Source organism: Hyphomonas oceanitis SCH89 (genome assembly GCF_000685295.1).
Taxonomy (GTDB): Bacteria; Pseudomonadota; Alphaproteobacteria; order Caulobacterales; family Hyphomonadaceae; genus Hyphomonas; species Hyphomonas oceanitis.
In genome coordinates this window covers 1-57,671 of record NZ_ARYL01000020.1, presented here as the reverse complement: position 1 = coordinate 57,671, position 57,671 = coordinate 1, and the positions used below count along the sequence as shown (strand labels likewise).

The 57,671-nt window shown below is 58.2% G+C and carries 53 protein-coding genes and 1 pseudogene (1 of these 54 running past the window's edge); 27 read left to right on the top strand and 27 right to left on the bottom strand.

All coding sequences use genetic code 11. The features are described 5' to 3' along the window. On the bottom strand, positions 1-341 hold the 5' end (the start) of the coding sequence (locus HOC_RS21315) for a helix-turn-helix transcriptional regulator (protein ID WP_162174853.1). Its footprint begins 388 nt before the window's first position; only the first 341 of its 729 coding nucleotides appear in the window; the start codon lies at positions 339-341; its stop codon lies off the left edge, out of view. 169 nt (positions 342-510) lie between these two features. Here HOC_RS21315 and HOC_RS13255 point away from each other — a divergent pair, with 169 nt between their 5' ends. The 4 genes from HOC_RS13255 (at position 511) to HOC_RS13245 (ending at position 4,893) form a co-directional block, all read left to right on the top strand. Beyond that, positions 511-1,866 carry a tetratricopeptide repeat protein gene (locus HOC_RS13255; RefSeq protein WP_035539400.1) on the top strand — a complete coding sequence of 452 codons (1,356 nt, stop codon included), beginning with the start codon at positions 511-513 and terminating at the stop codon, positions 1,864-1,866. Positions 1,867-2,064: 198 nt separating this feature from the next. After that, complete coding sequence (locus HOC_RS22840) at positions 2,065-2,193, top strand: hypothetical protein (protein WP_277813050.1); 129 nt, start codon at positions 2,065-2,067, stop codon at positions 2,191-2,193. A gap of 154 nt (positions 2,194-2,347) precedes the next feature. Then, positions 2,348-3,043: a lasso peptide biosynthesis B2 protein gene (locus HOC_RS13250; protein ID WP_035539398.1), complete on the top strand. Its 696-nt coding sequence runs from the start codon at positions 2,348-2,350 to the stop codon at positions 3,041-3,043. 11 nt (positions 3,044-3,054) lie between these two features. After that, positions 3,055-4,893 carry an asparagine synthase-related protein gene (locus HOC_RS13245; protein WP_035539396.1) on the top strand — a complete coding sequence of 613 codons (1,839 nt, stop codon included), beginning with the start codon at positions 3,055-3,057 and terminating at the stop codon, positions 4,891-4,893. On the opposite strand, the gene HOC_RS13240 is transcribed toward HOC_RS13245, so the two are convergent. The 4 genes from HOC_RS13240 to HOC_RS21310 all read right to left on the bottom strand — a co-directional run bounded on the left by HOC_RS13240 (position 4,877) and on the right by HOC_RS21310 (position 12,319). After that, complete coding sequence (locus HOC_RS13240) at positions 4,877-7,474, bottom strand: alpha/beta hydrolase family protein (RefSeq protein WP_156950489.1); 2,598 nt, start codon at positions 7,472-7,474, stop codon at positions 4,877-4,879. The two genes, HOC_RS13245 and HOC_RS13240, sit on opposite strands and share 17 nt — an antisense overlap. Before the next feature lie 3 nt (positions 7,475-7,477). Further along, on the bottom strand, positions 7,478-10,249 hold the full coding sequence (locus HOC_RS13235; protein WP_035539392.1) for a TonB-dependent receptor plug domain-containing protein: 2,772 nt from the start codon (positions 10,247-10,249) through the stop codon (positions 7,478-7,480). Positions 10,250-10,686: 437 nt separating this feature from the next. Further along, positions 10,687-11,703 (bottom strand): FecR family protein, encoded by a 1,017-nt coding sequence (locus HOC_RS13230; RefSeq protein ID WP_035539390.1) that lies wholly within the window; start codon positions 11,701-11,703, stop codon positions 10,687-10,689. A 10-nt stretch (positions 11,704-11,713) separates the two neighbouring features. Further along, positions 11,714-12,319, bottom strand: coding sequence for an RNA polymerase sigma factor (locus HOC_RS21310; RefSeq protein WP_156950488.1), 606 nt, complete (start codon positions 12,317-12,319; stop codon positions 11,714-11,716). Between the two features lie 137 nt (positions 12,320-12,456). Here HOC_RS21310 and HOC_RS13220 point away from each other — a divergent pair, with 137 nt between their 5' ends. The 3 genes from HOC_RS13220 (at position 12,457) to HOC_RS21835 (ending at position 14,756) form a co-directional block, all read left to right on the top strand. Next, complete coding sequence (locus HOC_RS13220; RefSeq protein ID WP_035539389.1) at positions 12,457-12,801, top strand: helix-turn-helix domain-containing protein; 345 nt, start codon at positions 12,457-12,459, stop codon at positions 12,799-12,801. Between the two features lie 374 nt (positions 12,802-13,175). Continuing rightward, on the top strand, positions 13,176-13,415 hold the full coding sequence (locus tag HOC_RS21840; protein WP_084146317.1) for a helix-turn-helix domain-containing protein: 240 nt from the start codon (positions 13,176-13,178) through the stop codon (positions 13,413-13,415). Positions 13,416-13,790: 375 nt separating this feature from the next. Next, positions 13,791-14,756: a DNA -binding domain-containing protein gene (locus HOC_RS21835; RefSeq protein WP_084146316.1), complete on the top strand. Its 966-nt coding sequence runs from the start codon at positions 13,791-13,793 to the stop codon at positions 14,754-14,756. Here the strand turns inward: HOC_RS21835 and HOC_RS13210 are convergent. Further along, positions 14,737-15,099, bottom strand: coding sequence for a helix-turn-helix domain-containing protein (locus HOC_RS13210; RefSeq protein WP_051624866.1), 363 nt, complete (start codon positions 15,097-15,099; stop codon positions 14,737-14,739). The two genes, HOC_RS21835 and HOC_RS13210, sit on opposite strands and share 20 nt — an antisense overlap. A 266-nt stretch (positions 15,100-15,365) precedes the next feature. On the opposite strand from HOC_RS13210, the gene HOC_RS13205 reads away from it, so the two are divergent. Both HOC_RS13205 and HOC_RS22835 read left to right on the top strand, forming a co-directional pair. Further along, complete coding sequence (locus tag HOC_RS13205; RefSeq protein ID WP_035539386.1) at positions 15,366-15,587, top strand: hypothetical protein; 222 nt, start codon at positions 15,366-15,368, stop codon at positions 15,585-15,587. A gap of 501 nt (positions 15,588-16,088) precedes the next feature. After that, the gene (locus tag HOC_RS22835; RefSeq protein ID WP_277813049.1) at positions 16,089-16,214 is read left to right on the top strand and encodes a hypothetical protein; all 126 of its coding nucleotides are present in this window, start codon (positions 16,089-16,091) and stop codon (positions 16,212-16,214) included. Between the two features lie 35 nt (positions 16,215-16,249). Here the strand turns inward: HOC_RS22835 and HOC_RS13195 are convergent, their stop codons facing one another. Then, complete coding sequence (locus HOC_RS13195; RefSeq protein WP_035539381.1) at positions 16,250-17,563, bottom strand: type II toxin-antitoxin system HipA family toxin; 1,314 nt, start codon at positions 17,561-17,563, stop codon at positions 16,250-16,252. Next, positions 17,563-17,808 (bottom strand): helix-turn-helix domain-containing protein, encoded by a 246-nt coding sequence (locus HOC_RS13190; RefSeq protein ID WP_035539378.1) that lies wholly within the window; start codon positions 17,806-17,808, stop codon positions 17,563-17,565. Before HOC_RS13190 ends, HOC_RS13195 begins: the two co-directional genes overlap by 1 nt. Positions 17,809-17,988: 180 nt before the next feature. Between HOC_RS13190 and HOC_RS21830 the strand changes: the two genes are divergently transcribed. The 4 genes from HOC_RS21830 (at position 17,989) to HOC_RS13175 (ending at position 24,804) form a co-directional block, all read left to right on the top strand. After that, positions 17,989-18,318: an HPP family protein gene (locus HOC_RS21830; protein WP_162174851.1), complete on the top strand. Its 330-nt coding sequence runs from the start codon at positions 17,989-17,991 to the stop codon at positions 18,316-18,318. Positions 18,319-18,518: 200 nt separating this feature from the next. Continuing rightward, on the top strand, positions 18,519-19,715 hold the full coding sequence (locus HOC_RS13185; protein WP_162174850.1) for an MFS transporter: 1,197 nt from the start codon (positions 18,519-18,521) through the stop codon (positions 19,713-19,715). Between the two features lie 254 nt (positions 19,716-19,969). Further along, positions 19,970-22,891: a TonB-dependent receptor gene (locus HOC_RS13180; protein WP_084146314.1), complete on the top strand. Its 2,922-nt coding sequence runs from the start codon at positions 19,970-19,972 to the stop codon at positions 22,889-22,891. Positions 22,892-22,977: 86 nt separating this feature from the next. Continuing rightward, on the top strand, positions 22,978-24,804 hold the full coding sequence (locus HOC_RS13175) for a PhoX family protein (protein ID WP_206741572.1): 1,827 nt from the start codon (positions 22,978-22,980) through the stop codon (positions 24,802-24,804). Positions 24,805-25,020: 216 nt separating this feature from the next. Here HOC_RS13175 and HOC_RS13170 read toward each other — a convergent pair whose 3' ends face one another. The 3 genes from HOC_RS13170 to HOC_RS13160 form a co-directional block, all read right to left on the bottom strand. Continuing rightward, the gene (locus tag HOC_RS13170) at positions 25,021-26,328 is read right to left on the bottom strand and encodes a type II toxin-antitoxin system HipA family toxin (protein ID WP_035539370.1); all 1,308 of its coding nucleotides are present in this window, start codon (positions 26,326-26,328) and stop codon (positions 25,021-25,023) included. Beyond that, positions 26,325-26,684 (bottom strand): helix-turn-helix domain-containing protein, encoded by a 360-nt coding sequence (locus HOC_RS13165; RefSeq protein WP_035539367.1) that lies wholly within the window; start codon positions 26,682-26,684, stop codon positions 26,325-26,327. Before HOC_RS13165 ends, HOC_RS13170 begins: the two co-directional genes overlap by 4 nt. A gap of 157 nt (positions 26,685-26,841) precedes the next feature. After that, positions 26,842-27,189: a hypothetical protein gene (locus HOC_RS13160; RefSeq protein WP_035539366.1), complete on the bottom strand. Its 348-nt coding sequence runs from the start codon at positions 27,187-27,189 to the stop codon at positions 26,842-26,844. Positions 27,190-27,422: 233 nt separating this feature from the next. On the opposite strand from HOC_RS13160, the gene HOC_RS13155 reads away from it, so the two are divergent. From HOC_RS13155 to HOC_RS13135, 5 genes are all read left to right on the top strand, one after another. Further along, entirely contained in the window at positions 27,423-28,619 is a 1,197-nt protein-coding gene (locus HOC_RS13155) for a tetratricopeptide repeat protein (RefSeq protein WP_156950487.1), read from the top strand. After that, positions 28,616-29,215 carry a HupE/UreJ family protein gene (locus tag HOC_RS13150; RefSeq protein ID WP_051624865.1) on the top strand — a complete coding sequence of 200 codons (600 nt, stop codon included), beginning with the start codon at positions 28,616-28,618 and terminating at the stop codon, positions 29,213-29,215. Before HOC_RS13155 ends, HOC_RS13150 begins: the two co-directional genes overlap by 4 nt. 7 nt (positions 29,216-29,222) lie before the next feature. Further along, positions 29,223-29,801 carry a hypothetical protein gene (locus HOC_RS13145; RefSeq protein WP_035539363.1) on the top strand — a complete coding sequence of 193 codons (579 nt, stop codon included), beginning with the start codon at positions 29,223-29,225 and terminating at the stop codon, positions 29,799-29,801. A 169-nt stretch (positions 29,802-29,970) separates the two neighbouring features. Further along, positions 29,971-31,554: a DUF4331 domain-containing protein gene (locus HOC_RS13140; protein ID WP_035539362.1), complete on the top strand. Its 1,584-nt coding sequence runs from the start codon at positions 29,971-29,973 to the stop codon at positions 31,552-31,554. 11 nt (positions 31,555-31,565) lie between these two features. Then, on the top strand, positions 31,566-31,847 hold the full coding sequence (locus HOC_RS13135) for a hypothetical protein (protein WP_156950486.1): 282 nt from the start codon (positions 31,566-31,568) through the stop codon (positions 31,845-31,847). A gap of 54 nt (positions 31,848-31,901) precedes the next feature. Here the strand turns inward: HOC_RS13135 and HOC_RS13130 are convergent, their stop codons facing one another. Both HOC_RS13130 and HOC_RS13125 read right to left on the bottom strand, forming a co-directional pair. Further along, positions 31,902-32,729, bottom strand: a complete 828-nt coding sequence (locus HOC_RS13130) for a type II secretion system minor pseudopilin (protein ID WP_035539355.1) — start codon at positions 32,727-32,729, stop codon at positions 31,902-31,904. Next, the gene (locus tag HOC_RS13125; protein ID WP_084146312.1) at positions 32,726-33,361 is read right to left on the bottom strand and encodes a PulJ/GspJ family protein; all 636 of its coding nucleotides are present in this window, start codon (positions 33,359-33,361) and stop codon (positions 32,726-32,728) included. The genes HOC_RS13130 and HOC_RS13125 overlap by 4 nt, the downstream gene beginning before the upstream one ends. 50 nt (positions 33,362-33,411) lie before the next feature. Between HOC_RS13125 and HOC_RS22195 the strand changes: the two genes are divergently transcribed. Beyond that, positions 33,412-34,059 (top strand): hypothetical protein, encoded by a 648-nt coding sequence (locus HOC_RS22195; RefSeq protein WP_156950485.1) that lies wholly within the window; start codon positions 33,412-33,414, stop codon positions 34,057-34,059. Here HOC_RS22195 and HOC_RS13115 read toward each other — a convergent pair. From HOC_RS13115 to gspL, 4 genes are read right to left on the bottom strand one after another with little or no spacing between them, the layout of a single operon-like run. Next, positions 34,048-35,274 carry a type II secretion system F family protein gene (locus tag HOC_RS13115; protein ID WP_035539349.1) on the bottom strand — a complete coding sequence of 409 codons (1,227 nt, stop codon included), beginning with the start codon at positions 35,272-35,274 and terminating at the stop codon, positions 34,048-34,050. The genes HOC_RS22195 and HOC_RS13115 overlap by 12 nt on opposite strands. Then, complete coding sequence (locus tag HOC_RS13110) at positions 35,271-36,752, bottom strand: GspE/PulE family protein (protein WP_035539347.1); 1,482 nt, start codon at positions 36,750-36,752, stop codon at positions 35,271-35,273. Before HOC_RS13110 ends, HOC_RS13115 begins: the two co-directional genes overlap by 4 nt. Beyond that, a complete protein-coding gene (gene gspM / locus HOC_RS13105) occupies positions 36,749-37,234 on the bottom strand; it encodes a type II secretion system protein GspM (protein WP_035539344.1) in 486 nt (161 codons plus the stop codon). The genes HOC_RS13110 and gspM overlap by 4 nt, the downstream gene beginning before the upstream one ends. Then, positions 37,231-38,331, bottom strand: a complete 1,101-nt coding sequence (gspL, locus tag HOC_RS21305; RefSeq protein WP_051624864.1) for a type II secretion system protein GspL — start codon at positions 38,329-38,331, stop codon at positions 37,231-37,233. The genes gspM and gspL overlap by 4 nt, the downstream gene beginning before the upstream one ends. A gap of 62 nt (positions 38,332-38,393) precedes the next feature. Here gspL and gspG point away from each other — a divergent pair, with 62 nt between their 5' ends. The 5 genes from gspG to HOC_RS21300 all read left to right on the top strand — a co-directional run bounded on the left by gspG (position 38,394) and on the right by HOC_RS21300 (position 42,860). Then, entirely contained in the window at positions 38,394-38,873 is a 480-nt protein-coding gene (gene gspG, locus HOC_RS13095) for a type II secretion system major pseudopilin GspG (RefSeq protein ID WP_051624875.1), read from the top strand. After that, a complete protein-coding gene (gene gspI, locus HOC_RS13090) occupies positions 38,870-39,268 on the top strand; it encodes a type II secretion system minor pseudopilin GspI (protein ID WP_156950484.1) in 399 nt (132 codons plus the stop codon). The genes gspG and gspI overlap by 4 nt, the downstream gene beginning before the upstream one ends. Then, positions 39,265-40,107 carry a type II secretion system protein N gene (locus tag HOC_RS13085; protein WP_035539338.1) on the top strand — a complete coding sequence of 281 codons (843 nt, stop codon included), beginning with the start codon at positions 39,265-39,267 and terminating at the stop codon, positions 40,105-40,107. Before gspI ends, HOC_RS13085 begins: the two co-directional genes overlap by 4 nt. Positions 40,108-40,117: 10 nt before the next feature. Then, positions 40,118-42,163 carry a type II secretion system secretin GspD gene (gene gspD / locus HOC_RS13080; RefSeq protein WP_051624863.1) on the top strand — a complete coding sequence of 682 codons (2,046 nt, stop codon included), beginning with the start codon at positions 40,118-40,120 and terminating at the stop codon, positions 42,161-42,163. 118 nt (positions 42,164-42,281) lie between these two features. Continuing rightward, positions 42,282-42,860: an RNA polymerase sigma factor gene (locus tag HOC_RS21300; RefSeq protein ID WP_051624862.1), complete on the top strand. Its 579-nt coding sequence runs from the start codon at positions 42,282-42,284 to the stop codon at positions 42,858-42,860. A 74-nt stretch (positions 42,861-42,934) separates the two neighbouring features. Here the strand turns inward: HOC_RS21300 and HOC_RS13070 are convergent, their stop codons facing one another. The 3 genes from HOC_RS13070 to HOC_RS13060 all read right to left on the bottom strand — a co-directional run bounded on the left by HOC_RS13070 (position 42,935) and on the right by HOC_RS13060 (position 46,906). Beyond that, on the bottom strand, positions 42,935-45,025 hold the full coding sequence (locus HOC_RS13070; RefSeq protein ID WP_162174849.1) for a TonB-dependent receptor: 2,091 nt from the start codon (positions 45,023-45,025) through the stop codon (positions 42,935-42,937). A gap of 187 nt (positions 45,026-45,212) precedes the next feature. Then, positions 45,213-46,235 carry a FecR family protein gene (locus HOC_RS13065; RefSeq protein ID WP_035539337.1) on the bottom strand — a complete coding sequence of 341 codons (1,023 nt, stop codon included), beginning with the start codon at positions 46,233-46,235 and terminating at the stop codon, positions 45,213-45,215. An 11-nt stretch (positions 46,236-46,246) separates the two neighbouring features. After that, positions 46,247-46,906, bottom strand: a complete 660-nt coding sequence (locus HOC_RS13060) for an RNA polymerase sigma factor (RefSeq protein WP_035539336.1) — start codon at positions 46,904-46,906, stop codon at positions 46,247-46,249. 240 nt (positions 46,907-47,146) lie between these two features. Between HOC_RS13060 and HOC_RS13050 the strand changes: the two genes are divergently transcribed. Both HOC_RS13050 and HOC_RS21825 read left to right on the top strand, forming a co-directional pair. After that, positions 47,147-48,453, top strand: a protein-coding gene (locus HOC_RS13050; RefSeq protein WP_156950483.1) for an IS3 family transposase whose coding sequence is annotated in 2 segments (ribosomal slippage) — positions 47,147-47,438 and positions 47,438-48,453 — 1,308 coding nt in all. Because the reading frame shifts where the segments join, the coding sequence is not laid out codon by codon here. Positions 48,454-48,640: 187 nt separating this feature from the next. Then, a pseudogene (locus tag HOC_RS21825) lies at positions 48,641-48,934 on the top strand (DDE-type integrase/transposase/recombinase); the annotation flags it as partial. 123 nt (positions 48,935-49,057) lie between these two features. Here the strand turns inward: HOC_RS21825 and HOC_RS13045 are convergent. Genes HOC_RS13045 through HOC_RS21295 form a run of 7 tightly spaced genes read right to left on the bottom strand, consistent with a single transcriptional unit; the run spans position 49,058 to position 55,766 of the window. Then, complete coding sequence (locus tag HOC_RS13045; protein ID WP_162174848.1) at positions 49,058-50,131, bottom strand: LacI family DNA-binding transcriptional regulator; 1,074 nt, start codon at positions 50,129-50,131, stop codon at positions 49,058-49,060. Positions 50,132-50,133: 2 nt separating this feature from the next. Continuing rightward, complete coding sequence (locus tag HOC_RS13040; protein WP_035539332.1) at positions 50,134-50,670, bottom strand: carboxymuconolactone decarboxylase family protein; 537 nt, start codon at positions 50,668-50,670, stop codon at positions 50,134-50,136. Further along, a complete protein-coding gene (locus HOC_RS13035) occupies positions 50,667-51,455 on the bottom strand; it encodes a cyclase family protein (protein ID WP_035539330.1) in 789 nt (262 codons plus the stop codon). The genes HOC_RS13040 and HOC_RS13035 overlap by 4 nt, the downstream gene beginning before the upstream one ends. A 26-nt stretch (positions 51,456-51,481) precedes the next feature. Next, positions 51,482-52,447, bottom strand: coding sequence for a fumarylacetoacetate hydrolase family protein (locus HOC_RS13030; RefSeq protein ID WP_035539329.1), 966 nt, complete (start codon positions 52,445-52,447; stop codon positions 51,482-51,484). Beyond that, complete coding sequence (locus tag HOC_RS13025; protein WP_051624859.1) at positions 52,444-53,928, bottom strand: MFS transporter; 1,485 nt, start codon at positions 53,926-53,928, stop codon at positions 52,444-52,446. The genes HOC_RS13030 and HOC_RS13025 overlap by 4 nt, the downstream gene beginning before the upstream one ends. Beyond that, positions 53,925-54,716: a cyclase family protein gene (locus tag HOC_RS13020; protein WP_051624858.1), complete on the bottom strand. Its 792-nt coding sequence runs from the start codon at positions 54,714-54,716 to the stop codon at positions 53,925-53,927. The genes HOC_RS13025 and HOC_RS13020 overlap by 4 nt, the downstream gene beginning before the upstream one ends. A gap of 42 nt (positions 54,717-54,758) precedes the next feature. Further along, positions 54,759-55,766: a quinone oxidoreductase family protein gene (locus HOC_RS21295; protein ID WP_051624857.1), complete on the bottom strand. Its 1,008-nt coding sequence runs from the start codon at positions 55,764-55,766 to the stop codon at positions 54,759-54,761. Between the two features lie 198 nt (positions 55,767-55,964). On the opposite strand from HOC_RS21295, the gene HOC_RS13010 reads away from it, so the two are divergent. Continuing rightward, a partial coding sequence (locus tag HOC_RS13010) for a TonB-dependent receptor plug domain-containing protein (protein ID WP_156950482.1) occupies positions 55,965-57,671 on the top strand: 1,707 nt, incomplete at its 3' end.

Sequence of the window (57,671 nt, the reverse complement as noted above, 5' to 3'; positions counted from 1 at the left end):
TGGACGAGGTCGACAATCCTGCGGCCAGAGCGCGTGGCATGAGCACGCGCTTCAGCCCAGGTGAATGGCCGTTTGGACCGTATGGCGCAGATCGCCACCGGGTCATGCAGGATAGCCGCCTGCTTCTTTCGGGCAGCCTTGAGTTCCTCCGGCCAGTTGGAAAGATAGAGAATATCCTTCAGCGGCACGCTGTAGGGATTGACGAGATGGCCCAGGAAAATCTTTTCAAATCCGTAGGCTTCGATGAAGCCGGCCAAAGCGATCAGTGCGGCGCTATCGCTATGTGTTGCGAGAATGAGCCTGATGGCTTCGAGAACTGCGCTACCGTCATAGTTTCGCATGGGTGTCATCCCGGTTTCAAAAAGTCTTCGAACGCTCCCCGCCGCCCGGTCCACAAGGCCGGCGGCAAGGCCACTTTAGCCAAATACCAATCTTCACGTTGTATTATATTCCCACTTAAGGTTTAACATTACGATTTTCAACTGCTCGATTTCTCATTTGGAGGCCAAGGTGGCGACAGATGCTCAGGCAGACCAACCGGCGCGGGGTGAGCGCCGCTGGCAGGACGCGCTTCGCTCCGGGCTGCGTTGCCTCGCGGCGGGCCTTCCGGACGAAGCGATTAGCGTGCTGGACGAAGCAAGTTCTCTATGGCCGGACCATCTCCCCATTCTCCAGTCTCTGGCTGCCGCTCACCTGCGTGCGGGACACGCCTCTGACGCGCTAACCGTGTTCGCGAATATCCTTGCGACCAATCCCCGCGATGCACAGGCTTTGCACGGAAAGGGGCTTGCCCTGCATCTGCTTGAAGACCGTGAGAATGCCCTGAACGCTTTTCGCTATGCGGTCACGGCCCAGCCTCATGCATGGCGATCGCTGCAATCGATCGCAGATATCACGCCTCGCGAGGAAGAGCGCCTAGACGCCATCGCCCGAGCGGCCAGACTACTTTGTCACCTCTGCGAAGACCCGGCCGTCCAGCCCATCCTATTTGTCAGATGCATGAATGCGCTTCTCGATGCAGGACGTGACGAGAATGCGGTCGGCTTTGTCAGGCAGAATTTTGCACGGTTTGAGGATCAATCGACCGCTTATGCCTGCCTCGCGCGGGCCTGCTATGAGACAGGGGACTATCGGGCTGCCCTGGAACATAGACAAAACTCGCTTGTCTTTAGCGCGCCCGGTGCGGCGAAGATTTCGCCAAGACCTCAATTCAAGCCAGATGCGGCAATAGCCGCCCTGTTGAAAGTCTTCGCCATATTTCAGGCAAGTGGCGTCACGCCGTTTCTGGCCGCAGGAACGCTGCTCGGCTTTCACCGCAATGGCGGTCCGCTTGTTTATGACCGGGATGTGGATATTGGCGTGCTTTCCAGCCCCGGCACAGCGCCAGACATATACCGTATCCTCCGCGAGGATCCCGGGCTCATGCTAGCCCGCCGCGCCCGGCCAAATGACCAGTACTTCGCTCTTAATGTTGACGGGACCGGCGTCGATGTTTTCATCTACGAGCAGCGCGAAGATAAGCTGCATTGCGGCCTCGGATCCTTGCCGGGTGATATCGCATGGCGTTTCAGCGCATTCGGGTTGAAGAAAGCCGTCTATGGCGGCAGGACATGGACCGTGCCTGACAATCCGGATCGCTACCTTGCTGAAACTTACGGGCCAGGTTGGCGAACGCCCGACAGAGCGTTTGCCTCAGTGCTGAGTTCTCCGGCTCTTTTTTCAACAGATCCCTACGCTCGTGCCTATTATGCGTTGATCCGTGCCGAGACATCGCGTCGAATCGGTGATGTGGAAAAGGCGCGACGCCTGTTGCAGCAATCGCCGTTGCCGGTTCTTCTTCCCCAGATCAACGAAGACACGGCTTAGTATCGCCTCGGGGCGGAGCCTGCCCGCACTTCAGATGCGACTGCACAAAACCTTCGTGAAGCCAACCATGCCCGAGCAAAAACTGCTTGTATTTCTTTCTGGATTTTAATTTTGTCGATTATTGACTCTACTTTAGATAGGATCATTATTCTACCTGTCGTCAATCTCGGCGACGATTATGCGAATAGGAGAATCGGTATGTATACGAATTCAGATGACCATCAGGAAGAATTCCTTGATTTGATCGAACTTGGCTCAGTCTCCGAAGAGACCCGTGGGCAACCCAACGGGCTCATTGAGTTCTTCGGCCAGAGCTCACGCGACTAGATAGCCGCAATCCCACTTTGACTGGGAACGGCATCCAATCGGCCGGAGCTTCTTTCGGGCAACCCAGATGCTCCGGCCAACCACTAATTGTCGCAATTTTCGACTGCATATAGCAGTCCAGGATCAAGTACGGGCCGGCCATCGCCGTGAAAGTATGACACATTTTTTTGCTCTTTCTCCGGATGTTTATGCTTGTCAGTTTGAGGCCGCGATCATCCTTCTTGATGTCAATGCGGACCGTTACTTCAGGCTAACATCCGAACAGACTGACTGGTTGCATGAGATATGCGCAGCATCCGCTCCCGCTCAATTAAGCGACGGTGCACGTCGCTTTGCCAACCGTCTTGTAGATCGAGCTGTGATAGCGCCAGCTGCGCACGACCAATCGACGACGACTCTTTTGCCGATCACAGAAGCGCGGGATAGTATTCTGGATCTCTACTCTGAAGAGCCTTTTCACACTGCGTTTAGCCACCTGGTTCCCCTAGCTTATGCTCTCATTTCCTGCTGGACGCTTGAGCGAACAGGCTCGTTCGCGCGCGTTGTGCGGGCAGTTCGGAAATGGAAGAAGAACGCGTTACGCCGACCGCACCCACCGAGCGCTCAGGTTCATACGCTGGTAGCTGACTTCCATGCCTTGTCACCATTTCTGCTAACAACAGACGACGCGTGCCGCTTTCGCAGCCTCGTCCTGATAAAGTTTCTCGCCTTGTTCAATATTCCCACAGATTGGGTATTCGGCGTTCGCCTATCCCCCTTTGGCGCGCACTGTTGGGTAGAACAGGACGGTCTGATTTTGAATGACCACGCCGACAACACCAAAGAGTACCGCCGAATAATGACCGTTTAGGAGGCTGTGTCATGCTATCATTCTTCGCAATGATTTGGGACCAGCATGAAGTGCCGGCCTGCTCAGCGGCCGACGGAATTCACAATGATATAAGCTCCAATTTTCGCCCTGAAGCTCCGTCTGTTCGCCATCCCGGATTTGCGATCTATGACTTGAGTGGCGCTGGCAGCCGAAACAATCTTCTTCCGCTTCAGGGAATTGATCCAAACTGCAACGGCGCCGTGTTCGGTCGACTGTATCAAAAAGGAAGAAGCAGTGACGCGCTCTCGCGTTTGCCGCCAGACGAGCAAGGGATACTTTATCGCACGACGGGCCAAGCGCTGATTGATAGGTATTGGGGCAACTATGTTGCTTTTCTGGCCTCGGCCGACGCTTCCACTGTGATTCTCGATCCAACCGCGTCCATTCCCTGCTACTTCGCCAACCAAAACGGTGTGACGCTGGTATTTTCCCACCTGGAGAATTGCACGTTTCTGGACCTGACCAACTTTTCCATCAATGAAGAACACGTTCGTACGCTACTCTCATATGATAAGATCATAAACGGCTCTACGGGATTGAAAGAGGTATCAGAGCTCCTCGGCGGCGAGCAGCTGACGATCAGTAAAAGCGGTTCATTTCGAACCCGTTTATGGGATCCTCGCGCGATTGCTCGGGATGTTTACGAACCGCATCGAGACACAGCAGCCGAGGAACTGAGGGCCACGGTCCAATACGTTGTCGAAGCCTCCGCCAGGGATCGATCCGATATTGTTGTCAGTCTCTCCGGAGGCTTAGATTCGACAATTGTTCTCCATTGCCTTTGCGCCGCCCGCCCCAGAGGACAGGTTCGCGCGGTACATTACATAATGGATTCTGATGATGCTTCTGAGGCGCATTATGCTCGCTTGGCGGCAGAGGCAAGCGGATGCGAGCTGATAGAAATCCTAGCCGAACCTCAGTCCGGTCTCGATTCACTCGGTCGGCATCCGGCTAGCGTGCGTCCTCATCGCCAGTTCCTTTCGCCAGATCCGGCCGGGCTCCTTCCGGAATCGTTTCGAACACCTGGAACGACCCTGATGACGGGACAGGGTGGAGACCATCTGTTCCTGGCGTCCCGAAGTCCGCTCAGCTTTGCAGATCATGTCCGCAATCACGGCATATGTCTGGAGACGGCCCAGGGCCTGGTTGACGCCGCCAGACTCTCAGGCAAGTCAATTTGGCAGGTTCTCCGGAAGACCTTGCCACCGCTAGTCGGATGCCGTGGAACCAGCGCGATGGAAGCAGCCATCGCCGGACGCTGGACACACATCAATCGCCACGTTCAGGCCAATCTGGATCGTCAGAGTGTGCTCCCCGACTGGATACGTGTGTCGGGCGGATTGCCACCAGCAAAATTTGATCAGGTCAGCACGCTCTTACATATGTTTCAAATGCGGGAGCCATACTTCAAACCCGGTGCAGTCCAGACCACTCATCCCCTCATAGCCCAGCCCCTTATCGATTTATGCCTTCGCCTGCCCTGCTACCTGCTCACGTCTGACGCGACGAGCCGCGGCCTTGCCAGGCGCGCCTTCAAAGGCTCCATCCCTGACGAGATCCGTCATCGGATGAACAAAGGACATGCATCCCGATACTTTACAGATCGAGTAACGGCCTACCGCCGCGAAATCGTCGAGGCGCTCACGTACGGCGAGCTGGCGGGGAGGGGGTTGATCGAGCCGCGAGATGTCGCATCGTTTTTTTCCGGCGATGACTATCGTATGGCGAGCTCTGGCAGCCTGTTGCTGGCTTACTATTCCATCGAATCCTGGCTTCAGACCTGGAAAGCTATTCGTGTGGGTCGGCATGGAATCAATCGTCGCTCCTAATACCCGGTGCAACTCCATACTCATTGAGAAATGTCAGCATACGTTTCCACATGTCCCGAATATTCGCAGGTGACGATGGACCATGGCCCTCGCCCCAGTAGCGTATATAGCGCACATCCTTTCCTTCCCGCTTGAGCGCACCAAACATCTCGTCAAATTGCGCCATATCGAAACTGTCCAGGTCCGAATGCATCAGGAGAACAGGCATGTCGATCTGGTTTGCTAAGAACACAGGGCTATTACGGTAGTATATGCCGGGATCAACAAATGGCGTGTGGCCAATTCCAAAGTCGCTGCCTCGCACGGAGTCGTAGCCCGTATATGCGCCGAATTCGTCATATAGAAGTCCATAAATGCCGACGGCGCCAAAGTAGTGACTGAAAAGGTCTGCCCAGCTATTTTTCGCGATCACTGCACGATACCGAGATGTGTGGGCCGCGACATAAAGTGCCGAGATTCCGCCCTGACTAAAGCCGTGCAATGCGATCCGATACGGATCCACCTGACCCGTATCAATAAGTGCATCGACGCCAGCGTCTATGAGCGTTGGCATGCCCGCAATCGGCCCCTCGACCGTGCGGATGAAGTCGCTTGGCGTTGCGACTCTGGCATAAGCGTATCCTTTTCCTGCCCATAGGTAGGGCGAGTGGGGATCGGGATAGTCGAACGCAGGGACCATAGCTGAGCAGCGGCCTGCGACACCCGGATAGATATCCACAATAAGTGGGAACCGATCGCCGGGTTCGGCATCCGGAGGCAAAAGGAGACATGTCTCCAACGTCCTGTCTGGCAAAAGGCCCTCCGGATCCGTTGCAACATACTGAACACTGCTCCACTTTCCGAAATCAATATCTTGAAGGTGAGTGTTGAGATTAGCGATTTGCGTGGTCGCCCCCTTGGATTTTGTGCCGGTCGCAAAGACACGTGTGACAGAACCTGTTTGGGATCGAAACACCACCTTCTCCGCAGGGATGGAGGCTGCGATCGGAAGCGCGTCGGCGTCTGGTGCGTCAATAATCGTACTCTGACCAAGTTGTTTGGCGCGTAGGTCCACAAGGGCGATCTGCGCCTTTCCTCCCAGCTGAAACGTAAACATTGCTTCGTCGACAAAATCCGGGCGAACCAAGCTTGCGCGGGTGGAAAACGTCCCATGCGGCAGATAGCGGAACTTGTCTGCCCTGCCCGGCATTAGTCGGTCCCGGATCCCGTATCGATCAAGCCGATATATCCCCTCACTGCCCCACACAGTGAGCTCGTTCGGGCCAGCATGGACAGGAATTGGCGATGTGGCTCCGACTTTCGCAGTCAGATTGACATGGCGGCCTTGTGGCGACACCGCATACCAGTCTGCTCTTGGAGGAGCTTCCGGCCGCAAGTCCTGATAGGAAAACCGCGGCGTCGGATCCTCGCCTTTTGGTATCTTACGCGCGAAAATCGCCAGCCTATCGTCAAGAAAAGACACGCGTTCTGGTCTCTGAATGCCCCCTCTTTCGCGCTCGGACACGAGGTCGAGACCATCATGGTCATAACGGGTGACTTGCCCGGTCGATGTGTCGATCACGACAAATCTCCCATCCCGAGGATATCCACCGCGCTCCCAGGCAAAGGCTGCCAAGCGCCGTCCGGCTGGATCCCAGCTGATCGTATAGGGCATAAATTCTAAGCTCCCCGCCAACACGCGGGACGCATTTTTTTCCAGGTCAAACAGCGTAAGCGTAAAATGACGTGGGTCGTTCTCGACAAGCACCTCGGGGTCAACCTGATCCGGAGGTGAAACAGCTAATGCTGCCAACTGAGAATGGTCTGGCGAAACGCGAATATCTGCATAAAGCCCCTCTGCAAGGATCTCGGTTCTGCCAGAAAGCGCATTAGCACGCACAAGTTGGCCTGCCGCATGGCTGTCAGCCGCCCCGGGAGGCCTTGATCGCACTTCATCCGCCGTCGATGTGGTACCTGTCCATGCGTCCTGCCAAGCCTCGCTTAGTCGCTTGCCGGTTAAAGCACGCACGCTGGTTGTGGCGGGTTGGTCACCTTGAGGTAGCGCAGAAAAGACAAGGTCAGTTTCTGAAATCCAGACGGGGTTGAAATCGCCCGTTCTGCTGAATGCAGGTGTGTGGGCAAAGGACACGCTGCGCTCGCGTACCATGTCATATGCGCTGATAGTGAGATCCCCGAACCGATACTGCATAAGGCTAAGAAAGCGACCTGATGGGGAAAACCCGTCAAGCCACGCATGCGGAACGGGATCGAGCCCCGGCAACAAAACCGGGGGAGCGCCAGACGCCAGGTCATAGCGCCATAACTGGTGACCGGATTTGCCGAATGCATAGGTTCGAAAACTATAATCGGGAATTTCGTCATAGGGCCGCAGCTGCTCATAAATGAGCCAACGGCCTGTCGGGTCAATTGTGGCCGTCCCTAAGCCTTCAACTTTCAGCATGTCATCCAGGGAAAGAGACCTGGAGTCAGCCATAGCCGCAGCAAAAAGCTGCGTCAAAAGCAGGACAGCAGCGAGTATCGCATTTCTAAGGATGGGAAACGCGTAGCGGTGCGCGGTAGACACATTACCTGTCGTTGCCACTGTCTAAAACGCCTTCCGAATTTCAATGGCGACGAAGCGACCAAGTGGGGATGCATTCGCCGGGTCGAACCCAGCAATGCGACTGGTGCCAACCGAAGGCGTATGAGGTGGTGATTGATCGAGCAGGTTCGTCACGGAGAGGTTGAACGTGGTCCCGTCGAGCCAAGGGTTCTGGCGCTGACCTAACGCATAGCTCAAGGACGTATCGATCGTTGTCCACGCAGCGATCGGCGCAGCAGTGTCGGTCTCATCAGTCTTGTAGCTATCAGCATAGTTGACGAACACGTTGCCGGCTAAGCCCCCTACCGATACGCTAACATGGGCTCGGAGCTGAAGATCGACTGGGTTCAGATATGTATCGAGAACTACTACCTCGGGCGTTGTCGGAGACGCCTGCTGGGTGAAGTCGAGTATATGATTGGCATTGATCCCCGCCGATATATTTCCCCAGTCGGTTTCTGTTGCATAATCGACTTGAATATCGACTCCACTTGTCCGGGTGGAAGCAAGGTTTCGGACGACTGCGCTGTTATTGATGATACCGACATTGTCCAGGCTATTGCCCCCGCCCAAGAAGATCACTGGCTGGCTCAGCGAAGCCTCAAGGGCATCAAGTTCGGCTGCGCTCGGAAAGAAAATGATGGTGCCATTCGGAAAGGCATCCGGATCATTGAAGGCAATACTGGGGGCCAGTACGGCGGGCAGGTTCTGGGGTATCGGCGTTGACCCGAGACGGCCCTCGAAGGCGATGTCATAGTAATTGGTTCGAACTGACCAGTCGTGACGACCCGTGTGGCGGGTAAAATCAATACCCGCCGTATACGTCCGAGACGTCTCTGGCTCGAGATCAGCAACCGTTCCGGACGTCTGAAGATAATCCACGCCTTCCAGTGAAGGATCCGGCGCAGGGATACCGCCTAGCAGTCCCAGAATATACGAATATGGAACCACCGCCGCGACTCTGTTGAGGTCACCTGTACGTCCAAGCGGAGGCGGCGCAAAGGACTCACTATAACTGCCACGCGCAATCAACCCGCTAATCGGCGACCATAAAGCCCCGATTTTCGGGTTCACTGTGGAGCCAAAATCGCTGTAATCGTCAAGTCGACCCGACACGTTCAGTTCAAGCCGCTGAATACCCGGGACAGCGTTCCCAGATCCAAAAAAAGGGACAAGCAATTCACCATAGACAGCGCTTACATCACGCTCGCCATCGCGCTCGGCGCCTTCGCCTCGCTGCTCATTGACGAATGTTTCACGGCGTACATGGACGCCCAATGCGCTCTTTACGGTCCCTCCACCAATGCGCCACAAATCACCATTCAGCCTGAGATCAGCCGAATAGAGATCAGAATGCGTGACCTTGACGCTAGGTTCGAAAGGTTCTGGTAAAAGGGTCTGCGCCGTCTCGATATTGTGGATATTGCTATAGGTTGAATCGAGCGTCACTGCCCAGCGAGGCGAGATTGTATATGTTGCGCTGGCACTGAACGACTGCAATTCTGACGAGGCTTCGAAACCCAGAACCGAGCTTGTATTGCTCGCATAGACAGAGAGACTGTCGGCCTCGCGCTTCGAATAAAGTCCCGACACTGAAACATCCAGATCGGCATTGACCGACTGCCTGAGCGAAAGAAGTCCGCTTTGGCGTGTCTGTTGCGGCAAAAGATCGAAGAGCCCGACATTCGAAATCGGCGCTCCGTCCGTCTGAGTCGGGACCGGGATATCCGGACGGTCAGCCAGCGAGAGATTGTCACGATCAAAATACTCGTACGTTGCGATCACGTTACCGCTTTGCCAGGCCGTACCCAGTGTCTGGCTGAGCCGGTATTCCTCGAGATTGCCCTGCGTCACAGCCCCATAACGCACGGCCGTTTCGGCGCCCTCGAAATCATCCCGCAAGATAAAGTTCATGACGCCCGCAACCGCGTCACCGCCATAAATGGACGACGCACCATCGGTCATAACGTCCACGCGCTCGAGTGCCGAGATTGGGATCAGAGAGAGATCCACAAAGTCGCCAATTTCTGAAGTTGGCGCGAGCCGATTACCATTAAGCAATGTCAATGTGCCGCCGGACCCGAGCCCCCTCAGATTGGCGCCAGATCCGAAAATATTGTTGAACTGTGAATTACTGTCGCCTGGCAGTCCAGATGGTGCGAGCTCAGTCGACCCACCGCCAAAATTCTGCGGCAGCGTCCTGATGAACTGCTCAGTCGTTGTCACGCCTGAACCGAGTATATCATCGCGGGAGTAAATCTGGAGCGGCGAACTTTCAGGCGTGATGCCGCGCAAGCTGGTGCCCGTCACAATAATTTTGTCCACCATCAAAGGCTCAGGACTTGAGGCATCTGCCTCAGCATCAGAAGCGACCGCGGGCGTGTCGGAGACGCGTCGAGGCAAATCCGGGTCTTTCAATGTCTCTTTTTTTTGATTGCTCCGATGCCGAACAATAAAGGTGTTGCCCTGCCCTCGCACGGCTTCGAGATCCGTCCCGTTCAGAAGCGCCTCAAGCGCCGCGGCAGCCGTATAAGTGCCGTCCAGGCGCACACCGGCACGACCCGAGACAGAGGTTTCGGAGAAGAGGATCTGGGCGCCTGACTGTTTGCCGAAGGCATGAAGCGACGCTCCGAGTGTGTCTTCATCGATCATGAGGTGGACTGACTCGCTCGCATTGAATGGGTCGGCCCAAGCACGTCCCTCGGGGGAACCTGCAGCCAGCGCAACCGCTGCAATGCTGACAAAATATCGCTTGAATGATGATGCTGTGATCATGGTCCCCTCCGGATTTGCTTGACCCCGGCCAGGCATTCCATCCCGGCAGTCAACACCCTCAACGAGGCGAGCCCGAAGAAGCGGCAGGAAAATATTTGGATTGTGAACGGATGTCCTCTGCCCGGAACGGCGCTTTTCAGCCCGCCTCTCCAGAACTACCGATTGCGGATAAACGCCCCAATGTGAGCGATCGCATTGCACTCGCTTGGTTTCCTGGGAGATCGGAGCATCCGGCATCCACTCAAAGACCGGGTCCGTATTCCGCCGCGCTGACGGACGCCGCCTCTGGCGCGACGGTTTTCATCAACTGCAACCAGACACCTTGCAGGCAAGGGTCATGTGCGACCTATGACATGCCGCTTGCGTATTGCGAGCTTGATCCGTGCTGACACTGAGGGACGCCCTACCGTCAGATTCTTCAGCGTCCGCCGGGGTAATCAGGGCTGTGTCGGACCGGATGGCACCAGCAGGATCTGACTGTCGATCTCTTCGATGGTTACGGGCAACATGAGAACCAGATTTGCAGCGAAATCCGCAGGCGCATCGGCCTGGAACGTCCCGCTGATGCGTTCAGATGCCAAGCGCGCGTCGGGCACGATAATTTTCGTATCGGAATACCGGTTCAGTTCAGCCGCAGCTTCCTCCAGTGTCACATTGTCGAACTGAACGATGCCCTGGCGCCACGTCGGGCCTGTCGTGATGTCAACTTGCGAAAGGACCTGGGTGCCATCTGCGGCAATGCTCAGCCGGTCGCCGGGCGCGAGGCGTCTGCCGCGCCGCTCGTCGGGGTCCAAGCGCTCACTGTTTGGCAGGGAGTCTTCTTCAGAGGCTGTAACGTGAACCGATCCTTCGAGGAGTGTGATGGCGACACCGGATGGCTTGAGATATACCTCAAACGCGGTTCCGATAGCGCGCGTCCGGCTGGCGCCCGCCTCCACCACGAACGGTACGCCCGTCCTGGCCACCTCGAATATAGCCTGCCCCCGCTCCAGGCTGACATGGCGTTCGCGCGAAGTGTAGAGAATTGCAATCGCGGTGTCTGTATTGAGGGTGACCACTGATCCGTCGATGAGCATGACGCTGCGCTGTTCGCCAACGTCGCTGGCATATGTCAAAGGACTTGGCAATTCAGGCGCCCGGAGGTTCAGCAGGAGAGCTGCGCCCAGTGCGAGAACCGCTGCGGCCGTGGCCAGCGCAGCACCGACTGTCCGTCGCGAGCGGCGCGGCTTGGCGGGCACAGTGGTGACATCGGCCGCGGCCGTGCGCAGCCTGAGCGAACGATCGATGATCGGCACGCTTGCCTCGATTTGCCGGAAGGCCGCCGCATTGCGGGGATCGCGCTCCCAGACGCGAAAAGCATCCCAGGTAGCAAGGTCCACATCGGGTGCCTGGAGATCGCCATACCAAAGCGCAGCGGCTTCAAGCCGGCCGGTTTCCTCGTCATTGTCGTTCATCACGCGGGGTTCACTTAGCCCTGTCATTGCGCGGGAGGCCGGATTTCAAAAGGGCTTTCGAAACAGCTCCCAGAGCATTGGCTATATCACTCCTTACAGTGCGTGGCGATACGCCGAGGCGCTCGGCAATGGCATTGTGTGTCAGGCCCTCGAGCCGGTGGAGTTCGAGCGCCTCTCTCTGGCGCGGTTTCAGCTTGCCAAGGGCAGCCTGCGCGACGACCAGGATTTGACTATCCATCAGCTGCTGCTCCGGGTTCAGGGTTCTGCGACAGGCGAGCCGATCTTCCTCATCGCCGATATCGGTACTTTGGCGGCGGTGTCTGACATAACCTGATTTTAGATAGTCGCGGGTCAGGTTGCGCAGGATCGTGTAGAGAAGAGGGCGCAACTCTTCCGTCGGCTTGTCTGCATAGGCGCGTTTGGCAGAGATGAAGGCTTCCTGGACAAGATCTTCAGCATCGGCCGCGCCAATGCGCAAGCGGGCGAAACGAAGGAGTTCGGTATGGAGCGACCGGTACATTTGCGCGAGCCCGGGAGACCCACCTGGGGCTGTTCCGATCGACAATTCGGGAGCCTGTAGCGCCATCGACAAAGAGTGGGTTTCAATTTTCTCCACTGATTCCGAACCTCCAGCCAAACGTGGACTATAAGTTTTTCGATAACTTCAACGTATAGTTTAAGTTCAGTTTGTTTTCCAGCGAAAACATAAAGTTGACTTTATGGCATTCTCCTTTCCACAAGCCAACTTGGGGCATGGACAATGCCCGAAGAGAGCAGATTGCCGCCGCCATCCGAGCGGCGCGGCGCGCCAGGGGCTTAACCCAGGAAGATTTGGCTGAGCGTATCAATCGAACGTCTGCGAGCCTGAGCAATCTCGAACGCGCCCACGCCCTCCCCTCGCTTGATACCCTGATCCTAATAGCCGAAGCGCTGGACGTTCCGATAGACGCGCTTGTGCAAGCCCCGGCGCCGGGCCGGAAGTCGCGGTCAAGGATCCGGGAAGAAAATGAGGTAATCGACCGCATTCGATCCCTTTCATCAGAACACCTCAGGATCGCTCGCATACAGATCGAGGCACTCGGCTCAATGAAGAAGTGACGATCAGAACTTCTCAGAAATCGGTCGGTTACATGATGTTCTTCTGCCCGTCCCGGAAGGAGATTTGCCGAGGTTAACACTCTCAAACGACCAACGATCTGGGACCGGAAAGGAAGAAAAATCTGACGCGTGAATGTTGGTCGCAGATCTGAATTTGAGTGAAGCCCGGCACTCGTTGGACCCGAAATCTCTGGTTTTCTTTCGTTTTCGCTCCAGACCGAATTAATCGGTGCCGCTGCACTTGGTGCATTACGAACGGTCACCTCAGTTCTCATAGGCTTTGATCCCCTGCCTGCCGCAATTCTTTGTAATCCTAAAATGGGTTTATCCGACATTGGGATTACGAATGCAACAAGTTTTTACTTGAGGCTGACGTGACCAAATCCCTGAGAACAAGAGCGCACCGGGTTCTGCTCGAAGAACTGAAGGCCGCGCGACATAGCGCTGGTCTTTCCCAACAGGCTGTGGCTGACATCCTCGATGTGCCACAGTCTTATGTGGCCAAAGTCGAGTTGGGTGAACGTCGCCTTGATGTGATAGAGTTCTTGAAACTTGTCGAAGCAATAAGTGGATCGTGGGGAAAAATACTGGAGAAAGTTACTTCCACAAAATAACTACAATTAGGCGGTGGCGGGCAATGCTATTCGAGCGCCCCTGCACTCTTCAGCCACCCCTATAGTCAGGCCATTATCGCAAGAAAAATGCGCGACGTGCCGGTTATGCGCCACGATGAAACCCGTGAGCGGACAATGACGGAGATGCGTTCGGGTTTTAGTCCGCTTCTCAATAGCAGCCTGATTCCACAGCATACCGATGCGCGCGACAATAGGCTGCCCACCTCGACGCTTTGACGAGCCCTTAGGCGGTGCCCATCGCGCCCCCGGACGGTCTATTCAAATGGAAAATGGCCAAGCATTTCGGTTGCATTTTATTTCTTCTTTTGGTTGTATTTCCGGCGCTGCCACAGAGCCTGGTGGGGAAGCGGGATCATGCAAATACGTCACATCAAATCCTTCAGCGATATCCTGCAGCGCTACGACGATACAATAAACCTATCAACGAGCGACTGGGCCTGGGAATTCCTGAGACGCAACCATCGATTCCAGTCCAATGCTCGGAGCGATACATCCGCGATATCCGGAGATTTAACAGGCGATGCTCAGCACGTCAGACTCGCCCGGCGAAACCGGCTGGCCGAGACCTGGGGACTTCTCACATTTCCTGACGTCAATCTTCCGGCAAGCCGGACAAATGTCTTCTGGTCGGATCGCGCCTGTCCCGGAAAGGTTGCCCTCTTCGGCCGCGAGCGCGCGACTGACGAGCCAGATGGATTGTTCGACCTTGCGGTTCAACAGTGCAAGGTGACCCACCTTACCGATGGATCTGGTCAGGCTCATCTCCTTCTGCGGGGGAGCGGATGCGTTTTGCAGGTACGCTATCGCGGCCTGTCTTTCCGCTCCGGAGCGACGGAGACCAAGTTTGACGTGTCGCTTTCCTCCGTCCACCGCGCCGGGGCCGAGACGCGCGCGCTCGCCCAGGCCAGACGACTGCTCGGCGAAGCCAGTGCTCCTGTCTGGACACGCCGCCATGTCTTGCTTCGCAATGCGCTCGTGGCACTCGAGGCGCACGAAAGTGGCCTCTGCTACCGCCAGACCGCCATGATTTTTTACAGTGAAGCGCGCGTCTCCGAGGCTTGGAATAGCGGTTCCACCGCGATGAAAGCAGAAATGGCGCGGCGCCTTGCCAAAGGCCGGCACTTGCGCGATGGCGGATATTTCGAACTTCTGTCTTCTGGCCGCGCTCGTCGGCCCGGCTTTTCTCCCGCTCACACGGCAGGGCATGTTGACGGGTCATCTGCTAATCGGACTTTCCCACCTGCACGTTCAGTTCGCGTTGCTGCGACCGGAGAACCGGCTGCCGGCATCGGGGATTTGACTAATCGCACAAGGCCTTGAGCACCCTGACGACCCGGTCCATTTCAGCGTCAGGTATTCGGGAGATGATATGGACCGCTTGCCTGCGCGCGCGCGACGCCGGGGTTTCCAACGGTGCCTGAGCGCTCTCAAAGAATACAGCAAGCGACACCCCGAGCTCAGAAGCGATCGAATACAGCAAGCCCGCCGAGATCCTGTTCTTTCCCTGCTCGTATTTCTGAAGCTGCTGATGGGACAAGCCAAGCCGTCCGGCGAGTTCGACAAGTGTCAGCCCCGCTGCCCGGCGTGCAACCTTTAGCCGCGCGCTGACCCTGAGATCCATCTCGCTGGGAGCTCGGTGCGCTTTTGGTTTATCATCGGTCATCTCGGCGCGCTCTCTCGTGTCACGGATAGGCTATCCGCAAGGACAGCCTCCGCTCACTCAACGACATAGCGCGCGTATCCGGCAGGTAATTTTTATTAGTCGGATGCGTCAGTCGCCATCCGTGGACGCTGGCGAGTAAAACGCGGACGAACGGGATAAAGTGTTCGCGCCAGTCACATCAGCAACAGGCCTCTTCAACCCAACCGAGACAAAGGACGCGAAGTGCCCTGCTGTGCCTCTCATAAGCTACGGCGAGGGAGGCAGACATGCGAATCAAAATGTGGAGTTTCGACAAAGTTCTGATTGACCTGGAGGACCGAGACGTGTCGGTGAAGGCCGTTCACGCGCTCAACGGCACCGATATTACAGTCGCGTTCAGGTTGGGCGAGAAACAGGTCAGAGGTGAGGCCGGCGAATTGCGAAAGCGAATCGAGATCCTCGCGGCAGACCGCCTGCTTGACCTTGCGTTCTTTCTCGACAGTTTCTGAATGGCGTCCGGGCGGCGCTCGGACCTGCCGGCACAACACCCACACGCGACCAATCCATAATACCAATGATCCACCACCCAAACGGTCGGCCCTATCCGGATCACGCATATCCAATTGCGCAGCCAGGTCGAAAGTCCGAGAGGCTCAAGCCTGATATCACACCACGCTTACGCGATCGGTAATTTCTTGTTTGTCCCATCAGCCCCTCCGGTTGATTCAGTGATCAGCAACTGCGGGCGCGTTCCTGCAGTGTGCGAACCAAGAACAAGCGGCTTGGAAAGGAGGGCGAAAATATCCTGGGAGCGGCGCTTGTTCTGCTTAGGGATCGCGGGTCTGTGCTCAGCGGCTCGAGGCTGTATAGGCGGGCAGAGTTTCCCCTTTCATGCTCGCTAAGCTGAACCCTGTATCCTTACGCGTGGACGTCACGGCGATTTCGGGCTCAGTAATTCGATCGGCCTCGGCCAGGCTGATGTTGCTTGAGGGCACAATCAGGATGTACGCTTGGAATCTCTGAAACGGCTGGAAGCCCGCAGCGTGATTCAACATGGCTATTCCGTCGCAGATGCCACCATGTGTACCCTCGTCACGCTGGGCACGGCTCCGCCTTCAGCGTTGCCGGACGTTTAGGGCGACGGCTCACAGGTCGACCGATCCGAGGAATGCTATTCATGAATATTCAGCGCGGCGAGCCGGGTGCGCATACCGCAGCCGATACTCTCAACGATGGCCTCGGGAACGGTATTGTCGACGAGCGCGCCGAGCGCCTCCAGCGCGATCGGAACGGCTTCGTCCAGCTCCGCACAGATATTTTCAACCGTGCCCTTGGGCAAGCCAGCGGCACCGGCAGTCTGCTCGAAATGGCGGCGGGCAATCTGGTTGACCTGATAGCGATTGCGATCCCCGAGGGACATGGCCAGCTTAAACTGGTTCTGGGAAATCCGTCCCGCATCCACAACCGGCTGTGTGGTCAGGACATCATAGAGTTTCGTCAGCCAAAAGCCTCCGCCGGGCTGAAGCGCGATCGAGAAATTCTTGGCATGCCCGTCGGTGGCGCCAAGTAGCCAGAAGACGACCTGCGCCTTAAAGAACGCGTACCGGTCCTCATTCGCCCGGTCGCTCTCCTTCAACCGGTCAAGGATGTCCAGAACGCCTGGTCCACCCTCATTCTGATATTTTCGGGTCGACGGCACAGACAAGGCCTGACAGAAATCTTCCTGCGGCAGTCGCAGCAGGCGGCCGTCCTGCGTCCACAGTCTATCGAATCGCGTGATGCTGAGCGCAAGCTGGTCTTCGAACTCCGCGATCTCAGCTTCGGCAACGTCAAGGCCGAGCAAGGCGCAAAGCTTCAGGCAGACGTATTCGTTCTGCACACTGTCGGTGAGATCGATCTCGTTCTGAATGACGCCGATCGCCGGCTTCAGAATATGGGTCGTTGCCGTCGTGCCGGTCGGGCGGCACCAAACACCGTCCTTTTTCAACAGGGCGGTCTTGTCCTGGGCCCCGGCAATCGAAATGCGAAAGGCATCATCTTCCGGATCGAGCCCCAGAGGATTGACGTGCAGACCGCGGATGAGCGCTGCGATGCCCGCCTCGCTCATCACCGTTCCGGTCACCTCACCTGCCGCCCCCGGCGTGTCGTCCGGAGACAGGAATTGCAGGGCCCCCACGCAGTCGCGTCCGGTCACGGCCAGAAGCGAAAACGCATCGACCCCCTCTGCGCCAAGCCTCTCGGCCACGTTGCGCCGGACCCGGTCGGCATCGGGCAAGAGGTTTTCGAAGACATTGACGACCTGCTGACCCCGGAAGACCTCCTCCGAGAGAGGCAGCGAAATCGACACTGGCATAGCTCCCTCCCAAGCCACCCAGTCGGTATCATAGACAAAGGAGACGGCGCCGGAGCCAGCTTTTTCGATCCGGCCGACGGAGCGGGCATTCAGATAGATGTTCAGCCGCTGTGTCTGGGTCCGGCGCGCCATCAGAACAGATCTCCGAAATCCGCTTTGCTGCCGCGCTTAGCGACCACGAGTTCGAGGCCAAGGGCAGTCAATGCATCGAAAAAGACCTCCATGCGCGTCGCCGGTTCGCCGGCTTCCAGTTTGGACACGGTGGCTTGGCGCACCCGCATGCGTGCCCCGAGTTCAGCTTGCGTCCAGCCAGCCTCCATGCGCGCCTTGCGCACCATATCCCCTGCCATTCGCGGGCTCCGTACGAGGTCTGACATCGGCATATCTCCTTATACGCGTTCGCGCATGAAACCTATATATACGCGAACTCGTATAAATCAAGTTAATACGCGAATGCGTATGAATCGAATGCACATTTAGGCATCCCCCTCCCCTGCCCGCTATCGCGGGTCTGTTCGATAAGCCGGAGCACGTCACATCGATCATGTACGGGAGAGGTGGCTATTGGACGTGTCCACTCAACTATTGCAGGTGCTGTGGCCATAAGGGCCGCGATAAGGAAGCCGGCAATACTTAATCTCGGATTCCGCATCGCCTTGGCGCCGGTCCTGATCGGCCGCCTTACTCTTGCCCTGGTCACAATGATTCTTAATCGGTTGACGGGCTGGTCATATCCGTTTCGTCAACATGAACCACCAGCCAAGCCCGGCACTCCCGCCCCCGTTCCGGCCCATCGTCTTGCCCTATCTGATGAAGAATTGAGCGCGATCCTGAAAAAATATCGACAATCATTCAATCTCAGCGTTGAGGATCTGCACGCTCGCTAAAAAAGCATCTTCCATTTCATGAAGATGGCAGGTCAGCGACAATCCAATCACTGATAAATATCTAGCACTTTTTTGGCTGAGGCGTTTTCGCTCACATGACGCGCCACCCCCAAGCTGCTCTCAAGCAGGCGAATGACTATTTTCACGCGCAGTTTCAGGCGATTGGTCACCGAGACCGCAAGGTGGCAGAGAGAAACCGGATGGCCCAATCCTCATTCACCCGAACGCTCTTCTTCTACTACCTCCATGTCATCTCTTATGATTTCATCTTCGGCTATGCGATCTTCCCAGCCTATTTCCAGCTGAAGGGCGTCTCGCCTGAAGTCATCGGCGCGCTCCTTGCCTTCTGGGCCGGCTGCATCATCCTTTTCGAGATTCCGGCCGGCTTGCTCGGTGACATGATAGACCGACGCCGATTGCTGGTCCTATCGCCGCTCGTGAAGGGCGCCTGCTTCGTCATCTGGATTTTCGCGGACGGGCACGTCTCCCTTTACTTTCTCGGCATCGCGTTCTGGTCGCTCGCTTCGGCCCTGCGCTCGGGCACCAAGGAGGCGCTGCTTTACGAACATGTGGCTGTCCATGCGCAGGAGGCCAGGTATACAGCAATCCTGGGGAAGGAGCGGGCCTTCCAGGATGGCGCCACCCTGGCCGGCGCTGCGCTCGGCGGGCTTATCGCCAGCCAGAATCTCGAACTTGCCTTCTGGGCCTCTCTGGCCCCCCTTGGCATTTGCGCCCTGGCAGCGTGCTTCCTGACTGATATGCGCGTCACACCGCGCCAGAGCGCCCATGTGTCGCTGAAACAGGCCCCTGCCCTGCTGCGATCAACCTGGGGCGAGTATTTTGCCAAGGCGGACGTGCGCCATGTCACCCTCTATGTAGCGATCTGCGTGACCTTTCTCAGCACGCTCGAGGACTTCAACCAGCTGTTCCTGCTGGCGATCAAGATGCCGGTCTGGTCGATCGGCATCACGATGGCGTTGATGGGACTGGCGCGCCTCGCCCTCGGCTATCATGCCGGCAAGTTCGAGCATTTTGCCGCGCTCAACTGGCTCGCGCCAATGATCTGCGGGGGCGCCCTGCTCGTGTCCGGCTTCCTTGCGCCCGTTTTTGCCCTGTGCGCGCTTGCCATTGCCTACATTCTTGTCGCGCCGCTCATGGTCCTGACCATGAGCCGGTTCCAGAAGGCGCTGGATGGCGCCAACCGAGCGACAACGACATCGGTGATGAGCGCACTCATTGAAGGGCTCTCAGTGGTCTACAACATTGCCATCGCGCTCTTGTTCAGTCACCTGACAGTCCTGAAGACCTACCAGGTTGCCGGGGCCTATCTCCTCCTGGTTGCCATTTGGGAACTGACGCGAAAACGCCCCGCTGTCCCGCTGGTGAACGTCGCATAGATAACAAAAAAACTTCACAGAAATGACGTTGAACGAAACAACCACGTTTCGTAAGCAGACGGCGCTCGGCTTACCGGCAACTTCTTGACGCAGACACCTTTTCACCACCCCCGATTTTCTGTCTGCGTGGGACCAGGGCTTAGAAGTTCGAGGCAGTGTCCAGTTCTGGACGATGCCCGAAGGTCTTCTATTGCGCGCCCTTTGCCTTCGGGACTCTCCAGACTTTTTGCCAAACGCCAAGCGGGAGACGAACGATGGTTTATGAATTTACGGGGACTTCTTTTCGACACGCATTGCGGGCGACCGCATGCGCTTTTTCAACCTTCTCCCTGATGGCCGTCGCCGCCATGGCGGTGCCAATTGGCGCCAGCGCCCAGGAACTCCAGACCGGACAGGTCCGCGGGCAACTGACTGACGCCGGAACGCAATCCCCACTGTCGGGGGCCCAAATCACGCTGGTCGAAACCGGCGCTGTGACGGCAAGCCAGGAAGGCGGGCGTTTCACTTTCAGGAACGTGCCGGCGGGTACGTATACGCTCAAAGTGTCCTATATCGGCCTTGCAGACTACACGGTGCCGGTAACGGTGCCTGGCAACGCCATTGCCGAGGTCGCCGTTGCCATGCCGGACCGGATGACGATGGACCGGATTGTTGTTGTCGGTCAGCGCGCGGCGCAAGCCTCTGCCCTGAACCAGCAACGCGTCGCATCGAACCTCTCAAACGTGATCTCTTCCGACCAGGCGGGCCGCTTCCCGGACTCGAACGCTGCAGAAGCCCTGCAGCGCGTTCCAGGTGTTGCCATCAATCGCGAGGAGAAGGGCGGCGAGGGCCGCTATATCTCGATCCGCGGCCTCGATTCCGGGCTCAACAATTTCAAGATCAACGGTATCAACGTCGCCCAGACAGACAAGGAAACGCGCCGCGTGCCTCTGGATGTCGTGCAGGCTGACGCCCTGGCAAAGATTGTCGTCAACAAGACCCTGCTTCCCGACATGGACGGCGACGGGATCGGTGGATCCGTCGAGCTGGAGACCGGTTCGGCCTTCGACCTGAAAGAGCGCCTCATCCGCTTCAACCTGGAAGGCAATTACAACGACTTTGCCAACAAGCTCGGCGGCAAGGTGTCGGCGACCTATGGCGACACGTTCGGCGCCGAAGACCAATTGGGCGTGCTGGTGTCCGGCACGTACAACAAGCGCCATACGCTCGGTTACAACAACCTCCAGGATGAGGAATACGTCCCCTATTTCGAGCAGGATGAAGGCGAGCCGATCGACATGAGCGACGGCAATACGCTGATCCCTTGGTGGTTCGGCCTCGGTAATTTCGATAATGAGCGGGAGAATATCGGCGCCTCGATCGCGCTCGACTACCGCCTCGATGCCAATACGAGCCTCTATGCGAAAGGCAGCTATAACCGCCTTGAAGACGTGGAACTGAGCAGCGGATTTTTCATCATCGCCGATGATGACGAACTCTACCAGGATGGCGTCTTCAATCCAGAAGGCGGAACCACCTACCAGGTGCGCAGCGAATACGAAGAATCGGTCTTGACCAACAGCACCCTGACAGTCGGCGGCTCGACCGCGCTCGACCAGTTCGTGTTCGACTACTCGGCTGGCTATGCGCGCGGCATTTTCGAGGAGCCGAACGATTACGAAGTCGCGTTCGAATACGAACTCACAGGCCCTGTGCTCTACGACTATTCAGACAAGTATTTCCCGCAGCCCCAGCTGAGCGACGCGGATGCCGCCGCCATTCGCGATCCCTCAAACTTCGTGCTGGGAAGCAATGATATCGACCTTGATGATTCCAAGGACGAGAAATACATCGCGCAGTTCGACACGACCTATGATCCTGGCTCGACCTGGCTCTCCTATATCAAGGGCGGCGTGAAGTTCCAGCGGTCCAGGCGCGCCCTCTACGAGGAGAACGTCCTTGACGCCCAAGGCGACCTTGCGCTTGTCGGCTCAGGATTTGAAGGCGGTTTCCTGGACACGTCCGACATTGGATCGCCCTATGGCACGATCCTCAAGCTCAATCCGGGATCGATCCGCAACTGGCGCTCAATCGCCGGGCAGCTTGTGGCCGATGGCGTCCTGGAAAACGACTATGATGGCGAACCGCGTGACGAAGACAGCTATACCGGGACCGAGGACATCTATGCCGGTTACCTGATGGCCGAAGCCGTACAGGGCGATTTTGAATTCATCGGCGGCGTAAGGGTCGAGTATCTCGATTTTACATCGGACGGTTTCGAAGTGATCGAAACGGACGACGGCGAAAATGTTGCGCCCCGCACATCCACGTCGAACAATACGCAGGTCCTGCCGCGGATCCAGGTCAACTATCGGCCAACCGAAAAACTGGTCGTTCGCGGCGCGGCATTCACCTCGCTCGCACGGCCTGAATTTGCCTTCCTCAACGCCGCGACCGAAATCGAGATTGTCGATGATAACAGTATCGATGCTTTCGTCGGCAACCCCAACCTGAAACCGGCCTATGCCTGGAACTTCGATCTTGGCGCGGAATACTATCTGAGCAGTATCGGCATGGTCTCGGCGAACGCGTTCTACAAATCCATCGACGACTTCATTTTCGTCGATGCGGCGCCTGAGGGCGAGGTCACGATCCCTGCACTCAATGCCCGTTTCCCGGGCTACACGATCGACGTCGAGACGGTCTTCAACGGGAACCGGGCCGAAGTCTACGGCATCGAACTCGCCTACATGAACCAGTTCACGAGCCTTAAAGGGCTATGGGGCGGGTTCGGTGTGTATGCCAACGTGACCCTTCAGGAAACCTCGGCAGATATCGGGCTGGACGGACGCGACGGCGTTCCCTTCTTCAACGCGCCGGATTATGTCGGCACCGCCGCGCTGACCTATCAGAAGTACGGAATCGAGGCGAACCTTGCCTATACGTTCCGGGGCGATTCCCTTGAAGAGCTGGGCCCCTACCTGATCGACAAGTACCAGCAGGCTTACAACACGCTCGACGGGCAGCTGCGCTACGCGGTCACCGAGAAGGCCAGTGTCTATATCAACGCCATCGATATCCTGGACGATGGGCTCGATCCCGTGGTCAACAAGACGCTTGGCAAGGAAGGGCGCTATCCCGAAGATGTGACGTTTAACGGCCGGACGGTCACCTTCGGCGTCACGGTCGAATTCTGATGCCGGCAGAGGGCCTTGAAGACATGCGTATCTCGAATGATCGCGGCCGAACGAGGCCCTACGCCAAGCGAACAGAGGCTGCCCCCTTGGGCAGCCTCATTTCCCGCAGGACCGTCCTGATCGGGATGGGTGCCAGCGCCGCCAGCCTGGCTGCCTGCAAGACCCCTGTCGCGCGTGAAGGCTCCACCCTGGCATTCCGGGAAATATCCCTCATGAAGACACCAGGCGAAGTCCTGCCGGAAGGGTATCGCTCACGCGTCATCATCCGATGGGGCGACGCCCTCTTTGAAGACGTCCCGGACTTCGATCCTGCAACGCTGACCCCGGACATCGCTGCCCGGCAGTTTGGCGTCAATAATGACTTTCTCGCCTTCCTGCCGCTCGGCGATGATCCCTCACGCGGCCTGCTATATGCCAATCACGAATATCCGAACCCGCACCTTATGTGGACGGGCCTGTCCGAGCATAGCGCCGCCCGCGAGATGACGGACAATCAGGTCGCCGTCACCATGGCGAGCGTAGGTGGTTCGGTTGTGGAGTTGCGCAAGGCCGACGGTGCCTGGCAGCCCGTGCGCGACAGTCAGTACAATCGCCGCATCACGGCCACCACGCCAATGCGTATCTCCGGACCGGCCGCAGGTCATCCGAGACTCCAGACCCAAGCCGATCCGACCGGTACGCGCGTGCTCGGAACGTTGTCCAATTGCAATGGCGGCGTGACGCCCTGGGGCACGATCCTGACATGCGAAGAAGGCGCCGGCGAGATATTCGGGGGCGACTGGCAATCGGCGCCGGACCACGCGCTTCTCAAACGCTATTACTATGACGACACCGACAATGACCGCTGGGGCTGGACCCGCGTCGCTCCGCGCTTCTCGCTTGAGAATGAACCCAATGAACCGAACCGGTATGAATGGGTCGTCGAGATCGACCCCGCCGATCCGACATCAACACCAGTGAAACGCACGGCCCTGGGGCGGTTTGCGCACGAGGGCGCAAGCACAATCTTGGCACCCGACGGCCGCGTCGTGGTCTATCTCGGCGACGATTGGGAATTTGAATATTGCTACCGGTTTGTCAGCACGCATCCGGTGCGGCCCGGCGGCGCGGCAGCCAACCGCGACCTGCTTGATGAGGGCGTGCTGTTCGTCGCGCAGTTTGAAGCGAACGGGCAGCTGAAATGGATTCCGCTTGTGTTTGGCCAGGGACCCTTGATTCCCGAAAACGGATTCCACTCCCAGGGCGACGTGCTGATCAATACACGCGGCGCCGCTGACCTTGTCGGCGCAACGCCGATGGATTCGCCCGAAGGCTTTGCGCCCAATCCGGTAACTGGAACCGTGATCATCGCGCTCACCAGCAATGACGACCGCAGCGATCCAGACCCCGCCAATCCCCGCGCCAATAACCGGTACGGGCACTTGCTGGAACTGCGGCCACCTCAGACCGTCAATGGCCGTGACCATGCTGCGGATACGTTCGCATGGGAAGTGCTCGCGCTTTGCGGCGATCCCGCGACCCCGGACCACGCGACCAGGTTCCATCCGGCCACCTCCTCGAATGGCTGGTTTACCGATCCGGACAATATCGGATTTGATCCCACAGGACGTCTCTGGATTTGCACTGATGGTGTACAACCGAGCGGCCATGACGGGCTTTATGCAATGGACCTGGAAGGCTATGGGCGCGCCCTGCCGAAATTGTTTTATGCCCCGCCTGCCGGCGCCGAGTGCTGCAGCCCTACCTTCATCGACAATGGCGCAACCCTGCTCCTCGGGATCCAGCATCCGGGCGAAGGCGCCGCGTCGCTAGACCTGACACCGACGCGGTGGCCGGACTTCGATCCGACGCGCCCGCCGCGCCCATCGATTGTCGCGATCAGGCAAGTGGCTGGGCGGTCAGTCGGCGACTAGGCAGATGGTATCCAATATGTTCCGCCGGATCTTACTGCATGAGGCGATCGCCGGGGACCAGTACGGTTGCGGCACGCTCCCTACCAGCGCGGGGCACTGCGCTCCCCTGCCCTGCCCTGCCGTCTCCGGCATGACGCTGACCGAGCCTTGAACGCGCGTGACCGACACACGGTCACGCGCGGTAGACGTCGAACCTCTTGGGCGGCGCACGGTAAATCAGGCGAACAGGTTGCGGCGGTGCGCCCGCGCGATCCGTGCCATCTCGCTGTCCGGTATCTGGGCCGCTTGCGCATGCTCATGCCATTTGGCGACGGCCTGAGAGACCTCCGCCAGGATGGTTTTGGCCCTGGCTGGCTTGATGCCGCCGACGCCCGCGAAGGCGATCAGGTCGTCGATCTCGAATCTGTCACGCTTGCCGTTGACGCTCATCTGATGCTGGCGCGTCCACGCACCGGACGGATTGTAGGAATAGGCGATATCAAAAGCGGGCGACAGGCGCCAGACGCCTTGCCGGTCCATCAGGAAGGCGATGTTCTTGACGTGGTCGTCCTGGTTGCGGGCGACGAGATTGAAGAAGGTCCGTCGTACCTGCCGCTCGACATCGCGCGTCGGCAAGCCGAGCCGCCGGATCGCCTGTAGCACCTGTTCATAGGCATAGGCGCCGGCGGAATTGAAATCATAATGCATGAGCGCGCCGAGCGACTGCATGTGCAGCTTCGCCCCGGTCTGCGTTCTGTCAAACCGCTGGGTCATGAAATGCGCGCGGCCCCCCTCCAGGTGGAGGTTGCAGTCTTCCATGTCGATGCCTGCCGCACGGGCCATCAGGGAATAGGCATATTCGATCCGGCCAAAGCCTTGCGGGTCAGCCAGCTCCTTGTCGCGGTTGGCGTCCACGCCGTCAAATTTCATCAGCCACTGGCTGAACCCCTCGCCCGACGGCGCCTGGCCCGAGCGGAATTCGCCCGTATCCGGATTCCAGGCGAGGACAGCCTTGGCGCGCGCACCGCCTGCCGAGGTACCGACCCGGAGAATGTCTTCAATCGCGTGTTGGTCGTCGACGCCGGTAAACTTGCCTTCCAGCGCAATCCTGTCATCGAGCACACGATTGGCGAGCGCGACCAGCGCTTCAATGTCGACCTGCCGTGACGTGTTGGGTGCATCGCTCATTAAAGGCCTGAATTCGAGCGCGCCCATGCCGCGCGTGCCTGTATAGCAAAGACGCTCAACCGGCGTGAAGCTTCCCGGTTCACGTCCCCGGCGCGATAGCCACGCATTGATGAGCGCATTGCCAAACTTGTCTGGAAGGCTGTCGGCCAGAAGGCCAGGCAGGCCCTTGAACGTTTCGCGCGACAGCGATGGAAACTCATAGGGCGCGTCTGTCAGCGGCATCATCATTGGGGCGACCTGGATATCGGACGCGGCAAACTCCGGTGTATACTGGAACACGCCGATTTCGCGGTCCGGCAGCCAGGTCACCGCGCCGATGTCACTGCCCCACAAGATGACACGGGCCGTATCGGTCATGCGTCAGGTTCCGTGTCGCCCCAGGCCCACGGGGCGGTGGCGGATCGCTTGCTACTGGCGCGCTGGCGTTCGCCGCCGTCGAGACGGACGCGGTCGACAGGCCGGACAGCGGGATCGGGCAATAGCGCGGCCAGGTGATCGGTCAGCCTCAAGGCCTGCATGATCCGGATAAAGGAATCGAGCGATATGGATTGGCCGTCGGCAAGCCGTGTAAGCGTGCTTCTGGAGACGCCCGCTTCGTCGGCAAGGTCGGCCTGGCTGATATTGCGGCTCAGGCGAATCTCGTCGAGCCGCTTGCAAAGCGCCTCAATGAGCGCCTGGCTGGAGGAGGTTGCGAAGTCAACTTTATGCGTCATTTATCCTGCACAATACTCTTTATTTGCCGACAATGCGTCAGATATAGGACACTATATCACTCGAATTAATAAATCCTGTATACGTCTTTTTTGACGCATAGTGGCCAATAATATCTTGTATTGCATCAAATATGCCGCTTTATATAGCGCGTGTTGTCTAGAGTGCTATCGGAGGCGCTGACTCTACCAGCATAGGTACGGCAACGCTTGCGCCGCAGGTGACCAGACTCTCGTCCCCCGAGCGACTGAGTTCTAGCCAGGGGTAGAGTTTGAGTATCTCGGCAACATGTCCTGGTCGCCTGCCGAGAAGGCGCCCATGAGATGCTGCAGCCAATGCAGGATCGCCCACGCGGAGCTGGATTTCGGAATAGTGGTTGAGCGCGGCAATCGCTTCAGCGAGCGTGACGTCCGTGAACTGCAGGATACGCCTCTGCCAGGTGAGGGTCTCGCTTGTGTCGACTTGCATGAGGGCTGCGATGGCGCCGCCGCTTAGAATAAGGCCCATTGATAACGATTTTTACGTCTGGCCTCATTATTGATATGAAATGAGGACGCACGGTTACTGACGGTGGCAACGGCGGGCCAGAAGACACACTTCATTTGCATTGAGCATGATGAGGGGAAAGCAGCAATCTACGGCCTTAGATCAAGCCTCCAGAATCATATTCCAGCGGCGCCGCATCCCGGCAACGCCGCCCAGCGTACCTGATGTGTTCAAACAGGCGCTGCTGGAACGAGATGAATCGCTTTTCAACATCATGCGCGGGATTGGGTCTGGGGCTCTTCCTGGCTGTGCTCGCCTCCCCCATGGCTGCCGGAAATCCCGGGCCGCTTGGCCCGAAGGCAATGCACTATCCGCCAGCGGTGCAGGCCGCTGCCTTGCAGACGGGCACAAGGCGCCTCAACGCCGGCGAAGCAACCCAGGCTGCCCGTCTCTTCATCAATAGCGGTCGCGAGCGTGGGGATGCACGCTTGGTGCAGATCGGCCTTGATACGCTGGCCCCGTTTCTTGACACGCAGGCCGATGCGCAGGTGCAGGTCCTTGCGGCGATTGGACGACAATATCTGCATGATTTCGACGGTGCGCTCACCCTGCTCGACAGCGCCGCTCATCTGCAACCTGCCAATCCCGGCTTGCTGCTTACACGTGCCAACATTCTTGTCGTTCAAGGCCGCTTTGGAAATGCACGAACCGATTGCCGCGGGCTCGCGCGGTCCGGCGCATTCGATCTGGCGTTGATCTGCGCTGCAACGACGGAGATGCTTTCGCCGGGCGCCCCGGCCGCATATGACAGGCTCGCGGGATACATGGCGCTAAAGCCCATAATGGAACCGCCGATGCGCGGTTACGCCTATAGTGTCCTTGGAGAGATTGCCTGGTACACGGATCAGCCCGAGACAGCAGAGCGCCAGTTCACCCGTGCCATCGCCGCCGATCCGGACAATATACGGTCCGCCGCACTGATGGCCGATTTTCGCCTTCGCCAGGGCGACCCTGCCCGTGCCCTGCACGCCCTTGAAGGCAAGCCGCCGACAGACGCAATACTTGTGCGTCGGGCGATCGCCTGCAAACAGCTTGAAAAGCCGACCTGCCTTCTCAAGGCGCGCAGACAGCTTCGCGCCCATCTCGCTGCCGAACGCAAACTGGGAAGCTTTGCCCATGCGCGCGAGGAAGCGCGGTTCCTGCTCGATGTCGAGGAAAGGCCTGACGAAGCGCTGGAGCGGGCCCGGCTCAACTGGACCCTTCAGAAGGAGTTCGAAGATGCCGATGTCCTTCTGCGCGCGGCGCGGCAGGCTGATGACAACACTGCTGCAGCGATTGTCACGACGTGGCTGTCTGACAACAATCTCTCGATTCCCGCTCTCGGGGCGCAGGCTGCTCCAGCCGCAGCGACACGATTTGTTTCAATGCCCAGAACTGGATCTCAGCCTTGAACACTTTCAATAATCCCCGCGCGCTGCTCGTTGCGTTCCTCGTTCTGTTACTATTACCCCCAGCCGCAATGGCCCATACGGGAGAAGGCCTGACGGGCGGGTTCCTGAGCGGGTTTGTCCACCCTATCCGCGGATGGGACCATGTTGCCGCGATGGTGGCTGTGGGCCTATGGGGGACGTTCCTCGGTCGGCCGGCAATCTGGATGCTTCCCGTCGTGTTTCCGCTGGTCATGGCTCTGGGCGGCGCCATCGGGGTGATGGGACTTCCGCTGCCGGGCGTCGAAACAGGTATTGCACTTTCGTCCGTCGTCCTCGGCGCGCTGATCCTCGGCAAGGCGCAGCTACCATTGTGGAGTGCCGTCATTCTTGTCGGGATATTTGCGATCTTCCATGGTTATGCCCACGGAATTGAGCTGCCCACTGCCGCGAACCCGGTGTCGTTTGCGATTGGGTTCGTTTTTGCAACAGGCTTGCTCCATCTTGCCGGCATCGGTTTGGGCCGGGTGACGGCCCTGCCGCGCGGCGCCATCCTCGTGCAAGCGGCCGGAGCGTTGATTGCTGCGACCGGCACCGGATTCCTGCTGGGCGTATTCTGATGAATGTATGCCAGGCGTGACCCATGCAAGCCTCGTCGCATTTCTCTTGTCTGGTGCAGGTGATGTGCAGGCAGGGTATGTGTCTGACGACCTGAAAGTCGCGCAGATCATGCTGGTGCTCGCTGCCGGCATGTTCATTCCGGGCCTGGCAGGGTCGGGCCTGAGGCCTGCCGGTGCTGCGCTTGTGGCAGGCGCAGGCGCAGGCCTCCTGCTTGCTGTCTGGCTAGGCGCGCCGCGCGTTCTACCCGCACTGCTGATTTTAATTTCAGCCCTGCTCGGTATAGGCGTGGCGATGCGCTTCAGAACTTCAGGAACCCTTTCCTCCTTGATCATTCTTTTGATTGGCATTGCCTTCGGACTTGCCTGCATTCCGTTCAACGCCCGCTTTCCAGCAGCGCTTGGTCTCACAGCGACAAACCTGATAGCCGGCGCAGGCGCCATGATTTGCCTCACGTTTCTGGTGTCAGGTCTCGTCGCTGAAGCGGCGCCCGCATGGCGCGCCATCGCCCTCAGGATCGCCGGGTCATGGATCGTCGCAATAGCCGTCCTGCTCATCGCCGTCAGCTGGCAGGCGACCATTTTATGAACTGAACGACAGATTGTTTGTCCGTGGGTGCACCAGTGGAAGAGCGGGACACGTATCTTCCATGCGCCTGCTCCTCAAGGGCGTGTTTACAACCCGCCTTCCCACGCCATCGGCATCCTCGAGTTTTGGACGGGGAGCTTCGAGCGATAGGCCAACCTGGAGACTACCAATGCTACTGAAGCGCTCTCTATTGATATCTGGCGCGGCCATCGGAGCCCTTTGCGCTGTGGCCATCCCAAGCTGGGCATCCAGCCACCGCGAAGCGCCCGGCACGACCGAACAGCCCAAGATCGACGGGACCGATTTTTACATGTTCAAGAGTTACGAACCAGGCCGCGACCAGTTCGTTACCTTCATCGCGAACTACCAGCCGCTTCAGGATCCATATGGGGGCCCGAACTATTTCACCATGGATCCGGACGCGCTTTACGAGATCCATATCGACAGTGACGGCGATGCCGTCGAGGACCTGACTTTCCAGTTCGACTTTGACAACCGTCTCGTCAACGACACCGGCGTCACCCTGAATATTGCCGGCAAGGATATTCCCATTGCCCTTCGTGCAGCAGGCCCTGTGGGGGCGCCAGAAGACGGCACGCTCGGCGAAAACGAATACTACTCACTCACCCTGGTGTCTGGCGACCGCCGGTCGGGCACACGCGATGCGATCAAGAATGCCAGTGACGGTTCAACAGAGTTCGTCAAGCCACTCGACAATGTCGGTAACAAGACAATCGCCGACTATCCGGCTTATGCAAGTCAGTTTGTGTATGATGTCACAATCCCGAACTGCGCCGTCAACGGACGCGTCTTCGTCGGTCAGCGGGCAGAAGCCTTTGCCGTCAATCTGGGCGAAATCTTCGATCTCGTGAACCTTGTGCCGATCGAAGGTGACAGCGCTCCTGGCGCAGGTGACGGCGGCGGATTTCCCGGCGGCATCACGCAGGATCGCGCCAATGACGATCTTGTCGGCAAGGCAAATGTCACGTCGCTGGCGATCGAGGTTCCGGTGGATTGCCTTGTAGGCTCGGGCAATGGCGTCATCGGCGCCTGGACAACTGCCAGCCTTCCGCAGGCCAATATCGAGGACCCGCTGCCAACTTATGCGCAGACTTCGCTCTATGGCGGCGCTTATGTCCAGCAGTCACGCCTTTCGGCGCCACTGGTCAATGAAGTTGTAATCGGTCTGCCGCAAAAGGATCTCTTCAATGCAGCCGAACCGACACAGGACAGCGCGCTGGCCGACTATGTGACAAATCCGACCCTGCCTGCCATCCTCGATCTTCTGTTCAGGGACGCAGTCAATCAGACCCTTGGAACCAGCATCGATAATCTTGCCCCAACCAACATCCCGCGGGACGATCTCGTCGCGGCCTTCCTGACAGGCATTCCAACCCTCAACCAGCAGGCCACCATCACGCCTTCGGAAATGATGCGGCTGAATACCGGCATTGCCCCGACCCCGCGCGCTCAGCAGAGCACGTTCGGTGTGGCAGGTGATGATCTGGCCGGCTTCCCGAACGGCCGCCGCCCCGGTGACGATACAGTGGATATCGCCCTCAGGGTCGTAATGGGTGCGCTCTGCTATCCGGTGCCAATCAACGGAACACCGACCGACCTCGGTTTCTGTACATCCGATGATGCCCCGGTCGGCAATGTCCCCTTCACCGACGGTGCGCCGATCAGCGCGACAGAGTTGAAGAATGCATTCCCCTACCTGAACGATCCGATCGCAGGGTCGCCCAACAATTAAGGACAGATCCTATGACTGCGAACATTTGGAAACCTTTGAGGCTGGCAATGCTGGCCGGAGCCGCCAGCCTCACGCTCGCTGCCTGCGGGAATGGCGGCGGGAATGATGTCTTCATGCCGCCCTCGCCACCTCCACCCCCACCGCCGCCAGCCAATTTCGAGGCCCAGTTCGGTGCCGGGTTTGCAGCGGCTTTCGGGAATATGGCGACGGATGATCCCAATCCGGTCACTGCAGGTGACGTTAACGCCATAGACAAGACAGCCGACCCGGTTGACGTGCCCGATCCGTCCTAGCACTGACGACATCATTCCAAATGACGGCGGCGGACACCATGTTCGCCGCCGTTTCTATATTCCGGTATCTCGCCGGATGACCCGGACCTCGACCCGGGCGCCGCTCCCCCGCCGCTCGAGCAGGCTGAGTGAATGGACCTGGGCGCTGCCCCAGCTGACAGAGACATCTACAGAAATAAACAGGCTTGTAAGAGCGGTGCCGGCCGGCGCGATCAAGCCGGTCTTGCTCATGTTTTCGCGGCTAATGTATGTCTCGCGGCTGCGAAGGGCCATAAGCCTGCCGGCCGCAAGCGGGTTGTCAAAAAGGGCGGCGATCAGGCTGTTACTTGCGGTGTTGAGATTAACCGGTGTCGGTTCTGGCAAGGCACAGGAAAAGTCCTTGAGTATGGCAATGTCGGTTTCCGGAAAGCCCAGGGCCGCCAGGTCTTGCAAGTCATTCACGGGACCATGCAGTGCCAGCGCAGCTGCGACGCGAACCTCAAGTCCGCTATCCTCGCCTGATGCCGCGACGATCCGACCTAGCATGGCCCTTGCCGCGAGATTGCCATCGGCGAGATTATTGAGGTTGAAAAGCGACTGCTCGTCACGGATGGTCACCGACAGGGACCCTCTAGATGTCGTGATTGGTGATTGCGATGCCAGATACCAGGCTTCACCATAATGGTCGACATCCGATCCGGCCTCACCATCCTGTCTGAAGGCGGAAACGACAGAAGCCTCCGCACCGCGCAACAGGGCCTGCGCCTGAATCCGATCGGCCGACCTTTCCGTGAAACTGGTGGCCTGATCCTGCACAGTCATCAGCGTTAACGCCATTGCGCTTGCGAAGGCGACAATCACCAGAACCTGAACGAGGACGATACCGGATTCGGTTTGTTTCATGGCGCGAACGCATCCGGCAACTCGAACAGTCCCTGGACTGTTCCGGTGAGGGCTCCGGGTTGATCGGGCATGCGCATCTCGATACGCACCGCCCTCGGTTGAAGCGCGTCATCAGATGGCCAGCGCGTCCACTCGGTCATGCCTGAATCAATGACGGTGAACCTCACATCGCTAACGGGAAAAAAGCTGGTTGCGCCGTTCAGGCAGTCGTCCGGTTTACGCCGGAGCGCGCCGTCTTCCATGGCCAGCGTGAGCGGCTTCCTCGCCCCACACACCTGCGTCAGGATCGTCAGCGCGCCCGTGTCGAGCGTGAGGGATGCCGGGTCGGCCTGTGCAAAATCATCCGTCAGGTCCGACAGGATCACTTGCAAGTCCTGCAGCCTGTCGTAGCGGGAACCGATGCGGGACTGAAGGCCTGCCAGCGTATCGACGAGCGTAAAGCCGGCAAGGCTCACCAGGCTCACGATGGCGAGCGACACGATCACTTCAATCAATGAAAAACCCTGGTCTGCACCAAGGCGCCTGTTGCCTGCATCCAGATCCTGCCCGCCTGTCGTATCTGAAGCCGCAATGCGGAGCCAAAGGCATGTCGCCACCCTCTCAAGGCCACGACGACCCGTCCTATCGGTCATCTTCCCCCTCCCCTGATTGGCACATATGGGGCGCTGCTGCAGGCTGCGGATTGATCACGTTCATCGCAGCACTGGCTGCATCTGCCCCCGCAGAGCTTGTCGGCACGTTTGGTCCGCCATTAAGTGAAGCTTCCTTTTCCGGATCTTTCTGGCACGGTAGCGCCCGCATGCCGCAGGGCAGCGCAGTCGGATGGGCGGTGTCACCCCTGGAGACCATCCAGACGGGATCTCCTTCAGGCAGATGGTCATTTGAGGACGCAGACTCACGGCTGATCGGCCGGATGAAACTTGGCAGGAGCCTGTCACTGACGGATATCACGGGGGTCGTCGCGATTGCAGACCTCAGCCATATGGCAGATGCCGATCCTGGCACCTGCGGCCTCTCAGCCCGCATCGATAATGCGCAGCTGATATTGGTCGACGATCGGATAATGCTGGATGGCGTAGCCACAACCCGTGCCGGTCGATGCGCAGAGCGGGATGTGCCAGCTCTGGATGTGGTCTCCGCTGCAACTGACGGATCGAGCAAAATCAGTGTGCGCGCCGCAGGAACGGTCTTGTCCACGGTCGCCTTGGGGAAGCGGGGCAACGCTGTTATAACCGTCACCCCCGCCGGGTCCCGCCTTTTTCTGGGACGCGACACGGCCTCTGAAACCATTCTTGAGATAGGATTGCGTGGCACTCAATCAGACTCCTGACAGCGTGTTGAGGCTGACAATCGGGGTCAGGATCGCCATGACGATAAAGAGCACGATGCTGCCCATGACCAGCAGGACCATCGGTTCCATCAGGGCCACCAGTGCCTTGGTCTGGGCCGCAAGTTCCTTCTGTTGATCCCTTGCTGTCCGGGCCAGTGCCGGACCAAGCTCGCCCGATCGCACGGCGCTGGTCACAATGGCCAGCATCATGGGCGGCACGACACCGGTGCGCGCGAGCGCTTGGTCCAGTGCCATGCCTTCAGCAACCTCGCTGGCTGCCATCCGGATCCGGTCAGCAACATGATCATTGCTGGCCACCCCCGCCGCTGTCCTGAGTGCGTGCACAAGCGGTACGCCGGATTGAATTAGAATGGCAAGGGTCGAGGACACTTCGGCGGCTTGTCGCCGCCGTGTGAACGGGCCGAGCAAGGGTGCCTTCAGCGACCACCGTCCCCACAAACGGCCACCGGCCGGACGTCTCAGCGCCCAGATCATGCCTGCGTAAATCAGTGCAAAAGACAGCAGCATGACACCACCAAAGTGCCGGAGAAATCCAGACATGCCGATCAACAGCTCGGTTGAAATTGGCAGGTCCGTCCCCCGGCGCTGGTACACGGCAACGACATCGGGCACGACCTTCGTCAGGAGAAGGATGATCACCGCGCCGGAAACGAGGGCAAGAAAGGCCGGATAGATTAGGGCCAGCTGCAAGGTCTGGCGGTTCTCCTGACGCGTTTCGGTGTAATCGGCCAGATGCTCCAGTACGATGTCCAGGCGCCCGGAGGCCTCGCCGGCGGCGACGGACGAAATGTACTGTCTCGGAAAGGCGCTGCCCTGGGCCGATAGCGCATCCGCCAGGCTGCGTCCGTCGATAATCTGGTTGCGGACTTCACCCAGAACGGCCCTGACCCGGCCCGGCAGGTCCTGGCGGGCAACAGCAGCGAGGGCTTCCTCGAGCCGGATGGCGTTGGAAACGAGTGACGCGAGCTGCCGCGTGATCAGGGTCAGGGTCTTGGCGCCGATCGCTCGTCTGCCGCGCCTGCCTGTCGCGGCGCCTTGCAAGCCACGCGATCCGGCAGACGTCGGAACAATCCGTACAGGCAACAGGGCCTGACGCCTCAGCGCATGCCGGGCTTCCACGAGGGAGGGTGCCGTGAGGATGCCGCTGCGAGCCTTCCCCGCTTCATCCACGGCATTGTAGCGGAATTCCGTCATGTCGCCGCACCTGTGTCGGCTGCAGCGAGCACTTCTTCAACTGTCGTTATGCCATCCCGGATACGGGTTGCACCGTCCATTGACAGACTGGGTCCGCGTTCACGCGCGCGCGCAACCAGCTCCTGTTCGGATACGCCCGCATGTATGCGCTTTTCCATCTCACCGTCGATTTCGACGACTTCGTAGATCGCCGTCCGGCCGCGATAACCCTGGCCTGCGCAGGCGGCACAGCCTGCGGCGCGATGGACCGGCATGCCTGTATGAGCGCCGGTCCCAAGGCGGGCCGCTTCGGCTTGCGTCAACGTATCGGCAACCTTGCAGTCATCACAAAGTCGCCTCACAAGCCTCTGGGCGATCAGCCCTGAGAGAATTGTCGCCAGCAAGTAGCGGTCGACGCCCATGTCGATCAGGCGCGTGACGCTTGCGATGGCGCTGGTGGTGTGGAGCGTTGACAGCACGAGGTGGCCGGACGTGGTTGCCCGCACGGCTGCAGAGGCCGTTTCCGCGTCACGGATTTCGCCGATCAGGATCACATTGGGGTCCTGACGCATCAGGACGCGGACACCCTCGGCAAAGGTGACGCCTTTTTGAGGGTTCACTTGCATCTGTCCGATCCCGTCAAAGGCGTATTCGATCGGATCTTCCACGGTCATGATGTTTCGCGAGCGATCATTGAGATAGGTGATGGCCGAATAGAGTGTCGTTGTCTTGCCCGACCCTGTCGGACCTGTGACCAGGATCATGCCGCCCGGCTTGGCCAGAAGCCGCTCAGTCACCGCCAGATCACGGACAGTCATCCCGAGTTGGGTCAGCCTGAACTGAGCCGTGGTCCTGTCGAGCAATCGCAGGACCACGCGTTCGCCATACTGCGACGGAATGGTCGAGACCCGCACGTCGACGTCATGGCCACCCACGTTCAGAGTGACCCGGCCATCATGCGGTTTGCGCTTCTCCGCGATATCCAAACCGGCCATGACCTTGATGCGGCTCACCAGCATCGGCGCCAGGCTCCGCTTGGGCTCAATTCGGTCACGCAGCACACCATCAATGCGGAAGCGGATAACCAGTCGGGTCTCATGCGGTTCGATATGAACGTCCGACGCCTTTTCTCGGATGGCTTCCGACAGGAGGGCGTTGATCAGCTGCACGACCGGTGCATTTGCCCGCTCGTCGAGAATATCCTCGGAAGCGGCCGCATCATCTGCGAGCGTTGCAAGGTCGGAACTGGACTCTGCGGCAAGATCGGCAGCCCGGCTGGCGCTCGATTTGTAGGTTTCGGCAAGAAGAGCTTCAAACTCGGATGCGCCTACCTGCCTGAATCCATCAATCCTGCCTGACAACCTCTGGCATTCAAGGAGGACTGGCAGGCTGATGGACTCGCGGTGGAGCAGAACAATACCGGAATCTTCGTCGCCCGACAGCAGAGTGCCGGATCGCAACGCGAAGGCGTAGGGAAAACGCTGTGCCTCCGTGCTCATATGCGCTCCAGCGTCAATTCGGCAGAGACCATTCCCGGTGCGGTCCGCCGCAGGATGTCCGCTTGGACGACAGTGATGGCGTGGTCGCGGGACAATATGTCGAGCCAGCGCATGATCTGCTCGAACTCAGCCGTGTCGAAGGTGACGACGATCCGGCCTGACGACTGCTCGATCCGTTGGACGGGCAGCTTCAGAGCCGAGGCTGTTGCCGACACTGTCTCGCGCAGGCCGGTCGGCGAGCCATCCTCGTCTCCTGTCAACCGCGCATCCTGTGGCAGACCGGCCAGCGTGATACGCGCCATCTCGATACGCGCAATTCGTGAGACTACACCGCTCCGCGCGTCCTGGAGCGGCGCCCAGACAAGGCTCCACCACGCGACGGCGACAAATACACCAGCCGTTCCACCGAGCAGCCACTTGTCCCTGAGGTTTTTTGTTTCCCACCAACCCTTCAGCTGCGGAAGCCGCGCCCTGAAATTCATTGCGGCACATCCTTCACGATCACTGACAGGCGGCCTTCGGCGCCGCCCGGAACGGATGTGGCTGCGCCAAGGTCAGCGGCAATGCCAGACTGATCAAGGCGTGACTCGAGCGACTGGAAGGTGTCCAGGCTATCGGTTTCGATGCTCAGATCCAGGCGCCTGGCTGCCTGCGTGAAGGCCATGGTCTGGACTGACACCGATGGTTCGTCTTGCAGCGCAAGACTCGTTGCAGATAATGTCGACAGGAACAGATCGGGCGGTCGCGCAAGCGTGCGACTGTTCATGGCGTCAATCGCCGCAATCAAGCCGGTGCCGACCGGCGTCTCGGGAAAACGTTCGCGAAAGTCGGCGATCAGTCGCGCTTCCCGATTGTGAGCTATGTGTTGAAGCGCGAGGAGATCACCGGAAGCGATGAGGCTCGTCAGCATGACAAGGACAAGACCCGTTATCGCCGCCAGGTTCAGACTGCGAGCTGCGCTGCTGACACGAGCAGCAAAGAGCCCTTGCCTTAGATTCAGCAGGTCTGCGCGCGCGGGCCATGAAAGAGAGACGGCCTCGCTGGATGGACCATTCTGGTCCAGGATGATGCGACATTCGGGAGACCCGTCTGCCTTGGCAAAGATTGGCAGGAGAGGGATCCGGGTGGCAAATCCCGATCCGTCGGGAAGGCGCACCAGCACCCGCTCGCCAAGGCGGGCAACGTGCCAGACGCCAAAGGGGGGTATGGGAAGGACCAGTACATCCGGAACGATCAGCGCCGTGCCGGCACTGGTCTCGACTGCTTTTGCCCACAAGGCCATTTGGTCGGCATTCACAGCGCAAGCCAGATAGCGGCCATCCTCCAGCTGTCCCCCTGTTGCAAAGTGACACTGCTCGATCGGCTCCCCGAGAAAGGGCTCCATGGCGAACGGGAGGCTGGCCCTGCGTTGGTCGGCGCGTTTCAGCGGCAAGGCGACAGCCGCAAGACGCACCCGCTCGCTCGGGACAAGCATGATATTCGGGTCCAGCAAGATCGGCAGGTTCCCCCCGCATGAACGCAGGCCAGGCGGCTCCATCTCGCCATCCGTCGGTTCCGCCACGCCGCGAGCAGGTTGCATCCTGAATAGCCTTTCCACCGTATCTGTTGCGTCAACAGTTTCTCAGGTCAGATACGATGGAAATGAACGGAACGATGCGATCGCCCTCGCCGCCTGAGGACCCGGCGCTCCCCAAGGATGCGGGCCTGTCGCTGATCGAGACCCTGATCGTTCTGGTGATCATCGGGCTCGTCTCCGCGATGATTGTACCAAAGGTTATCGGACGCCCCGACGAAGCCCGCGTCACGGTCGCACGCAATGACATCGCCGCGATCGCATCGGCCCTTAAAATGTATCGCCTCGACAATCGCACCTACCCCTCGACGGCGCAGGGTCTGCCGGCCCTGGTGGCACGCCCTTCCGGCTCGCCTGAACCTGCCAACTGGCACCCCGAAGGCTACCTTGACGCAGTGCCCAATGACCCATGGGCGCACCCCTACGAATACAGATCGCCCGGCGAAAATGGCGGATTTGACCTTGTCTCTCTCGGCGCCGATGGGAAAATCGGCGGCGAAGGTCAGGACGCCGACATCACGATCCGGGACGGGATCCGATCAAATTGACCCGCCCGCAGAGACACACGCCTGACCCGATGCTTGCAGACCGCGGTTTCAGCCTGATCGAGGTGCTTGTCGCTCTCACGGTCCTGTCAATTGCCGGCGTCGCCTTCATCCGCGTCGCGCAAAGCCATATTGACCGTCTCGACCGACTTGAAGTCCGCGTGCTTGCCGACATCGTGGCTCAGAACACACTGGTGGAACTTCGCCTTGCACCGTCGCGGATCCGTTCAGCCCCCGAGCGGGTGGAGATGGCAGGCCGCGAATGGCGCGTTTCGGTCGAGTCCAGGGCGTCGAGCGATCCTGATCTGGCAGACCTGAACATCTCGGTTTCCGAAGCAGATGCGAAACGCCCGGCGACAACCCTGCACGCTTTCGTCGATACGGCCGGCCCCTCATGAGACGCAATCCGTCCCTATGGGCCATCTGGATTGCTGGCGGCGTGGGCAGCGTCTTCGTTTTGCACAATCTGGCCGGGCTTACGTGGCATGCGCTTGGCTACGTGGCGCTTCCTAATAGCGAAACTACGAGGAATTTTACCCCGCTTGCGGCACCTCAGAACCGGGACACAATCGCGCCGCTACTTGCCTGGGCGCCATTTGGTCATCGCGTTGAGGCGGCGGGACCTTCCGCAGTGCAGGCAACCCTCGATCTCAAGTCCTTGAAACTACTGGCCGTCCGCGTCGCACAAGGCGCGGCGCCGTCGACGGCCACGATTTCCGTCGACGGGGGACCAGCCACCATATTTCAGGTAGGCGATCTCGTCAGTCAAGGCATGCGCCTTGAACATGTCGCCCAGCGCGGCGTGGTGCTGGGAGTCGGGGGACGGTTTGCGGAACTCGGCTTCGCATCTACAAGCCCATCGGGCGGTGCAAGCATACAGACCGCCGGGGAGAGCGCTGCACAAGCGCCTCGCCAGGAGACGATTACCCCCGCTCCCGCCGCCGCCGAGATAATCGATGCTTACCGCCAAAGGGTGATGAGCGATCCTGAAGGACTTGTCCGGCAGTTTAGCCTTGAGCCATCGGCGCAAGGCTATGTTGTCGGCAGCAACCCGCCGGCGGCCCTGCTCGCTGCAGGACTTAAGCCGGGCGACCGGGTGACACGGGTCAATGGTGCATCGGTTGGCAATATTTCATCCGATAGCCGCCTATTTGAAACGGTCATAGCGTCCGGGCGGGCGCGCGTTGAAATCGACCGCGATGGACGTGCCATCATTCTGACGTTTCCGCTGCACTAGGAATTATCCAATGAATTTCCGCTTGTCTCTGCTGCTGATCACGTTCCTGTTCGCCCCTGTTGCGGCTGGCCAGGCGCAGGACGGGAGACGTCCGGGCGAGGTCAAGACCGGCCCCGGCTCCACGTTTCTCCTGAACGCGCGGGATGTGGAGATTGCCGTTTTTGCCGATGACGTCGCGACCGTAACCGGCCGGACGTTGATCCTTGATCCGGCGGTCCGCGGGAAAGTCACCGTGATTTCGCAGGAACCTCTCGATGCAGACGGTGTATGGGCGCTATTCCAGTCTGTGTTGCGTGTGCAGGGATTCGCGGCCCTTCGTAGTGGCGATTCCTGGCGGATTATTCCGCAGGCTGAGGCGCGCCAGGGCGGCCCTGTGGCTGGCACGTCAGGTGCGCGGGACGCCGATCTGGTCACGCGACTCATCCGGCTCGATAATCTGGCTGCGACCGATGCCGCTGCTGCCCTCAAGCCGTTCCTGTCTGCGTCCGGTTCGGTTGAACCCTTCGGGCGGCCAAATGCGCTGATTGTGACAGGATATGCAGACGACATTTCCCGTATGGAAGCGCTGGTGCGTCAGCTCGACGGCGGCGCCAGTGATGCGATGGCGGTGCTTCCCCTGACCAATGCCAGTGCGCCCGATACGGCCGCCATGCTGGAGCGCCTTCTGGGGGGGGCCGGTCAGGGACCGAGTATCGCCGCCGATGTGCGCAGCAATCAGCTGTTCATCCGGGGCAATCAGAAGGAAATTGATGAGGCACGTCAACTGGTCGCGGACCTGGACCGGGGCGGCGGCGCGGCGATCAGCACGCGCGTGTTCCGATTGAGCAACAGCGATGCCGAAACAGTTGTCGATGTCCTGCGCGGTGCCATCGGCGCAACAGCTCCAGCGACGAATCCCGTCGCAAGAAGCCTGGTGGAGCAAGATGGGGCGGCATTTGGCCCTTCATACGCGACCCTGGCGTCCAATCCCGCCAGCGGCCGGCAGATGTCTCCGGCGGCTGGTCGTCCGGCCGACGGTAACAGGGATGCCGATGCCGGATTTGCAGCAGGTGGCCAGGCCGGTGATCTCAGCCTCCAGGCTGCGACCGATATCAATGCCATCGTTGTTCGGGGTACATCCGCCCAGATCGCGGAAGTGGAAGACCTGATCGGTGATCTCGACGTACGGCGGCCGCAGGTCGTGATCGAGGCGGCCATTGTTGAAATTACCGGTGACGCTGCCGAACAGTTCGGTGTGCAGCTCGGAATAGGCGATGCGGCACCGGCCGGCGGAGCGGCGGCGGTGTCGTTTTCGGATCAGGGCCTGTCCCTTCGCCGGATACTCGCCATCCTTGGCGCGCCGGTTGCCACGGGGTTGACGGAGGATGGACTGAGTGCCGGCATCGGCGTGAATGATGATTTTGGCCTGCTCGTGCAAGCCTTCGGTTCGTCGACAAAGGCCAACCTGCTTTCGACGCCCAGCATCACAACCCTCGACAACCAACCTGCCGAGATTGTCGTTGGCCAGAACGTTCCGTTTCGCACAGGCTCCTTCACCACGACCGGAAATTCGACAAACCCCTTCACGACCATCGAGCGGGAGGATGTCGGCATCACGCTGCGGGTCGCACCCCGCATCTATGATGGCGATGTTGTGCGTCTGGACGTCAGCCAGGAAGTGTCGTCACTCGTAAATTCTGCCGTGCCGGGCGCATCCGACCTGATCACCAATCGCCGGAGTATCCAGACAACGGTGCTTGCCGACAATGGCAGCGTAGTGGTTCTCGGCGGCCTGATTACCGATGACCGGATTTCGGCCGAAAGCAAGGTCCCCTTGCTGGGAGATGTGCCCCTTGTGGGAAACCTGTTCAAGAACACCACCGAAAGCGGAACACGTCGTACGCTATTTGTGTTTCTCAGGCCGACGATCATCCGGAGCCGCGAGGAACAGGAGCAGCTTGCGACCCGCAGAATGGACGATTTGACCGCCGCGTCAGCCGCCCTGGACAATCGCAAGAGTCTGCTGATCGACCAGGGAGAAACGCCCCGGATTATCGGCGTCGACCGGATCTACTGAACCTGAGCCCACATCCCGGTCGAATATTTTCCAGAAAATCTGCCCCGGCAGTCATCCAATATGCCCGCCTCCTCGTATTGTATAGCAAACACACTATTTTATAGGGGATGCATCGAACATGTCTCTTGAGCGCGACAGGGAAAACGAGTGCCTTCGGCAAGCGCTCTTGCATTCGGCGACAGGCGACAGAAGCGCTTTCTCCACCGTGCATGAGCTCACCGCGCCAAGGTTCACCCTCATCGTCATGGGTATTGTCAAATGCGAGGAAACCACCGGAGACGTTCTTCAGCGGGCCTATCTTTCGATCTGGCAAAACGCGGCGAAATACGATTCCGAGCGGGCCAATCCCTTCACGTGGATGCTCGTGATCATGCGCAACCGGGCTATTGATGCGTTGCGAGCTCGGACGCGCAGCCACGACACTCAGGAACTGGATGAAGCGGTTGAGGATGATGGTCCACGGCCCGAAACAGCGGCCCGGTTCGAGCAGGCAGGCAGGTTGCTGACCGAGAAGATCAACGACTTGCCAACCCATATGGGCACGGCAATCATGCTCCAGGTTGTCCATGGCTACACGTGCCGGGAAATCGGCGACCGACTTAACCAATCCCCCCACACGGTCAAGAGCTGGATCCGCCGCGGCCTCGTGCGCTTACGCAACGAGATGCCGTACGCGACCATCGCCGCAGCAATCTGATTGTCCGAATCCGGCGCGGATCCATCTGCAGGAATCCCCGATCACATTTGCCCTTCCGTATGGATTGTTCGGCGCTAGAAGCGATACCGTAGGCTGAAACGCGGCTGTCGGGGCTCGACCGGGTGGAAATGGACGTCGTCCACCGGAGATGTTTCGCCAGCCAGCTGTGAGGCGAAATAATACGTAATGTCGGCATCCTCGGCGTTGAACACGTTGAGTAGTTCGACCCCGAAAGTGACTTGCTTCCATTCATATGAACCCGACGCGTTGATGATTGTTGTGGGATCGGACTCCACCGATCCGTCTTCTAACAGGGGCGCCTTGCCAAAGTGGCGAAGCCGCGCGCTCAGTGTAAACGGATCAAACCGGGCGAGTACGCCCCCGCCGACCACGCTTTCCACCGCCTGCGGGATCTCCGTTTCGTTGCCAGGGATGTCGAACTCGGCATCTGTGTAGGCCGCCGAAAGGTCGGCAAAGAGCCAATCATTGGGTCGCCAGAACAGGCTGGTCTCCACACCTGTCCGGGTCGACCCGTCATTGGCTTCCGTCGTGCCTGCATCGCCGACAAAGACCAATTCGGAATCGAGATCGAGTGTGAACACGGCGACAGATGCGTTGAAATTGCCCGCCTCGAACCGGGCGCCCAGCTCCCCGCCTTTGGCGCGCACAAGTATTGGCACACGGTCGGCTGGATCACCGGACACAGGTTCGACCCTGATTGTCGCGCCGCGCACATCGTTTGAATGAAAGCCTTCACCATAATTGGCATAAAGCTCAAGGCTGTCAGTCACCCTCCATGCGATCGCTGCACTGGGGCTGATCAGCGAGTCGCTTGCCGACCCTCCATTTACCGGATTGCTGAGAGCCGTCACATCGGCGTTGTAATAATCGCCGCGTATACCCAGCGTCGCGCGCAGTCGGTCGGACAGCTCATATTCGGCTTCTCCCCAGAGGCCGACGCTCAGTTCCCCGACACGGTCTCGCCGCACAGTCGACAATCGCGCGCGATCGGCGGTGCGGAACAGGCCAACGTCCGAGATATCGTCAAAGCGGGTCTCGCCGCCGACACGAAGTCTGAGTCTGTCGGTGATCGACCGTTCATGACGGATCGCGCCGCCAAAATAGGTACGTGCGTCAAGCTGCTCGAATTCGTCTCCATCAACGGGATCCTCAACGAAATAAGTGAAATCCGACCATAACGAAAACTTGTAGCTGACGGCATAAGCGGAGAAAGCGGTCATCGCGCCGTCAGCATGAGCGTATGCGCCCGACGTGGCCAGACTGAACCGGGTCGTCTCACCCCCAAGATCGTCATCAATGAATCCGAACCGGTCGATCAGGCCGCTCTTGACTGCACGTCGGGGTATCTGATCGGTCGATACCCACGAGCTGTCATAGGCGCTCGCCGAGAGTTGTAATGTCCAGGGGCCTGCCGAATGTGTCAACTTCGCAAAACCGTTGATTTTCTCAAGGTCCTGACTCAGGACCCATGGTCCATCATAGGCTTCGCTTTCCAACGCCAGCAGCAGTCGCGTGTCGCCGCCAAGGCTTATGTCGCCTGCTACGACCCCGCGCAAATAGCCAAATTCGCCGGTCGAAATTTCTGCGAAATTGTAAGGCAGCTTGTCATACGTTGAGTAGTGGGCAGAACCGGCCACGGAGAAATCGCCATTCGAGGCAGCGTATGGCCCCTTGCGATAGTCGACGCGTTCGACCAGTTCGGGAATCACGAAATTGAGGTCGAGATAGCCTTGGCCGTGACCATGCGTGCGCAGGTTGATCGGCACGTCGTCAATGCGCGCCGAAAAATCTGTGCCATGATCGAGGTTGAACCCACGCAGGAAATACTGGTTTGCCTTGCCCTCGCCGGAATGCTGGGTCGCGACGGCGCCCGGGATAACCTCGACAAGTTCACCCACCCTTAACAGCGGCCTGTCCTCGAAGTCGGCATAGCCCACAACGCCTTCCGATGCGGCGCTGGCTTCGCCAATCAGCGCAAGACCGCGGCCGTGAACGATCACGGTATCGAGCCGGTCCTTCGATTTGATTTCGGCCCCATCTGGGGTCAAAGTTTGTTGGTCCGGCTCAGCTTCTGCCTTTATGCTGAAAATCAGCGTGCACAATACCGACGCGACGCCAGCTTTCAGGGAACTCTCAAGTTTCAAGCCACAGATCCTTCGCGCGCTGACACCCCAAGATACGAATTATCGCTCGAAAAGGGTGCACACCAGGTCAAGGATGTCTTGCGCCCTCACCTGCTCGTGGCTGCTCTCTCGAGCACGCCGGTCGGCAGGCAGGTGCCCGTCACATCGATCCTCCCCGTGCCAGGTCGTTGTTCAGTCTATCTCCCAACTAGGGGGAGACACGTCCAGCGGATGCAATCAGGATGATCTTGTCTTTCCGGTGAACCGCGACAGGCAGGTAGAGCTTGAGCGTCTCGGCAAACGTGTCCTGGTCACCTGCTGCGAAGGCGCCGCTGAGGCGCTCTTGGGCCAACGCGGGATCATCGACGCGGATCTTGGTTTCAGAATAGCGGTTGAGCTCGGCAATCGCTTCGCCAAGCGTGACATCCCTGAACTGCAGGATGCCGCTCTGCCAGGCCAGCGCCTCGCTTGTGTCCACCTGTGTCAGCGAGGCAATGGCGCCGCCGCGCAGGACAAGCCGGTCACCGGGGACGAGCACGGTTGCGGCCCTCTCTTCGCCGACGTCAGGCGCTGCGCTCCCCTGCCCTGCCGTCTCCGGCAGTACGCTGACGGAGCCTTCAACTAGCGTGACCGCCACATCGTCCGGCCCGCGATAGACTTCGAATCTTGTGCCGAGGGCGCGGGTCTCGCTGCCGCCGGCCGCTACGATGAAGGGCCGTGTCCCCTTCATGACCGAAAACAGCGCCTGCCCGTGGGCAAGCTGGATCCGCCGCTCGCTATCGGTATACGTCACCGCGAGTTCAGTGTCGGTGTTGAGCGTGACGCGCGAGCCATCCTCTAGGGTAACATCGCGCGTGTCACCAATCGCGGTCGCGTAAACCTGGGCCACAGGCGCCGATGGCGGGCTGAAGGTGACGACCGACACCACTGCCAGCACGAGCACAGCCGCAATCCCCGTGAGCCAGTAGAGGCGCACGCGGGCGGGTTTGCGGGAGGCCGATTGTGTAGCGCTTGAGCCGTACCCGTTGCCTGCGCCCGGCGCCGCGAGTGAACTGCCTTCCAGCAGGCTGAGGCTCGCTTCGACCTGCTGGAACGCGGCGCGATTGGCGGGATCACTGCCTTCCCACGCACGAAACTTGTCCCAGGTGCGGTGATCCGCATCCGGCTCGCGCAGCTCGGCATACCAGTGCGCCGCTATCTTGAGGCGGCTCGCAGATTCGTCCTTGGTCATTGCCCTGCCTGTTACCGGGCCGGGTCCAGGTCCCGGCGCCCTGCGCGGTCGAGCCGCTCCGCAATCTCCGCAACGGCGTCCGCAATGTCTTTTTTGACCGTACTGCGCGAGACTGACAAGTGCGCGGCGATCTCGTCATAGGTCAGGCCCTCGAACCGATGCAGCCGGAGCGCCTCACGCTTGCGGTGTGGCATGGCCGCAATGACCGCTTCTGCCAGTTCCAGGATCTGTGCATCCATGACCTGTCTCTCCGGAGTTGCCGAGCGTTGGCAGGCAAGCCTGTCGCCCACATCGCCAATCTCGGTCGAGGCGCACTGGCGCTTGAAGTCGCCGGACTTCAGGTAGTTGACCGTGAGATTGCGCAAGGTGGTGAAGAGGAGCGGGCGCAGTTCGTCTATCCCCTTGTCGGGATAGGCGCGCCCGGCAGCCACGAACGCGTCTTGGACAAGGTCCTCGGCAACCGCCGGGTTGCCGACACGGATATCACAGAAGCGCAGGAGCTGGTCGTACTGGAAGCGGAAGAGCTGGGTGAGCGGGGTGGGGTTAGCGTTGGAGGTTTGTGCAGGTTCGATGACGGTCGCGTGTTCGGGGGGGCGCTCGATGCCGACGCGGCTTGGGGAGTGCGGCGGTTCTGCGCGCTGGATGTTGGGGATGTGTTTTCGGTCCTGCATGGGGTTTTTTTCCAACAAGCGACAGCTGAATTTCGAACGTGGTCGCTTTTCCCAAAGAACGAAGCCATCTCAGTTTTCAATTCAGAGTATACTCCGTGGTCATATACTCTGCTGTTCCCCGTCAGCGACTGTGAGACAGATCGGCCAAATTGCTTAAGGAGGATTTCTGGCACATCGTAGCCCGCCAAGGGAGCGAAGATGAGACAGAAATCCGGGCCGTAAGGATCGGCCGAAAAACATGTGAAAGAGATACGCCGTAAGACCCGGCGCAAATTCTCTGCCGAAGAGAAGATCCGCATTGTTCTGGAAGGCCTGCGCGGAGAGTATTCGATTGCCGAGTTGTGTCGGCGTGAGGGGATCGCCCAGGGCCTTTATTACACCTGGTCGAAGGAATTCCTCGAAGCGGGAAAGAGGCGGCTCTCCGGCGATACCGAGCGCCAGGCGACGTCCGGTGAGGTGAGCGGCTTGAAGCGCGAGATGCGGGATCTGAAGGACGTAGTGGCCGACCTGACGCTGGAAAACCGCATTCTGAAAAAAAGCGTGATCGGGGATGGGGAGGATACCGAATGAGGTATCCCGCATCCGAGAAGCTTGAGATCATCCGGCTAGTCGAGCAATCGCACCAGCCGGTGAAGAAGACGCTGGAGCAGATCGGCGTGTCGCGTCCGACCTTTTACAGATGGTATGATCTGTATCGCCGGTTCGGTGAAACTGCTCTCGAAGACCGGCGTGGTGGCTCTGGCCGCGTGTGGAACCGCATCCCGAATGAGGTGCGTCAGCAGGTGCTGGAAATGGCCCTGGATCAGCCGGAACTCTCTCCCCGCGAACTGGCGGTGACGTTCACCGATGAGAAGCGCTACTTCGTCTCGGAAGCCAGTGTCTACCGGCTTCTGAAGGCCCATGACCTTATTATGAGCCCGGCCTTCATCGTAATGAAAGCGGCCGATGAGTTCAGGGAGAAGACCACCGCGCCGAACCAGCTCTGGCAGACCGACTTCACCTATCTGAAAGTGATCGGCTGGGGATGGTTCTATCTGTCCACTGTGCTTGATGATTTCTCCCGCTACATCATCGCCTGGAAGCTCTGCACCGGCATGGCGACGAGCGATGTTGAGGATACGCTCAACCTGGCACTGGAGGCTTCAGGACTCGATGAGGCGAATGTGGTTCATCGTCCGAGACTACTATCAGACAACGGACCATCTTACATCTCTGGCGACCTGGCTGAGTATCTTGCCAGCAAGGGCATGGCGCATACACGCGGGGCGCCTTACCATCCCCAGACGCAAGGAAAGATCGAGCGCTGGCATCAGACCCTGAAGAACCGCATCCTGCTGGAAAACTACTTCCTGCCTGGAGACCTTGAAGCGCAGATCGACGCCTTCGTCGGATACTACAACCATCAGCGCTATCACGAGAGCCTGAACAACCTCACCCCAGCAGATGTCTACACCGGGCGCGGCCAGACCATCCTGCTCGAACGCGAGAAAATCAAAAAGAGGACGATGAAACTGCGGCGCTTGCAGCACGCCCAATCCGCTGCTTAACTCAAACCCAGATGCGCCAGACCCTCCTTAAGTCAGGCAGCCATCTGCCTCAAAATACCTGACGACGGACACGTTAGCCCATCTACTTTGCCAGTCTGGTTTCTTTGAGGTGCCCGGCCATGGCGGTCCAGCCTGGGTGTTAAAATCCAGCGGCGATTTTGACCTCGCCGCCACGGCATAGGCCGACGTTGCGGGCAAGTGTCCTTCCTATCGGGCCCCTATGAAGGTCATCGTTAATGAGGCGCGCCAGGAAACCGGGCGCCATCTAAACAATCGTGCCGAGAATTCACACCTGCCCTTCCGAAGACGAGAGCGGGCGATGTCTGGATTTCGGCGGATGCGAAGTTGGCAGAAACTCGTTTCAGTTCATTCGTCAGTGTACAATCACTTCAACTTCGAAAGGCACATTAACTCTCGAGTTCGATTCAAACAGAAACGAGACGCCGCCCTACGCGAATGGGGCGACCTTCTCGTCGCCTAGCACCTGCTAGTTCTCGAATAATTGAGACGGGTTCGCATTAGCCTGGCACCACCTCGGCAAACAATATAGAACACACATAATATTGAGCGTATTTGAGCGACACCTTTTCGGCGATCTGAAAGCCTACTTGTTGGCGGACCCCGTCGTATCGCGTTCGACCCACTTCGCCATTTCAATATGCGTCTCGCTAAGCATCCCCTGATCTTCTCCATTTTTAAGTATCCGCACAAGTCTTGAGGCAGACTCAAGGCCGAGAGTTGCGGGATCAAGATGAATGGTTGAAAGAGGACGACGTGTTGCTGTCTGATTCTGGGTCTGATCCCGAATGCCGATCAAAGAAATATCCTGCGGTATCATGATCGCCATCTGATCAGCCGCGTCGAAAAGCTCAGCGGCTAGTTTTTGGTGTGCAATCAAAGCCGTTGGGCGGTTAGGGTCCAGCATGTAACGGTTGATGAAAGCGACTGCATCGCTTCCGGTTTCGGCCAGGTCATACGAATTGACAGAGAATCCCATCTCTTTCATGAAATATCTGAAGCCCGTGAGTGGTCGGGATGTCGCCTGATACACTATTCCGATCGTCTCGTGCCCCAGCGCTTTGAGACGCTCCCCACACGCGAATGCTGCGGCCTGAATAGTTGGCATAATCAGAGGGAGTTCTCGATATCCATCCCTACGTCCAAATACTGCCGCAGCCGGAATTCCGAGCGCGCGTATATGAGTCAGCGCGGCCCCCTCCCCCATAGCATTCACGCAAAGCAAGGCATCGACTCGGCGCTCAGCGAAACGTTGCACGAGTTCGTCATATTGCTGTTCACTGCCCTGGGCGGTAGCGACGAACAGACTGTAGCCATCCGCATGGAGTCGAGAAGCCAGTGAATCGAGCAATTCTGTCGCGAGTGATCCATTCAGCTCGTTGAACACGACGCCAACCGTCATGGACTTTTCACCCCGCAATGTACGCGCCGCTGCGTTCGGAAAATAGCCGAGATCCCGGATGGCTTGCTCAACCTTCTCTCGGGTCGCCGCCTTAACTTTACCGTCGCCAATGACACGAGACGCTGTCGCAATCGATACACCTGCACGATTGGCAACATCCTGAAGCGTTACCTGTCCCTGTTTCAATGGCTGATCCTGATTTAAATGCTGCCCGGTAAGGATAGGCTGGTGCCGCACAATACTTACGGCGAATGACATAATCATTCTTTTTCTATTTGCACGCCAAATGTATTCAGGATCATGCAGACTTGCGTGTAATGACCCACGACATAAACAAGATCCATGCACTCTTCCTGACTGTAGACGACGCCAAGCGCTTGCCAGGATGAGTCGGAAATGAAGTGGTCACCGAATAATTCGTCGACAGCCGTCAGCAAGGTTCTCCGCTTGACGTCCCAGAGAGGGTGGTCCGGACCTGCCTTAGCCGCTTCAATATCATGATCACTGAGCCCAACGGCGCGCCCAACCCGACTATGTTGCCAGAGCTCATAGCCGGCATTTGCGAGCTCGCCTACACGCAGGATAGCAATCTCCCGGTCGGTTGCGGGCAAGGAAGATTCCCGCAGAACATAGTGCCCCCAAGCAAGGAAAGCGCGGGCCGCTTTCGGCTTCACACCCAGCGTACCGTAAATGTTGAGTAGCTTTCCATTCGACACCATGGGTTCGAGCAATTTCTTCTGCTCCTCATTCCAGCGGTCCGAACCAACCGGACGGATGCGCGGCGAATCAAGCCTCATTGTCCAGCCTCCGTAAACATGGCAACCACACGACTCCAGCCCGCCGAAGCAGCTTTTATTTTTACAGGAAAGCAAATGACTTCAAACCCCGAGGGCGGCAAAGAAGACAAGTTCACCAGTTTCTCCATCTGCCAATAAGGCTGCTCGCGACCGGCTTTGTGGCCTTCCCATATGATAGAAGAATCGCGCGTTTCTGCCCACTTCCTCGCCGTGTGGCTAAATGGAGCGTCCCAACTCCAAGCATCGGTACCGACAACCTTGACGCCTTGCTCGGTCAAAAACAACGTCGCCTCCCGGCCGAATCCGCAACCGGCATGAATGAACCCCTCTTCGGGAAAGACATCCCCCGCCCGCGTATTTGCAAGGAATATGTCCCCGGGCGTCAACGCATATTCAATCTTGTCGAGCGCCTCTTTCAGGTCGTCCGCTGTCGCGACATGCCCGTCAGGAAGATGACGAAGATCGACCTTCACACCTGCGCTGAAACAGATGTCGAGCGGCACTTCATCGATCGTCGGCGCACGCGTCTTCCCATAATCCGTCGTCGAGTGAAAATGGTAAGGCGCATCCATGTGTGTGCCGTTGTGAGTCGAGAGCCGGATCCGTTCGGTCGCCCAGCCCTCCCCATCGGGCAAGTCAGCCTTGGTCAGCCCCGGAAAATAACTGGCTATGCTCGACGCCGATTCACTGTGCCGCGTGTATTCGATTTCCGGATGCATACCCGGTGGATCTGTCCTGGGGTCCGAGCTGATCGTCATTGAAAGGTCTACGAAACGCCTCTTCATAATATTCTCCTATTTCCCCCGCGGCCTTACACAACAACTCGATTTCGAAGCCGACCAAGCCCCTCTATTTCGAGCTCAACAACATCCCCGTCCTTCAGAAACCGGCCATGTTCAAGCCCACAGCCACCACCGACGGTTCCGGAGGCCAGAACTTCACCCGCGTGGAGCGTCTCACTCTGCGAGACATGCGCGATACTGTCTTCAAAGTTCCAGTGCATGGTGGATGATGATGCATCACACAGAAGCTCCCCGTTCACCCAAGCTCGCATTTCTAGATTGTAGGGATCAGGCACTTCGTCCGCGGTCACCAGATATGGACCAAAAACATTTGCCCCATTAAAATCCTTGCCCTTAGCTGGCCCGAGACGCCCTTCCATTTCATGGAGCTGCGCATCGCGCGCAGAGAAATCGTTGAAGATCATATACCCAAAAATATGTTTCCGGGCATCCTCTCTTGAAATGTCGCATCCTGTCACGCCAATGACACAGGCAAGTTCGAGCTCGAAATCCATCAGTTTCGAATAGGCTGGCCACTTCACATCTGAGCCCGGATGCCCGACGCCGAACCGGTTGCCCTTATAATACACGGGTTGCCGGGAATAGATGTCCGGAATTCGATAATCGGATATCATCTGCTTTATCGCAGCCCTTTGAGCACTATCTGTCGTTTGCCCAAGGCGCATCCGCAGAGCAGCGGTCTGACTCTGCTCAATATGTTTGTGAAAGGACATAAAATCACGAAACTGAACAGGCACAGGGATGGGGGCAAGGAGTTCAACCTCCTCTGGCGAAAGAAGGAATATGCTATCTGCCGAAGCCACGATTTTGCGGGCATGATCGAGTGCTGGTGCGCCAGCCTGGATCAGCGCCTGCATGGATCCGAACGCAGCAGAGCCCCCAGCGTCTGTCAGGTCTAGTATGCTATGCTCGTTGAGGACTGCGCCGACATGCACACCGCCATAGGGCACTTTCCTGAACGAAACGAGTTTCATTGCACGTTCCGCCCCAAAGTCGCCACCTGGGCTTCGTTACCCGCTTCTGCTTCGAGCTCCATTATGTTTCGCTCATGGTCAGCTTTGGTAATATTATACTGGGTGAGCAACCATGTGCCCGCAGCATAGAGCACGGCCACAACGACCATGTACGTATACCACATATTGTTGACTACCTCGATGGACACATCATTGGGATTGGCCTTTTCCGGAAACCCTACAAATGCCAGCACCATGCCCGCTCCGAACACACCAAAGCCGGAGACGATCTTTCCAATCAAGCCATTGATCGCGAACATCAGCCCTTCGGACCGGCGCCCTGTTTTTTTCTGAGCTTCTTCGACACAGTCAGCGATCATCGAGCCCGCCAAAATCGTTGAGGAGATACCCAACCCGCCGAAGACGATACCGTTCAAGAACAGGACTGGAACGACACTGGCGTCACCCGGCTGGAGCGCGATTCCAGTGACTTTCAAAATCGCTGGCCAGGACGCAAATATGATCGACAAGACGTAACACGCGATAGCAACATTTCGTTTGCCGAAACGTTTGCTCAATCGTGTGGCCATAGCATAAGCAAATCCGACCGCGAAAAATGAATCGATCATAAGCAGGCTGATCTGCCCGGCACTGAGCTTCCAGAAGAAAGTGCTCATGTAAGCCGAGAGCGCTCCGGATATTCCAAGAGCGGCCGCCTTACAAAAACTTGCCGCAGCAACCATAATGAAGGATCGGTCTGAGACGGTCTCCCTCATTTCACGCAGCACGTGAAGTATACTACGCCGCCGGTCAGTTTTTGGCTGCTCCAGATATTTGATGTACTTGTGCGTTCCCAGCGCCGAGACAATCATGCTCGCAAACATCAGCGCGCCAGAAAGATAGGCATAGATTCGGTAGCCCGCCGGATTGAGCTGACCAACGGGATATTCCGCACTCGGCTGAAGGAAGTAGCGAAAAGTAATGATAGTCAGCAGAGATCCACCGACAAAATAGAATATAAAACGTATGCTTATTAAGCGAGTGCGCTCATCATAGTCCTTCGTAAGTTCGGGCGTGAGCGCTGCACTGGGTATCTCATAGAAAGTAATGAACGATCGAATGAAAACCGACAGGACGAACATATAGATCAACGTATTGCCGACACCCCAGCCTTCCGGCGGCAACCAAAGGAAAACATATGCAATAGAAACCGGCAAAGCGGCGGCATACATGAATGGATGTCGGCGCCCCCAACGCGAGCGGAAGTTATCTGAAATTTCGCCAATGATTGGATCCAGAACCGCATCACAAATAAGTGCAATCATTATAGTGGCCGCAACCTGCCCCGCTGGCAGGCCGATGACTTGATTGTAGTAAAGCAACAGGATTGTCCTGAAGCCCATGTCCTTGATACCAACCGCTGTCGATCCGAATCCGAACAGCAGCGTCGATACCGGTGGTAGCCGCTTATGCCCCCATTCGGACTTTTCGATGCCACTCATGACACAAACGCGACAGCGCGGGCCGGAGAAGCGCTGCACCTGGCAAGGTGGAGCGGGAAGAATCCAACCTTGAATCCATGCGGCGGCAACGATTTCAGATTGTGAAGCTGCTGAATGATGAACACTTCAGCATCACGTCCAGCAAAATGGCCGTCCCAGATTTGGGATTTGTCTCCCGTTTCTTTGAACGCCTTGCGCATGACATCGAACGGCCGATCCCAACCGAGAGCATCTGTACCAAGAATCTTGGCACCAAGAGATGCCAGATAAAGCGTCCCCTCGCGTGTCATGCCAGGATAGTTGAAGAAGTTCATGTCTCCGATCGGATGGTCTTCCTGACCGGTCCGCAGCATAATGGCATCGCCCCGACCGATCTTGACAGGATGTGCCTCAATTTCTGCCCGCAGCAACTCGACCGGAATTCCCTGCCGCTTCTCAACCTTCCCCCTGAGGTCAAGAACGTGACCATCAGCATGAAGTTCGTTGATATCAATGTCGGAAATTGTTCGAGAAGGCTTTCCTTCACATGTCGACCCGTAATGTAGCGGCGCATCAACGTGAGTACCAAGATGAGTATTGATGTGGAGCCGCTCGGCCCCCCAACCCTCTCCTCCAGGTAAATCGCCTTGGCAACAATCAAACAATTGGCACATTACATCAGCGCCTTCATGGGCCGGCCGCTGATAAATGATTTCAGGCACAAAAGTCGACGCGCTTGCACGCATCGCCTCTGGCAGCTTGTTGATATCCTCAGGGTCGAGCGGACGTGTAATGTCGATGAGTCTCATGAATTCCTCCCTTTAAAAAGATCTCTTAGCGGACCTTTTTTCTTATTGTGAAATTTGGAAAACGACTTTTCCGGTTGTGCGGCCGGCTTCCATATCGTCCTGCGCCTTAGCGACATCCTCAAGTTTATAAACTTGTGGCGTAACGAGGCGCTCCGTCTTCAGCCAGTCGCGCACAAACGTTCGGGCACGCGCATCGGCCTCGGTACCGAGCCACGCGAGCGAGGAAAATGGCATGATGGTGATGCCGTCGTAGCCATAGGCGGATGTATCGAGTTCTCCGCGACCACCGGCATATCCATAAATGACCCATCGTCCGCGCTTGCGGATCACACGCGGGTCGCGCTGGAGCGTCTCACCGGACACGCCATTCATGGATACGTCCACACCACCCCCTTGCTGCCCACCTAATTTGAAGCCGGTAAATTTGGGGCCGCAGATTTTGTTCACCTCTTCGACATAGTCTTGAGTCTTGCGATTGATTGTATAATCACACCCATCTGCAAGTAAGAGATCTTCCTTTTCCTTGCTCGATACAATGCCGATCACGCGCACATCCCAAAGCTTGCGCTTCATGATTTGCACGGCCAGATGCCCCACACCACCAGCAGCTGCATGAACGAGCACGGTTTCTCCAGGCTGGACCTTTGCCCATTCGTACACGAGCATATATGCGGTACGCAGATTGATCGGATAGGCCAGCGCCGTGTCGAGGCTTACAGAGTCGGGTACATCAAACAGCGTCTGTTCGGCTGCGACGCAGTATTCCCCGAATGCTCCGTTCGGCACCATCGCTACAACCCGCCTACCTTTCCAGTCCGCGCTGACACCAGGGCCAGTAGCCTCAATCACGCCAGCCGCCTCCTGGCCGCCAATAAAAGGGGTGACCCGCTCACGGGTTGGAAAGCCATTGCGCTGCATGATATCGCCCCACCGCAGGCCGGCATAACCCACACGGATTAGAACCTCGCCCTCACTCGGCGTTGGCTGAGACACATCGACGACCTCGAAGTTCTCCGTCCCGCCATAATTATTCAAATTTACCGCCCGCATGAATTCCTCCTCAATTGATCAATCACGTTTAATGTAATCGCTTACATTTTTTTATGTCAACGCCTTTTTATTTTTATGGTTTTTTACCCGATATTCCGTGTTTTTGAGCCGATTCGTATCAATTTTTGGCTTTCTCTAGAGTGGGGATTGACAAAATAGTAATCGATTACATTTTAAGAAAAAAGGGAGGTCATAATAATGAAACTGCAAGTTAGAAACACGGGAGCAACCGCGCTGGTGCTTCTCTTCAGCATGGCGGGCGCGATGGCCCACGCCCAAGAATCTGCAATGGATTCGGGCGCCGACGGAGATAAGAGACTGGAGACAGTCGTTATCACCGGCTCACTGCTACTTGGTGATCCTGAACAGTCACCACTTCCGATCGAATCCTACAGTGCAGACGATCTTGCCAAACTCGGCAGTCCCGGAAATGTGGAATTCATAAAATCTCTGCCTATGGTTGGCGCCACAATTGCCGGTGATGCCAACCCCCTACTTGCAAGTCGCGTCGAAGGCGCAAGCAGTCTCAACCTTAGGGGCCTCGGAAATGCCCGCACCCTGGTCCTGCTGAATGGTCGCAGAATTGCACCGACATCCTCCGGGTTGCAAACCCTGACCGACATCAACGCCTTCCCTTTAGCGGCAGTTGGTCAAGTGGAGATTCTGAAGGACGGCGGTTCTGCCACCTACGGTTCTGACGCTATTGCCGGCGTTGCTAACTTCACAATCCGACGCGATATCGATGGCCTGGATGTTGGCGGCGATTATTCCTTTGTGGACGGATCTGATGGAGACTATCAAGTCTACGCCAACTGGGGATGGGTCGGTGACAACGGCAATATTCTGGTATCGGCAGCCCACCAGCACCGATCCGAACTTGCCATGTCCGAACGGGATTGGTCTTCACCTGACTACCTTGAGAACCCATCTGCATGGTCTGCGTATAGCAATCCAGGCGTTTATCTGACCGGTTCTTCGCTACTGTCTTATAGCGGCTTTGTTGATCCGGGCTGCGAACCCCTTGGCGGTGAGCTAACCCCGGAAGAGTACAGACTTAGCGCCTCTTTCTCATTGCGCGCTCCGGCTTGCCAATACCCTTATGCGAAATCCCTAAATATCGTTGACGAGCAAGATAGGTCGCAGCTCTATTTCGAAACCAATCTTGCTGTTTCGCCCTCTATCGACTTTCATCTGGATGCACTTTACTCGACAACCCGCGTTCCTCGGGTGAAGATCTCCGCATCGCAACCGACCTTCGCAACCGGACCAACATTCGCCGCGACTGGCGGTCCCGCGTTCAACCGCTTCAACGGATTCTACTTTATCCCCGCCGACAATCCTGGTCTTCAGGATATGCTATCGCAGTACAATGCAGCAGACCTTGGACTGTCGCAGGCAGCTTACGACGGCATCCCGCTCGTCGGCGTGAATGCCCGTTATGGTTGGCGCCCGTTTGCGCTTGGAGGAAATCCAGCCTTCAACGATAGCGACTCATGGGATTTCCGGAACTACGATGTCTACCGGGTTTCCGGCGGCCTCAGTGGCGACACGCTTGCCGACAAAGAAATCAGCTGGGAAACCAATTTTACCTATAGTGAAACCCTATCAGAAGCATCGGGCAAGGACCAATTGGTCAACCGTATGCAGTATGCTCTGCGGGGCCTTGGCGGCGCAGACTGCACCCCGGGCGGCAGCGATCCGGCGACGAGTACGCCTGGCACTGGCCCTTGCCAATGGCTCAACCCCTTCTCGACCGGAATTCAACAAAGCGCTTTGACTGGGCAAACCAATCCCGACTTTGTGGGAAATTCGAACGACCCTGATCTTGTCAGGTGGTTTACGTCGCCGGATGTCATTTCAATCCGCAATCAGCTCGATCGTGTCCCAGCGCGTGGTGTAACTGAC

Excerpts from the sequence above, each read along its gene's own strand:
- HOC_RS22840 (WP_277813050.1), top strand. The coding sequence starts at position 2,065 with ATGTATACGAATTCAGATGACCATCAGGAAGAATTCCTTGATTTGATC.
- HOC_RS13250 (WP_035539398.1), top strand. The coding sequence starts at position 2,348 with ATGACACATTTTTTTGCTCTTTCTCCGGATGTTTATGCTTGTCAGTTT.
- HOC_RS13245 (WP_035539396.1), top strand. The coding sequence starts at position 3,055 with ATGCTATCATTCTTCGCAATGATTTGGGACCAGCATGAAGTGCCGGCC.
- HOC_RS13235 (WP_035539392.1), bottom strand. The coding sequence starts at position 10,249 with ATGATCACAGCATCATCATTCAAGCGATATTTTGTCAGCATTGCAGCG.
- HOC_RS13230 (WP_035539390.1), bottom strand. The coding sequence starts at position 11,703 with ATGAACGACAATGACGAGGAAACCGGCCGGCTTGAAGCCGCTGCGCTT.
- HOC_RS13220 (WP_035539389.1), top strand. The coding sequence starts at position 12,457 with ATGGACAATGCCCGAAGAGAGCAGATTGCCGCCGCCATCCGAGCGGCG.
- HOC_RS21835 (WP_084146316.1), top strand. The coding sequence starts at position 13,791 with ATGCAAATACGTCACATCAAATCCTTCAGCGATATCCTGCAGCGCTAC.
- HOC_RS13210 (WP_051624866.1), bottom strand. The coding sequence starts at position 15,099 with ATGACCGATGATAAACCAAAAGCGCACCGAGCTCCCAGCGAGATGGAT.
- HOC_RS13205 (WP_035539386.1), top strand. The coding sequence starts at position 15,366 with ATGCGAATCAAAATGTGGAGTTTCGACAAAGTTCTGATTGACCTGGAG.
- HOC_RS13195 (WP_035539381.1), bottom strand. The coding sequence starts at position 17,563 with ATGGCGCGCCGGACCCAGACACAGCGGCTGAACATCTATCTGAATGCC.
- HOC_RS13190 (WP_035539378.1), bottom strand. The coding sequence starts at position 17,808 with ATGTCAGACCTCGTACGGAGCCCGCGAATGGCAGGGGATATGGTGCGC.
- HOC_RS13185 (WP_162174850.1), top strand. The coding sequence starts at position 18,519 with ATGGCCCAATCCTCATTCACCCGAACGCTCTTCTTCTACTACCTCCAT.
- HOC_RS13180 (WP_084146314.1), top strand. The coding sequence starts at position 19,970 with ATGGTTTATGAATTTACGGGGACTTCTTTTCGACACGCATTGCGGGCG.
- HOC_RS13170 (WP_035539370.1), bottom strand. The coding sequence starts at position 26,328 with ATGACCGATACGGCCCGTGTCATCTTGTGGGGCAGTGACATCGGCGCG.
- HOC_RS13165 (WP_035539367.1), bottom strand. The coding sequence starts at position 26,684 with ATGACGCATAAAGTTGACTTCGCAACCTCCTCCAGCCAGGCGCTCATT.
- HOC_RS13160 (WP_035539366.1), bottom strand. The coding sequence starts at position 27,189 with ATGGGCCTTATTCTAAGCGGCGGCGCCATCGCAGCCCTCATGCAAGTC.
- HOC_RS13155 (WP_156950487.1), top strand. The coding sequence starts at position 27,423 with ATGAATCGCTTTTCAACATCATGCGCGGGATTGGGTCTGGGGCTCTTC.
- HOC_RS13145 (WP_035539363.1), top strand. The coding sequence starts at position 29,223 with ATGCCAGGCGTGACCCATGCAAGCCTCGTCGCATTTCTCTTGTCTGGT.
- HOC_RS13140 (WP_035539362.1), top strand. The coding sequence starts at position 29,971 with ATGCTACTGAAGCGCTCTCTATTGATATCTGGCGCGGCCATCGGAGCC.
- HOC_RS13135 (WP_156950486.1), top strand. The coding sequence starts at position 31,566 with ATGACTGCGAACATTTGGAAACCTTTGAGGCTGGCAATGCTGGCCGGA.
- HOC_RS13130 (WP_035539355.1), bottom strand. The coding sequence starts at position 32,729 with ATGAAACAAACCGAATCCGGTATCGTCCTCGTTCAGGTTCTGGTGATT.
- HOC_RS13125 (WP_084146312.1), bottom strand. The coding sequence starts at position 33,361 with ATGACCGATAGGACGGGTCGTCGTGGCCTTGAGAGGGTGGCGACATGC.
- HOC_RS13115 (WP_035539349.1), bottom strand. The coding sequence starts at position 35,274 with ATGACGGAATTCCGCTACAATGCCGTGGATGAAGCGGGGAAGGCTCGC.
- HOC_RS13110 (WP_035539347.1), bottom strand. The coding sequence starts at position 36,752 with ATGAGCACGGAGGCACAGCGTTTTCCCTACGCCTTCGCGTTGCGATCC.
- gspM (WP_035539344.1), bottom strand. The coding sequence starts at position 37,234 with ATGAATTTCAGGGCGCGGCTTCCGCAGCTGAAGGGTTGGTGGGAAACA.
- gspL (WP_051624864.1), bottom strand. The coding sequence starts at position 38,331 with ATGCAACCTGCTCGCGGCGTGGCGGAACCGACGGATGGCGAGATGGAG.
- gspG (WP_051624875.1), top strand. The coding sequence starts at position 38,394 with ATGAACGGAACGATGCGATCGCCCTCGCCGCCTGAGGACCCGGCGCTC.
- HOC_RS13085 (WP_035539338.1), top strand. The coding sequence starts at position 39,265 with ATGAGACGCAATCCGTCCCTATGGGCCATCTGGATTGCTGGCGGCGTG.
- gspD (WP_051624863.1), top strand. The coding sequence starts at position 40,118 with ATGAATTTCCGCTTGTCTCTGCTGCTGATCACGTTCCTGTTCGCCCCT.
- HOC_RS21300 (WP_051624862.1), top strand. The coding sequence starts at position 42,282 with ATGTCTCTTGAGCGCGACAGGGAAAACGAGTGCCTTCGGCAAGCGCTC.
- HOC_RS13065 (WP_035539337.1), bottom strand. The coding sequence starts at position 46,235 with ATGACCAAGGACGAATCTGCGAGCCGCCTCAAGATAGCGGCGCACTGG.
- HOC_RS13060 (WP_035539336.1), bottom strand. The coding sequence starts at position 46,906 with ATGCAGGACCGAAAACACATCCCCAACATCCAGCGCGCAGAACCGCCG.
- HOC_RS13045 (WP_162174848.1), bottom strand. The coding sequence starts at position 50,131 with ATGTCATTCGCCGTAAGTATTGTGCGGCACCAGCCTATCCTTACCGGG.
- HOC_RS13040 (WP_035539332.1), bottom strand. The coding sequence starts at position 50,670 with ATGAGGCTTGATTCGCCGCGCATCCGTCCGGTTGGTTCGGACCGCTGG.
- HOC_RS13035 (WP_035539330.1), bottom strand. The coding sequence starts at position 51,455 with ATGAAGAGGCGTTTCGTAGACCTTTCAATGACGATCAGCTCGGACCCC.
- HOC_RS13030 (WP_035539329.1), bottom strand. The coding sequence starts at position 52,447 with ATGAAACTCGTTTCGTTCAGGAAAGTGCCCTATGGCGGTGTGCATGTC.
- HOC_RS13025 (WP_051624859.1), bottom strand. The coding sequence starts at position 53,928 with ATGAGTGGCATCGAAAAGTCCGAATGGGGGCATAAGCGGCTACCACCG.
- HOC_RS13020 (WP_051624858.1), bottom strand. The coding sequence starts at position 54,716 with ATGAGACTCATCGACATTACACGTCCGCTCGACCCTGAGGATATCAAC.
- HOC_RS21295 (WP_051624857.1), bottom strand. The coding sequence starts at position 55,766 with ATGCGGGCGGTAAATTTGAATAATTATGGCGGGACGGAGAACTTCGAG.